Source organism: Streptomyces sp. bgisy100 (assembly GCF_057709105.1).
Genome location: NZ_JBYITE010000034.1, coordinates 1 through 54,649, shown reverse-complemented (window position 1 = coordinate 54,649; position 54,649 = coordinate 1). Strand labels below are relative to the sequence as shown.

The following is a 54,649-nucleotide window of genomic DNA, read 5'->3' as shown; positions in this document are numbered from 1 at the left end:
CTGAGGCTGCCCGGCACCGCGCCGCGGCGCCCGCGCCGGGTCGCCATGCTCAGCGTGCACACCTCGCCGCTGCACCAGCCCGGCACCGGGGACGCCGGCGGCATGAACGTCTACATCGTCGAGCTCGCCCGGCGCCTGGCCGCGATCAACATCGAGGTCGAGATCTTCACCCGGGCCACCACCGGCACGGTCCCGCCCTCGGTCGAGCTGGCCCCCGGGGTGCTCGTCCGGCACGTGGACGCCGGCCCCTACGAGGGCCTGGCCAAGGAGGACCTGCCCGCCCAGCTCTGCGCCTTCACCCACGGCGTGATGCAGGCGTGGGCGGGCCACCGCCCCGGCCACTACGACCTCGTCCACTCCCACTACTGGCTCTCCGGCCACGTCGGCTGGCTCGCCGCCGAGCGCTGGGGCGTCCCGCTGGTGCACGCCATGCACACCATGGCGAAGGTCAAGAACGCCGCGCTCGCAGCGGGCGACACCCCCGAGCCCGCGGCCCGGGTGATCGGCGAGACCCAGATAGTCCGCGCCGCCGACCGGCTGGTGGCGAACACCGCCGAGGAGGCCGGCGAGCTCGTCCGCCACTACGACGCGGCGGCCGGCAAGGTCGCCGTCGTCCACCCCGGGGTGAACCTGGAGCGCTTCCGGCCCGAGCCCGCCGGTGTCACCGAGAGCCGGGCCGCCGCCCGCGCCCGCCTCGGGCTGCCGCAGGACGCGCTGATCCCCCTCTTCGCCGGCCGGATACAACCGCTCAAGGCCCCCGACGTCCTGCTCCGCGCGGTCGCCACCCTGCTGGAGGAGCAGCCGCGGCTGCGGGAACGCCTGGTGGTGCCGATCGTCGGCGGACCGAGCGGCAGTGGCCTCGCCAAGCCCGAGGGGCTGCAGAAGCTGGCGGCCCGGCTGGGCATCTGCGATGTGGTCCGGTTCCGGCCGCCCGTCGGCCAGGAACAGCTCGCGGACTGGTTCCGGGCCGCGTCCGTGCTGGTCATGCCCTCCTACAGCGAGTCCTTCGGCCTGGTCGCCATCGAGGCGCAGGCCTGCGGCACCCCGGTCGTCGCCGCGTCGGTCGGCGGCCTGCCGGTCGCGGTCCGGGACGGGGAGAGCGGCTTCCTCGTCGACGGCCACGACCCCCGCGACTACGCGCGGGCGCTGCGCCGCTTCGGCGACGACCCGTCCCTCGCCGACCGGATGGGCGCCGCCGCGGCCCGGCACGCCCAGGCCTTCGGCTGGGACGCGTCCGCGGCGTCGACCGCAGAGGTGTACACGGCGGCGATGCAGGAACGGCGTCGTCTACGCTCGCTGCATGGCTGACGCTGCTCACGCTGAACTGGACGCCCGGAAGACCGTCGAGCGGACCCTCACCGAGGCCGAACTCGAATGGGAGAACCCGAGCGACGGCACGTACGTCGTGAAGCTGCCGGGCACCCGGAAGCTGTCGACGACCTGCTCCCTGGTGATCGGCCGGCACTCGCTGTCGGTCAACGCCTTCGTCGTCCGGCATCCGGACGAGAACGAGGCCGCCGTGCACCGCTGGCTGCTGGAGCGCAACACCCGCCTCTACGGTGTGAGTTACGCGATCGACCGGCTCGGCGACATCTACCTGGTGGGCAAGCTGCCGCTCTCCTCGGTCACCCCCGACGAACTGGACCGCCTCCTCGGCACGGTGCTGGAGCACGCGGACGGCAGCTTCAACACCCTGCTGGAGATGGGCTTCGCCACGGCGATCCGCAAGGAGTACGCGTGGCGCACGGCCCGCGGGGAGTCGACGCGGAACCTGGAGGCGTTCACCCATCTGACGGGCGAGCGGCGCACGTCGGACTGAGCTACCGCTCCCCGGCCGCCTGCCACTCTCCGGTTGCCTGCCGCTCCCCGGTTGCCTGCCCCTCCGCGACCTTCAGCGGCTCCTCCGCGCCCGCCCGCTCGATCTCCTTCGCCCCGATCTCCTCCGGCTCCCCCTTCTCCTCCGGCTCCCGCTTCTTCTCCGGTTCGAGAAGCGCCGGCTGGTCGTCCGGCAGGCGCCGCATCAGCAGGCCGTAGCCGACGGCGGCCACCGTCCCCACCACCGCGCTCGCGTACCACAGCGTGTCGGGACCGAAGCGGTCGATGACGAAGCCGCTCAGCAGCGGCGCCACCAGCGACGCGACCGCCCACGACAGGACGACCATGCCCTGGTAGCGGCCCCGGCCATGAGTGGGGGAGAGCCGGACGACCAGCCCCATCTGCGTCGGCGCGTTGATGACCTCGCCCAGCGTCCAGACGCAGACGGTCAGCGCGTACACCGTGAGGGAACCCGCGAACGCCGTCAGCCCGAAGCCGAACCCGATGAGCAGGGAGGCGAGGATCAGCTGCCGCGCCGGATCCCGGTGCTCGATGAACCGGGTCACCGGAATCTGCAGGACCACGATCAGCACGCCGTTCACGGCCGCCACCAGGCCGTAGTCGCTGCTGGAGAAGCCCTGCGCGCCCATCGTGACGGGGAGGGCGACGAAGGCCTGCTGGAACACGGTCGCGATCAGGAACGACAGCCCGACGACGCCCATGAACCGGTAGTCGCGCAGCACCGAGCCCAGCCCGACCTCGGCCTCCGCCGCCGTCGAGCCGTCGCCCGCGCCCCGTTCCGGACGGGTCTCCGGGAGCTTCACGAAGACGACGACCGCGCAGACCGCCGTCATCGTCGCCTCGCCCAGGAACAGCAGCAGGTAACTGTGCGCGGCGAGCAGTCCGGCCGCGGAGGACGACACCGCGAACCCGAGGTTGATCGCCCAGTAATTGAGGGAGAAGGCCCTCACCCGGTCCTCGGGGGCGACGATGTCGGCCATCATCGCCTGCGTCGCAGGCCGGGAGGCGTTGCTGGTCACGCCGACGAGACAGGCCACGGCGGCGATGGCGACCGGATGTTCCATGAAGCCGAGCAGGGCCACCGAGCAGGCGGTGCCGATCTGCGAGACCAGCAGGGTGGGCCGTCGGCCCAGCCGGTCGGCGAGCACGCCGCCGACGAGCGAGGAGACCGCGCCACCGAGCCCGTGCAGCGCCGCGACCAGGCCCGCGTACGAAGCCGAATAGCCCCGGTCGACTGTCAGATACATGGCAAGGAAGGTGGCGACAAAGGCGCCCAGCCGGTTGACCAGGGTGGCGGTCCACAGCCACCAGAAGGCCCGGGGCAGACCCGAGACACTCTCCGTCGCGGCTCGCTTCAGACTGGCGACGGACAAGCAGGCCCCCCGGCTCCGTAAGTGGTGAATACCTCGAACGCAGCTTACGAATCATGGGGCGGGAACCGCCACGGATTTTCGGCCCCGCGCGCCGCCGGCCCTGCACTCCGGGGCCCGTCGGCTCCGTCCTCCGGGGCTCGCCGGCTCCGTCCTCCGGGGCCGTCCCGGTCCACCAGTCGGGCAGTCGTACTGCGGCCGAATCCCGTCGATTAGGCTCGGCGCCATGGCCGACGCACCGTACAAGCTGATCCTCCTCCGCCACGGCGAGAGCGAGTGGAACGCGAAGAACCTGTTCACCGGCTGGGTGGACGTGAACCTGACCGAGAAGGGCGAGAAGGAGGCGGTCCGCGGCGGTGAGCTGCTCAAGGACGCCGGCCTGCTCCCCGACATCGTCCACACCTCCCTCCAGAAGCGCGCGATCCGCACCGCGCAGCTCGCCCTGGAGTCGGCCGACCGGCTCTGGATCCCGGTCCACCGCTCCTGGCGCCTGAACGAGCGGCACTACGGCGCGCTGCAGGGCAAGGACAAGGCGCAGACCCTGGCCGAGTTCGGCGAGGAGCAGTTCATGCTCTGGCGCCGCTCCTACGACACCCCGCCGCCCGTGCTGGAGGACGGCACCGAGTGGTCGCAGAGCGACGACCCCCGCTACGCCACGATCCCGCCGGAGCTCCGCCCGCGCACCGAGTGCCTCCAGGACGTCGTCGTCCGCATGCTGCCGTACTGGTACGACGGCATCGTCCCGGACCTCCTCACCGGCCGCACGGTCCTGGTCGCCGCCCACGGCAACAGCCTGCGCGCCCTGGTCAAGCACCTCGACGGCATCTCCGACGAGGACATCTCCGGCCTGAACATCCCCACCGGCATCCCGCTCGCCTACGAGCTGGACGCCGACTTCCGCCCCGTGAAGCCGGGCGGCACGTACCTGGACCCGGACGCGGCGAAGGCCGCGATCGAGGCCGTGAAGAACCAGGGCAAGAAGAAGTAGCCCGCTGGCTCCGAGCCCCCTGCCTGCGGTGTTCCCGCGGGTGGGGGGCTTGTTGCTGTCTTGGGGTCGTGACTGGGCCGTCAGGTGCGCTTGGCCGCCGGGGCGTCGCGGTAGCCGTATCCAACTCTGACCAGACGTCTTCGGTCACCCGCCTGCGGCTGGCGACGGCGGGACTGTGCATCCTGGGCACCATGACGAACCCCGAAGACTCGTACGTGAAGGTGCACTTCCGGCTTGAGATCGAGGACGACTGGCCCCAGCCTCGGTGGAGGGCCCCACCCGGCGCCGATCTCGCCAAGGGGCAACGGCTGCTCAACCACGCCGTGGCCGAGGAGTGGCGGGCCATGGAAGAGGGGGGCATCACCGCACAGTGGTGGGCTGCCTCCGTCGGTTAAGGCCGCTGGGCTGCTGATGAAGACCGTTGCCCCAGGCCGCCACTGCGCAGTGGTTCAGGCCCTCATTGGAGTAGGGGACGCGGGCGTGGCGCTCACTCCTCCGCTGCGTCCTCATTCAGGGAGAGATCGAGCAGCAGGTAGCTGCGGTGCACACGGCCACCCGCTGAGCGCGCGGTCAGCTCGCGGACGTCTGCAACTACCTCGCGTTCCGTGTAGGCAGCGAGCAAACCGGTCACATGGTCCTTTGGTGCGCGCACGATGACCACACCCTCCTCGGCCAGGTCCAGTTCAATGAAACCTCGGAGCGTGCTGCCACCGACCACTGTGCCGACAAGGCGGTTGTCGGTGTCCTCGACCTCCGCTGCTCGTAGTACCTTTCGGCAGCGATCGGCGCTCTCGGCGCTGAGGGACGAAGTGCGGCGGATCGTCGCTTTCGACTCCCACGACAAGGTCACGCCGGTGCCCGTAGAGGCCAGAACGTCCGAGAGTTCAGTCAGATGGGTAATCGCTCGGCGGCCCAAAGGCAGAGCTGCATCCAGGACGGCATCCCCGGCGTCGGCACCGGAGCTTGCGCGATCAGCCACATCAAAAAGTCGGTTGATGGCCCGATCCAGCAGGGCATCAGCGCCGGTGCTCGGCAGATGCTCCGCTTCCTCTTCAGAGACTCCTTCCAGAACCATGCCGTAGGACGATGCGAAGACCACGCCAGAGAAAAGCTTCGTCGCACGTTGCACGTCTTTGGGTACTGGCCCCGCGTCTCGAGTCGGGCGCAACTCGTCGAGCGCATAGGCAACGGACTGCACGGCATTCTGGAAGGCGCGGAGCCAGTCGCCCAGCACCGCGGATTCAACTCGGTGTGTCCGCACGGTGGTGCCGTCCAGCGCGAACCGCAGCACGGGTCGGGCAGGAGTCTCCGATTCGGTCTCAGGTGTCAGGAACCTACCGAGGCGCTTCAGCTGGGCCGATCGCAGTTCGGACATCGTTCTGGGGGCCGGCCTGCCTGCTGACTCATACCTTCGCGCGGCCAGCCACGCACGCAGAGCCTCTTTGTCCGCGACATCAGGCAAGCTGTGAGGAGCGCTCATAGCCATACCTCCAGGTAGCCCCTGCGCTGCCCCTTGACGCGGCAACGCTGCCAGATCTCGTCGTACAGGCCAAGCTCTTGGAAGACTTCGGCATCTCCCGGCGCCATCGCTCCGGTCACCCCCAGGCTATCGAAGTCGGTGGTGGCCGACAGGCTCAGAATGTAGGCATCGATGCGCATGCCGTGCTTTACGCACCAGTCCCGATCGCTGAGGTTGGCGAGGTCAGCGATGTCGTCCTGCTCTGTGACCGAGCCGTGCACTCTGGCATCCACCAGGTATGTGACGTCCACGTCGCTGGGGTCTAACTTGCTGCTGACGAAGCTTCCTGCCAGCCAGATGCGGCTCACGGAACCGAACTTGCATTCCACCAACGCCTTGTGTTGCACCAGCTCCGCCCACAGGCCAGTCCGTGTGCTGGACTCCCGGAAAGCTGCGGCTTGCACCAGTGAACTCTCCAGCTCGTCCCAAGCCATGGGGTAGCGACCGGGCAGCGGACACTGAGTCTCCGGGGCGAACGGCGGTAGCGGGGGCATGGAGCTCCAAGGCAATCGCAGTGGTGTGGATACTCTACGTGACCACCCGTGTGCGGAGGGAGGTGTCCGGGCTTTTGCTTGCCCGCGCCGAGCAGTAGTCAGTTGCCCATGCGCTGTCTGCGATGGCATGTGGTGGCGCTTGCGGGTGGCCCAAGAGGTGGTCCAGCCGCGATGGTTCAGGCGCGACGCACCCCCGACGGGCTCAGCCGGCCCACCGCGTACAACGACCCCCTGGCCGCCGCGACGCCGAGCACGGCGCCGACCGTGTTGAACAGCAGGTCGTCGACGTCCACGGTCCGGCCGGCGGCCATCACGAACTGGATCGTCTCGATCGCGGTGCTCAGCAGCAGGCACAGCGCGACGACCCGGCCCGCCGGCCGGCCCGGTGCGGAGAAGGTCAGCAGCGATGCCAGGGGGACGAACATCGCGGCGTTGGCGATCTGGAGGCGGACGATCATGTCCCGTTCCTCCGCGAAGAGTGCGGCGCCGCCTTCGCCGGTGGGCGTCCAGAGGCCCTCACCGGGCGTCCAGAAGATGTCATGGCCCCCGGTGCCGAGCGGTTGAGTCGGCATGATCGTCGCGGCCAGGACCAGGACGGTCCAGGCCGCGAGCATCGCCTGGACTCCCCGGTCGACTCGCCGGTTCGCCGCGCAGCCGTCCGAGCGGTGGTGCCACCACGCCGCAGTCGCCGACAGCGCCACGACCGCCGCGACGAACAGCGCGACGGTCGCGGGGTTGATGTACAGAACGACTTGCCACATGGAGCTCTCCAGATCGACGCCACCCGCCTGATCCGCCGCGGCCCGAGTGTTCCCTCGGGCCGGGTGGGCCGGATCGACCGGCTGCCCTTCAGGGATCAGTCGGCCCTTCGGGGATCAGGGGCAGCGCCACTTCGTGAAATAGATGTCGCGCTTGTACTCCATCACTCCGCGGACGCACTCGTGCCGGGAGATGTGGTGTCTCTTGCTCAGTTTCGCGTAGCCGTTGCGGGTCTTCTTCGAGCCGAACCACAGCGGGAACGCAATGATGCGGTCGGTCTTCCGTTGCGAACCGAGCTTGACCGTGATCTCACCCCGCGCTCCGCTCCGCCAGTACAAGGTGGAGAAGCGGAAGTTGCCCGAGGTGCCGGTGCGTCCCCTGACACAGAGCTGGCCGTTGCTGAGGTCTCCGCAGCCCGCGGGTGTCGCGCTTGCCGGAGGAGCGGTTGCCAGGGTGGTGCCCAATAAGGCGGCAACCGTCACCGAGATGCCGAGTGAACGCCTGATGTTCATGTTCCCCCTTGGTGAGGCCCGGAACGGGTCACGGCAGAGTGAATGCGCTCGCGCACGACGCGCAGGACGCGCAGGACGCGCACGACGCGCACGACGCGCACGACGCGCACGTCCGCATCATGTCCGGGCTTCCTCCGGGTGCGCTCCGGGTTCTGTCCTGGGTCACCCGGATGCCCGAGCGGTTTCGCGCCGCGAGCGTGGTGCCATGACGTCACCTCACCTGTCCCGCCGGTCCCTCACCGGGATCGCCCTGGCCGGAGCCGCGGCACTGGCGGCCACCGGGACGCTCCCGGCGAGCCGTGCCCACGCGGCCGACTCCGCCGACTCCGCGCTTCCGCCGCTCGACACCAGGGCCCTGCAAGCCGCACTCGACGATCTGGAGCATCCGCCCGCCACCGCCGCCCAGTTGAAGGTCGCCGGCTCTGCGGGCCGCTGGTACGGCACCTCGGGGGTGGCCGACGTCAGGACGGGGCGTCCCGTCCAGGAGGACGACCGTATCCGGATCGGCAGTGTGACGAAGGTGTTCGTCGCCACGGTGGCGCTGCAGCTCGTCGCCGAGCGCCGGCTGGATCTGGCCACGCCCGTGCAGCGCCTGCTGCCCGGTCTGTTGCCGGACCGCTTTGCGCCCATCACCCTGGCGCAGCTGCTCAACCACACCAGCGGGCTGCCGGACCACGTCGGACTCCCCGAACTCGACACGCCCGAGCAGGTGTTCCGGCACCGCTTCGACCACTGGACGCCGGAACGGTTCGTGGAGACGGCCACACGACGGCCGCTGAAGTTCGCGCCCGGCACCTGCCAGGAGTACCGCGGTGTCAACTACGTGCTGGCCGCACTGCTCATCGAGCGGATCACCGGACGTCCGTACGGTGAGGCGGTCACCGCCCGCCTCCTGCGCCCCCTGCGCCTCACCCGGACATCGGTGCCCGGCGACGACCCGCGGATCCATGGCCCGCATGTGCACGGGTATCTGCGGATGACGGACGGACGCCTGCGGGACGTCACCACGTACGACATGTCCGCATCGAGGGGTGAGGGTGACATGATCTCCACCCCGAAGGATCTGGACCGACTGCTGTCCGCTCTCTTCTCCGGGGTTCTGCTCCCGCCGCGGCTGCTCGCGAAGATGTTCACCCTGCCGCCCCCGGAGGTGCGGATGCTGGACGGCACTCCGGCCCGCTACAGCACGGGACTCCAGACGGCCACGGTCAACGGCATCGCGCTCTGGGGGAAGAGCGGTGAGCACTACGGCTACAAGTCGGTACTGCTGTCCACCCGCGATCAGCAGCGCCGCGTAGTGATCTCCGGCAACCCGACGACCCTGGGGGACGGGAACGAGAGCCGGCTGATCGAACGGGTACTCGGCGTGCTGACCCGTCGCTGACCAGCCGCAGGCCAGGCCTGCCGCCCGCGTCCCCGACTGCCCACGCCCCACAGCCCGACACCCCTCTGCCGTATACCGACAGCCCGACACACCTGCCGGATACCGACAGCCCGACACCCACCGGACAACGAACAGACCCGGCCGGGGTCTGCCCGGCCGGGCCCTCTGTGCTCGGTTGGTCCACCGGAGAACGGAGCCGGTCCGGTGGAGTCGCGCTGAAAAGGAGTCGGTGGAACTGCGGGATCGACGGAACTCAGGTCGTACGTGTCAGCCGCAGGACCCGCCGCACTGGCAGGCACCGCCACTCTGACAACCACAGCTGCAGCCGGGGCCGCACCCGCAGGAGCCCAGGACGGGCACCGGTACCTCGACCAGACGTGGTGCCCGGTCGTGCGGCTTCTGTTCGCGGGAGGGAACGGGGCGGATGGATTCGGCCATGGGAACCTCCTCGAAGGCAGTGAGCCTGCCGCACACTCCACACTGCCGTCCGCGGGCGCATCAACGGCGCGCGGAAGCACAGCGGCCCCCACCTGCCCCGCCAGGCACCCTCCCACCAGGCACGACGAGCGGGGCGCCCCCGGTCGGGCCATGGACGTCGGCACGTCGGCACGGTAGAGCCCGGGCGAGGGCCAGCCGCCCTCGCCCGGGCTCTCTCCGGGGCCGTGACCAGCCCCAGGACGAGGACCGAACCCAGCCCCCACGACCGGCTCGGCCCCCGAGTTCAGACGCCGCACTCAGGCCCTCAGCAGACCCCGCAATCAGGCCCCGAGGCCAGGCCTCAAGCCCCCTCCACCGGCGCAACCGGCAGGATCTCGTCCGCGTGCTCGCCGGTCACCAGGTAGACGACCCGCTTGGCCACGGACACCGCGTGGTCGGCGAAGCGCTCGTAGTAGCGGCCGAGCAGCGTCACGTCGACGGCCGTCTCGATGCCGTGCTTCCAGCGGTCGTCCATCAGGTGCTGGAAGAGCGTCCGGTGCAGCAGGTCCATCGCGTCGTCGTCCTGCTCCAGCTGGAGCGCCAGGTCCACGTCCTTGGTGATGATCACCTCGGCGGCCTTGGCCATCAGCCGCTGCGCGAGCTGGCCCATCTCCAGAATCGTGGCGTGCAGGTCGGACGGTACGGCCGAGTCCGGGAAGCGGAGCCGCGCCAGCTTCGCGACGTGCTGGGCGAGGTCGCCGGACCGCTCCAGGTCGGCGCTCATCCGCAGCGAGGTGACGACGATCCGCAGGTCGGTTGCGACCGGCTGCTGGCGCGCCAGCAGGGCGATCGCCCGCGCCTCCAGTTCGCGCTGGAGATCGTCCACCTTCTCGTCCCCGGCGATCACGCTCTCGGCGAGCTTGAGGTCCGCGTCGAGAATCGCCGTGGTGGCGCGGCCGATCGCGGAGCCGACGAGCCGGCCCATCTCGACCAGGCCTTCCCCGATCGAGTCGAGCTCCTCGTGGTATGCGTCCCGCATCGATTTCCTCATCTCATCGAACTGGCTGGTTCTCCCAGCATCCACGCTCCGGGGACAGTGCGTCCCGCATCAGCCGCCGGGATGAACCGGTCCCGACGTCACGGTGAACTCTTGGCAACGTACGCCCCGCCGCCCGGCGGCGGGTGACGACGGCCCGCTGACGCCCGTCCGTCCGGGGTGAACCGGCCGCAACCTGGTGGTGAACTCTCGGCAACGTCTGCCCGGGGGCGCCCTCCGACGGCTGTGGGCGGCTCTGGCCACCCGCTTAATCTGGACTCATGGACGTGAACGCGGCGGTTGCCGCAGCGGCAGCGATCGCCGGGGTCGGAACCGGTGTCGTAGCCATGCTGGCCTTCCGCTGGAGCGAGCGCGAGCAGGCGAAGCCCACGCGCAGCTCGCTGCACACCGATTCCGTGCTGCCCCCCGGTGTCGACACCGTGCTGTCCGTGCTCCGGTCGTCCGCCGTCGTGCTCGACGAGGGCGACAGCGTCGTCAAGGCCAGTTCGGCGGCATATGCCCTGGGCCTGGTCCGCGGCGGCAAGCTGGCCGTCGACCCGATGCTCCAGATGGCCCGGGACACCCGCCGGGACGGCGAGATACGACAGGTGGAGCTGGATCTGCCGCGGCGCGGATCCGGCCGCGGCGAAGGCCTGGCGGTCTCCGCCCGGGTCGCCCCGCTCGGCTCCCGGCTGGTGCTGCTGCTGGTCGAGGACCTCACCGAGGCCCGCCGGATAGAGGCCGTCCGCCGCGACTTCGTGGCCAACGTCAGCCACGAACTCAAGACCCCGGTGGGCGCGCTCTCCCTGCTCTCCGAAGCGGTGATGGACGCCTCGGACGACCCGGAGGCGGTCGACCGGTTCGCCGGCCGGATGCAGGTCGAGGCGACCCGGCTGAACAGCCTCGTGCAGGAGCTCATCGACCTCTCCCGGGTGCAGAACGACGATCCGCTCGAGGACGCCGAGCCGGTGCGGGTGGACGAGCTGGTCGCGGAGGCGATCGACCGCTGCCGCCACCAGGCCGGCACCAAGCAGATCACCATGGCGGCCGGGGGGACGGCGGGCCTCCATGTGTGGGGCAACCGGGGACAGCTCGCCGCGGCCCTCGGCAACCTCGTCGAGAACGCGGTCAACTACAGCCCGGCCCGCACCCGCGTCGGCATAGCCGGGCGCCGGGTCAACGCGCCCGGCGGCTCCCCGGCCGGCGGCTCGGGGGCAATGATCGAGATCGCCGTGACCGACCAGGGCATCGGCATCTCCGACCGCGACAAGGACCGGATCTTCGAACGGTTCTACCGCGTCGACCCGGCGCGCTCGCGCGCCACCGGCGGGACCGGCCTCGGCCTCGCCATCGTCAAGCACGTGGCCGCCTCGCACGGCGGGGAGGTCACGGTGTGGAGCGCTGAGGGACAGGGCTCCACGTTCACCCTGCGGCTTCCGGAGGCAGGCCGCGAAAGGGACCGGGAGCGGACGGACCGCCACGACCGGACCCTGATCGAGCCGGACGACCTCGATGACGAGGACCACCGGCCGTACGAAGCCTTCACCGATGAAACACTTCCCGCCCCGGAGGTCCTTCCGTGACCCGAGTGCTCGTCGTCGAGGACGAGGAATCGTTCAGCGACGCATTGTCGTACATGCTCCGCAAGGAGGGCTTCGAGGTCGCCATTGCGGCAACCGGGCCCGAAGGGCTGGACGAGTTCGAACGCAATGGCGCCGACCTGGTGCTGCTCGACCTGATGCTGCCGGGCCTGCCCGGCACCGAGGTGTGCCGCCAGCTGCGCGGCCGCTCCAACGTCCCGGTGATCATGGTGACCGCCAAGGACAGCGAGATCGACAAGGTCGTCGGGCTCGAAATAGGAGCCGACGACTACGTGACCAAGCCGTTCTCCTCCCGCGAGCTGGTGGCCCGGATCCGGGCCGTGCTGCGCCGCCGCGGCGAGCCGGAGGAGGTCGTCCCGGCGGCCCTGGAGGCCGGCCCGGTACGGATGGACGTCGACCGGCACGTGGTCACCGTCGGCGGCGGCAAGGTGGACCTCCCGCTCAAGGAGTTCGACCTGCTGGAGATGCTGCTGCGGAACGCCGGCCGGGTGCTCACCCGGATGCAGCTGATCGACCGGGTGTGGGGCGCCGACTACGTCGGTGACACCAAGACCCTGGACGTCCATGTGAAGCGGCTGCGCGCCAAGATCGAGCCCGACCCGGGCGCGCCGCGCTATCTGGTCACGGTCCGCGGCCTGGGCTACAAGTTCGAGCCGTAAACCGCCCCGGCGGGGAGTCCCGAACGGAAAAACCCGGCCACGCGTCCCGGCGGGGAATCCCCGAACGGAAAAACCCGGCCACGTGCCCCGGCGGGGAATCCCCGAACGGAAAACCCGGCCACGTGCCCCGGCGGGGAATCCCCGAACGGAAATCCCCGGCCGAGAGCCACGACGAAAGGCCCCGGAGCAGTGCTGCTCCGGGGCCTTCGTGCTGCCTGGGTGCCGCCGCACCGGGCGCGTGCGCACGGACGCGTTGCGCGGCGGGCCGGGCGGCCGGCGCCGGACGGTGTCCGGCGCGCGGCTCAGTGCCCGGCGCCCTCGTGGCCCTCGGCGGACGGGCTCCCGGCGGTGTCGCCGTTGGCCTCGTCGCCGTCCGCGGCCTCCCCGCCGGCGGCCTCCTCGCTGCCCGGGCTGCCGGTCGGCGAACCCGAGGGGGACGCGGTGCCCGAGGGCTTCGCGGAGGACGACGGGGTCGGCACGATGCTCGGCCCGAAGTCCTTGAAGTAGGTCTGGGCGGGCACGACGAACGCCTTCAGCTCGACCTTGCCGGTCCGGCCGAACTCGAACGACACCTGCTGGGCGTTGCCGTCCCGGACGGACTCGCCGCTCCGGGCCATGACGGCGGAGGCGTTGCCCTTGCCGCCGATCATCACCGAACCGCCCGCCGGGATGGTCACCGGGCCGCTGCCCTTGGCGGGCCGCAGCTTCACGGGGGAGGACGAGCCCTCGACGGCGACGGACTCGAGCGTCTCCGTCTTCGTGCCGTTGTTGAAGATCCGGCCCGACACGACGGCCGGACCCTCCGCGCCGTCGGGCTGGGTGATCACATTCACGTTCTGGAGCTGGACGTCACCGACGCTGGTGGCCGCGTTGTCCGGCTTGACCTGGAGCGTCGAGGCAGAGTTCCCGGCGCCGCAGGCGGCGAGCGAGGCGATCGAGAACGCGATGGCGGTCGCGGCGAGGGCGCCGCGTCGAAGGCTGCTGCTCACGGCGGCGGCATCTCCTTGGACGTAAGGGGGTGTCAGCGCGCTTACATTACCGAGCCGTGGTTTCGGCCCCGCACCCGACCCGCCCCCGGGACCCCACGCGCCCTTCGCGTCCCACGCCTCACGTCCGGCTCCCGAGCCCGCCGCGGGCGAGCCGCGCCCAGGTGTCGGGCCCGGTGGACCTGCACGGAGTCCCAGGCGCCGCCGTGCGGCGGCCTGCACGCCGCGACGGCGCCTCCGCCGCGCCCGAGCGCCCATGGGTGACCCCGGGCGCGCTCTGTGGCCTCCCACGCCCCCAGCCGGCGCCCCCAGCCATACGTGCACCACCAGCCACACGTTGCCCGCAGGCCACCCGTGTGCCGTCAGTCACGCGGACGTCCTCAGCCGCCCGGCGGCCGCTCTGTCCGCCCGCTCCGTCAGGCCCGGCTCTACGGGGCCCGCCGCGCCCGGGGGAGGCCACCGCACAGAAGAAGCCGGGGGAAGCCACCCGCACGGAAGAAGCCGGACCGTACGGCCCCCGCAACGCCCCGGCCACAGCGCCGCCACACCGGTCCACCCCGGCTGAGCAGCCACGACGGGAGAGGCCGGACGGCGGCCGCCACGCCGCTCGGGGCGCTGCCCGGGGTCGTCATCCGGCCGTCGGCCACGCCCGGGGGACCGATGACGGGCGAATATCCACCGGGAGTCCGCTCGGCGGATTATCGGCGCCGAATCCGTGAAGGCGAGAAATTGATCAGTGCGCCGAACGGGTCGGAGTGATCAATTCGCGAATCGCGACCGGATCCGCATCCTCTGGCTCCGAACGGAGTAGCGGAAGTCAGCCGCTTGGACTCCGGCAAACCGGGACGTTCGGCCTGTCTTCCGGGGTCGTGGATGCGTGTAACGTACGCGTTTCGCCTCCCCGCCACAGCCGCTCCCACCTGCGAATACCTGGTTCCGGGGACCCCGCGCAGCACGTTCCGGTCGTGATTGTCAAGCCCCGAGATATGCCCTGACCTGCGAAAACGCCATTCAGAACGGGCCGTTCCCGTGTTACTCTGGATAGCCACGGAAGGGGTACCTGTCACATGACGTTCAAGGTTGGCGACACCGTGGTCTATCCCCATCACGGGGCCGCGCTGATCGAGGCCATCGAAACTCGTCAGATCAAAGGCGTGGACAAGACCTACTTGGTGCTGAAGGTTGCCCAGGGTGACCTGACGGTTCGTGTGCCTGCGGACAATGCGGAGTTCGTCGGCGTGCGCGATGTGGTCGGCCAGGACGGGCTGGACCGGGTCTTCGAGGTGCTGCGTGCACCTTATGCCGAAGAGCCGACCAACTGGTCCCGTCGCTACAAGGCAAATCTCGAGAAGCTCGCCTCCGGCGACGTGATCAAGGTTGCGGAGGTCGTGCGCGACCTGTGGCGCCGTGAGCGCGAGCGCGGACTCTCCGCAGGTGAGAAGCGCATGCTCGCCAAGGCGCGGCAGATCCTGGTGAGCGAGCTCGCGCTCGCGGAGAACACCAACGAGGACAAGGCCGAGGCGCTGCTCGACGAGGTTCTCGCGTCCTGACGCGCCGATCGTCCTGACGCGGACCGCGCGCAAGCGCCGGTGCCGGCAGAACAGCCGCGGTGCCCGAGTGACGATTTCGTCGCCGGGCGCTGCGGCATAGGTGCAGGTCGGCGCTGCCTTGTGCGGCACTGTCAGCCGTGCGGCACGGGCGTTGCGGCGCCGACGGCGCACCGCCGAGTCAGGCGCACCCCCGAGCGATCCGCCGGAGTGATTCGGGGAACCGGTCGCCGGATCTCCTTCTGCAGGGACTCTGCTTCTGCAAGCCTCTGCTTCTGCAAGGACTCCGCAGGGACCGGGCGTCCGGATCTTCACGGAACCGGACATCGCGAAACCGGGTCCTTCTGCGTGGCTGCGTCGTTGCGCACGCCCCTGACGTGATGATCCGGTGTGAGCGGGCCCACGGAAACCGGCCCGTTGAAGGATGTGCCGGGCCCGGGCACACGCTCGACCGGTTGTCACGGAAGGGACCGGTCGGGGCATCGCGCCCGGCACGCTGTGGCCATACCCAACTCGGCCGAGGAAACAAACCTGAACGCGCAACCAAACTCCCCCGCTTCGCACCTCCCACGTACCGCCGCCGTCATTCCCGCGGCCGGTCGTGGCGTCCGTCTCGGCCCCGGTGCCCCCAAGGCGCTGCGGGCGCTGGCGGGCACGCCGATGCTGGTGCACGCCGTGCGGGCGATGGCCCGCTCCCGAGCCGTTTCGCTCGTCGTCGTGGTCGCTCCGCCGGAGGGTGCGGCCGAGGTCCGCACCCTCCTCGACGACCACGCTCTGCCGGAGACCACCGACGTGCTGGTCGTGCCCGGCGGGGAGACCCGCCAGGAGTCGGTGGGCCTCGGCCTCGCCGCGCTGCCCGACGACGTCGGCGTGGTCCTGGTGCACGACGCCGCGCGCCCGCTGGTGCCCGTCGACACGGTGGACGCCGTCGCCGCGGCCGTACGGTCCGGCGCTCCCGCGGTCGTCCCGGCGCTGCCGCTCGCGGACACCGTCAAGCAGGTCGAGCCCGCCGCCGCGGGCGAGCCCGAGCCCGTCGTCGGCACGCCCGAGCGTGCCCGGCTGCGCGCCGTGCAGACCCCGCAGGGCTTCGACCGGGCCGTGCTCGTCGAGGCCCACGAGAAGATCCACTGCGAGGGCGACGGGGCCACCGACGACGCCGGGATGGTGGAGCGCCTCGGCGTTCCGGTCGTCGTCGTCCCCGGCCACGAGGAGGCGTTCAAGGTCACCCGGCCGCTGGACCTCGTCCTCGCCGAGGCCGTACTCGCCCGGAGGAGGGCCACCGATGGCTTCACCTGATCCGATGGCCGCACCTGATCCGTCCGGCGCCGCGCCCGTGCTGCCGCTCGTCGGGATCGGCACCGATGTCCACGCCTTCGAGAAGGGCCGTGAGCTGTGGTGCGCGGGCCTGCTCTGGGAGGGCGCCGAGTACGGGCTCGCCGGGCACTCGGACGGCGATGTCGCGGCCCACGCGGCCTGCGACGCGCTGTTCTCCGCCGCCGGAGTCGGCGACCTCGGGGCGCACTTCGGCACCGACCGGCCCGAGTGGTCCGGTGCCTCGGGCGTCACCCTGCTCGCCGAGGCGGCGCGGATCGTGCGGGCCGAGGGCTTCGAGATCGGCAATGTGGCGGTCCAGGTGATCGGCGTCCGCCCGAAGATCGGCAAGCGCCGGGCCGAGGCGCAGCAGGCGCTCTCCGCCGCGGTGGGCGCGCCTGTCTCGGTCTCCGGCACCACCACGGACGGCCTGGGGCTGACCGGCCGCGCCGAGGGGCTCGCCGCGCTGGCCACGGCCGTGGTGTTCCGCCGCCCCTGAGGCGCCGGGACGCCACGTCCCACCGCGCCGGGCCGGGGCCGCGCGACGGCCCCGGCCTCGCCCCGGTCGGCCGTACTCCCCGTTCCGCGGGAGCGGCGTCCGACTGCGCGGCCCTTCATCGCAGCGCCGTCCGACTGCGCGGTCCCCTTCATCGGAGCCCCGTCCGACTGCGTGCCCCGTGCCCCCGGCGTGCCGCCCCGGCCGCGCGCCGCGATTCCCGACGGCTTTCCGCCTGCTCCACACCTGCTCCCCGCCCGCTCTCGGGCTCTGCGCCGAACCGGTGCCCGGCCGCAGGAATATGCCTCCATGCCGGGGAGTTGGGTACGGATCGGGGCACCCCGTTTCATCCGCACACCCGCACCGGAAGGAACCGCCGTGGCAGCCGCACTCTCCGACGACCTCAAGAAGCTCATCGACAGCCCGGTCTTCGCGACCGTCGGCACCGTCCAGCCGGACGGCAGCCCGCAGCTGTCCGTCGTCTGGGTGAAGCGGGACGGCGACGACGTGCTGTTCTCCACCACGGTCGGCCGCCGCAAGGAGAAGAACCTGCGGCGCGACCCCCGGGTCACCGTGCTGGTCAACCCGGCTGACGCGCCGTACACGTACGCCGAGATCCGCGGCACCGCCACCCTCACCACCGAGGGCGGCCGGGAGCTGATCGACGCGCTGTCCATGAAGTACGCCGGCAAGCCCTACGCCGACTTCAACCCCGCGTCGGGGCAGGACGCCGAGCGGGTTGTCGTCCGGATCACCCCGCGCAAGGTCGTCGGCAGCATCTGACGCCCGCGGCTCCCGTCACCTGGAGCTTTCGGTCCGCGGTACGGCGTCCGGCGTACCGCGGCCGTCATGCTTCCGTGCCCTGTGACCCCACGGGTCGCAGGGCACTGCCGTGGGCGCACTACCCTTGTGGGGTGACCATTCGCCTGTACGACACCAGCGCCCGGCAGATCCGCGACTTCACCCCGCTCCGGCCGGGCTGCGTCTCGATCTACCTGTGTGGCGCGACCGTGCAGGCCGCCCCGCACATCGGGCACATCAGGTCGGGCCTCAACTTCGACATCATGCGCCGCTGGTTCGCCCACCGTGGCTACGACGTGACCTTCGTCCGGAACGTCACGGACATCGACGACAAGATCCTGGCCAAGTCCGCGGAGAGCGGCGAGCCGTGGTGGTCGATCGGCTTCCGCAACGAGCGGGCCTTCACCTACGGCTACGACGTGCTCGGCTGCCTCCCGCCGACGTACGAGCCGCGGGCCACCGGCCACATCCCCGAGATGATCGAGATGATGCGCGGCCTCATCGGGCGGGGCCACGCCTACGCCGCCGAGGGCAACGTCTACTTCGACGTGCGGTCCTTCCCGGAGTACCTGCGGCTCTCCAACCAGGAGCTGGAGAACCTCCAGCAGCCGTCGGGCGCCGGTGAGACCGGCAAGCGCGACCCGCGTGACTTCGCCATGTGGAAGGCGGCCAAGCCCGGGGAGCCCAGCTGGGAGACCCCGTGGGGCCGCGGCCGCCCCGGCTGGCACCTGGAGTGCTCGGCCATGGCCCACAAGTACCTGGGCGAGGCCTTCGACATCCACGGCGGCGGGCTGGACCTCGTCTTCCCGCACCACGAGAACGAGATCGCGCAGGCCAAGGCCTTCGGCGACGCGTTCGCCTCGTTCTGGGTGCACAACGCCTGGGTGACGATGAGCGGCGAGAAGATGAGCAAGTCGCTCGGCAACTCGGTGCTCGTCTCGGAGATGGTCAAGCGCTGGCGCCCGATCGTGCTCCGCTACTACCTGGGCACCCCGCACTACCGTTCGATGATCGAGTACAGCGAGGAGGCGCTGCGCGAGGCCGAGTCGGCCTTCGCGCGGATCGAGGGCTTCATCCAGCGGGTCGTCGAGAAGGCGGGCCCCGTGGAGCCCGCGGCCGAGGTGCCGCCGGCCTTCGCCGAGGCGATGGACGACGACCTGGGTGTCCCGCAGGCGCTGGCCGTGGTGCACACCACGGTCCGGCAGGGGAACAGCGCACTCACCGCCGACGACAAGGAAGCCGCCGTCGCCCGCCTGGCGGAGGTCCGTGCGATGCTCGGAGTACTGGGTCTCGACCCGCTCGACGAGCACTGGGCCGGCGCCGACCGCGGCGACGACCTGCACGGCGTCGTGGACTCCCTGGTCCGGCTGGTGCTGGAGCAGCGCCAGGCGGCCCGCGCCCGCAAGGACTACGGCACCGCCGACGCGATCCGTGACCAGCTCCAGCAGACCGGCCTGGTGATCGAGGACACCCCGTCCGGCCCGCGCTGGGAGCTCGGCCCGCGCTGATCGCACAATTGCAGATTTGACCGGCGCTCCGGGGGTCCCGGAGCGCCGGAGTCCATACATACGCAGGTTTGCAGCAACGCAGGATTGCAGCAGCAGTAAGAAATTAGGTGACCCATGGCCGGCAACAGCCAGCGCAGGAACCGCCGCACGTCCAACAAGAAGGGCATGCAGGTCGGCAGTGGCGGTCAGCGGCGCCGTGCCCTGGAGGGCAAGGGCCCGACCCCGCCGGCCTCGGCGCGCAAGGGGCACGCCAAGCAGCGTGCCGCGAACGCCAAGGCCAAGCAGGCGGCTACCCGCCGTCCGGCGCCGCGCCGCGGTGGCCCCAAGGGCACCAGCGAGCTGGTCGTCGGCCGCAACCCGGTGGTCGAGGCGCTGCGCGAGGGCGTCCCGGCGAACACGCTCTACGTCCAGCAGTTCATCGACAACGACGAGCGGGTGCGCGAGGCGCTGCAGCTCGCCGCCGACCGCGGCGGCATCGCGCTGATGGAGGCGCCCAAGCCCGAGCTGGACCGGATGACGAACGGCCTGAACCACCAGGGCCTCGTTCTCCAGGTGCCGCCGTACGACTACGCGCACCCGGAGGACCTGGCCGCGGCCGCGTTCGACGCCGGCGAGGACCCGCTGATCGTCGCTCTGGACGGGGTGACCGACCCGCGGAACCTGGGCGCGGTCGTCCGCTCCGTCTCCGCGTTCGGCGGCCACGGCGTGGTCGTGCCGGAGCGCCGCGCCGCCGGGATGACGGCCGGTGCGTGGAAGACCTCGGCGGGCACCGCGGCCCGCACCCCGGTCGCCCGCGCCACCAACCTGACCCGCGCCCTGGAGAGCTACCAGAAGGCCGGGATGACGGTGGTCGGCCTGGCCGCCGACGGCGAGACGGAGCTGACGGACCTCGAGGCGCTGGACGGCCCCGTGGTGATCGTGGTCGGCAGCGAGGGCAAGGGCCTGTCCCGGCTCGTCGGCGAGACCTGCGACATCCGGGTGCGGATCCCGATGCCGGGCGGCGCGGAGTCGCTGAACGCCGGTGTCGCCGCGGGCGTCGTCCTCTACGAGACGGCTCGTCGCAGGGCGTGAGCCTTTGCCCCCCGGGGGGCGGGGGAGCTTGACGGGCCTCGGACACTTCGAGGCGTCAAGGCAGTGTCCTATGCGCTCGTCACTCGGTTAGATGAGTGTGGACACCAGAACACCCCGCCCTACGGGGGCACGCTCGCGAGGGTTCGACGACGAGCCTGTGCTGAGCACGGTGAAGGTGCCGTGCGACCCGTCCCAGGTCATCGTCAACCACGCGAGCTTCCGCGTGCAGCTCGCCACGCCGGTCAGAGGCCGGGGCACGCCGGGGCACGCCCGGCAGCTCGTCGGCTCCGCCGCACGGTCGGGCGCCGGAGCGCCCGGGGCAGGGAAGCGCCGGACACCCGTCGTGTGGAGCGGTCGCAGCGAACCGGGCGATCGCGCGGCAGGCAATCTCCTCCAGGCCGTACGGGCCTCGGGAACCGGAAACCGGGGCGGCGGCGCCGACATGGGCTCGACCCAGGTGCTGCCCCGCGTCCGGCTCGACGACGCCCCGCCGTCCGTCATCGGCCCGCGGTCCCCCCAGGCCGGCGAGACGGAACTGCTGCGCGGCGTCCGGCCCGCCCGCGGCGCGTACGACGACTACGACGATGGCCCGGACACCGACGAGTTCGCCGCGGTCGACGACGCGGGGCGCGCCGGCCGGCGCCAGGGGACGGACCCGGTCCGGCACGCGTACTACCCGGGCCGCCGGATGAACCTCGGCGTCGTGCTGCTCCCGCTGCGCATCTTCCTCGGCTTCATCCTCATCTCCGCGGGCATGGGGAAGCTCTGCGACCCCGTGTACTTCGACGGCGGCCGGCGCGGCTCGATGGTCACCTGGCTCACGCACCTGCACCCGTGGGGCTTCGCCTCGCCGCTGCGCGACTTCGCCCTGGCGCACCCGGTCGGCTCCGGGCTGAGTGTCGCGTTCCTCCAGGTCGTGGTCGGTGTGCTGACGGTCTTCGGACTGTGGCAGCGGCTGGCCGCCTCGTTCGGCGCGCTGCTGTCGGCCACGCTGCTGATGATGGTCAGCTGGCGCTCGGTGCCGGTCTACGAGGCCCCGGACTTCATCTACCTCGCCGCCTGGAGCCCGCTGATCATCGCGGGGGCGCCGGTGTACTCGATGGACGCCCGGCTGGCGGGCGAGGCCTGGCGGCGGCTCGGCCCGCGGGTCGGCATCTGGGACCTGCGGCGGCGGGTGCTGCGGCGCGGCGCCGTCATGGCGACGGTCGTCGGCGGACTGGCCCTGCTGGTCGGCTCGATGCTCGGCAGCGCCGTGCGGTCCACGGACATGACCACGGTGCCGGGGCCGACGGACGCCCCGCGCAACCACCTCCCCGGCTCGCCGATGCCGAAGGAGCCGGAGTCCGAGCAGGCCTCCCAGGGGCCGACGTCGGCCGGCTCGGGTTCGCCCGAGGCCAGCCGCAGCGCCACCCCGAGCGCCTCCGCGGGGGCGTCCACGGGTCCGGACACGGCACGGGAGACCGCGACGGTCGGGACCGGGCAGCAGCCGGGCCAGTCCCCCTCCGGCCGGGACACCAGCGGTGTGCAGACGCCGCAGCAGCCGGCCGCTCCGGCGGCGCCGCCGAGCCAGACGGCGGGCCCGTCGTCCACGGGCGGCGGTGCCACCCCGGGCGGGGCCACCGGCGGTGGCTCGGGCTCCGGTGGCTCGGGCGGCGACTCGTCCTCCGGCGGCGCGCTCGGAGGCATCCTGGGCTGACCCGGGACCCCGTACGGGCCCGCCTACGCCTCCCCCCGGTCCCGCGGGCCGGAACGCCGCCCCACGACTCACGTCGTGGGGCGGCGTTCTGTGTGGGGGCGGGTGGTCCGGACGGGCGCCGGTGCCGTGGGGAGGCGGGCGTGCCGAGGGCGCGCCGCGGCTGGGGCTCTCCGCATGGTGCCGGGCCGGGGCGGGGCGCGTCCGGCGTGAGCGCGGTGGTGGAGGGCCGTACGGCGGCGCGCGATGGCGGCGCCGTGCGCGGTGGTCCATGGCGGCGTAGCCGTTGTCCGGGGGCGGGCCGCAGGAGGCGTACGCCCGTACTCGGCAGAGGTGGGACGGCCGGGCGAATCAGCGTGTGTGGGAGGCGAGTTCGTCGGCGGCCTCGGAGAGGTCCTTGACCGTGTCGATCGCGCGCCAGTAGGCACCGTGGGGGAGCGGGAAGCCCGCCAGGCGCCGTTCGCGGGCCAGCCGCGGGAAGGTGGTGCGCTCGTGGTCGCCGCGGAGCGGCAGCAGGCCGGTGAACGCGGCGGAGAGCACGTACACCCCCGCGTTGATGTGATACGGCGACAGCGGGGCCTCGATGAAGTCCAGTACGTGGCCGAACTCGTCGGTCTCCACCGCTCCCCAGGGCATCCGCGGCCGGGCCAGCGCCACCGTCGCGTCCGCGCCGCGCTCGTGGTGGAAGGCGGCCATCTCGCGCAGCGAGAAGCGCGTCCAGACGTCCCCGTTGGTGGCGTACCAGGGGCGTTCGGGGTGGGGGAGGGAGGCGGCGGCGTACTTGAGGCCGCCGCCCCGGCCCAGCGGCTCCTTCTCGACCACGGTGGTGACGCGCAGCGGGAGCCGGTCGGCGGCGGACCGCAGCCAGTCCTGGAGGACGGCGGCGAGGTGCCCGCAGGAGACCACGGCGTCGGTGACGCCTTCCTCGGCCAGCCAGGCCAGTTGATGGCCGATGATCGGGGTCCCGGTTCCGGGGATCTCGACCATCGGCTTGGGCCGGTCGTCGGTGTACGGACGAAGCCGTGACCCCTGGCCGCCGGCCAGGATCACGGCTTGTGTGGGATACACGTCGGTGTCCGCGTCGCTGCGCGCAGTCGCGCTCACGTCCTCGCTCACATCCCCAGGGTGGTCACCGGTCATGGGTGCACCCTAGGTGTTGTCCGGACATTCGCGGCATATGGTCAGGGGGCCTCCTGGGAGACGCCGTAGGCGAAGGAGGTGTCGCAGACGGGGCGGGAGAACTCCTGCGCGCGGTGCGCGGCGCCGCCGTACTTGGCCACCGCGGCCCGGCCCAGGGCGCGGGCGATGGAGGCGCAGTGCTTGGCCAGCGAGGGGCGGGCGTTGGTCTCCTCCTGGAGGTGGGTGAGGGCGATGCCCGGGTCCTTCTCCTGGAGTTCCGCGAGGAGCCGGTCGCGGAGCACGTCCTGCGGGGCGCGGGACTTGGCGTGCGTGGAGGCCTTCTCCGCGGACGCCGTGAGCATCCGGGAGTCGGTACCGGTTCCCGACCACGGGACGCTGGTGACCGCGAGCGTCCCGGAGAGCACCAGGACGACGGGGAGGACGAAGGCGAGGGTTCTGCCGATGCGGCGGGCTGCGTGATTCACGCACGCGATCGTAGCGAGGAGTGATGATTCGACGGCATTTAGTCACCCTCTTGAGTGACGAACTGCCGAGCCGGTCCGCTCACCGTGTTGACGCACAGGGTCGAAACGTCGGAAGTGCGGTGATCCCAGGGGTGGTGGGCGCCGGCCGGGCGGATGCCCTGACGCTGCCCACGGCGATGGCGCCGTACACCCGGGGGTGGGTGTACGGCGCCGGGCCGGCCGGTGGTGGCTGCGGGGCGGGGTGGTCCCGTCGTCGGCGCCGGTTGGTGACCGGCGGACGCAACGGCAGGAGCCGATGATCAGCGGCGCGGGCCGGTGTTCGGCGGTGCGGGCCGGCGTTCGGTGGTGCGGGCCGCTGCGCAGCGGTGCGGGTCGGTGCCGGGCCGGTCAGTCGCCGAGGCGCTCGCCCGAGGACGTGGAGAAGACGTGCGTCTCGCCGGGGTGCGGCACGACGTGGACCACGGCGCCCTTCTCCGGCACCTGCCGGCCGCCGACCCGGACGACCAGGTCCTTCCGCTCGCCGCCGACGTCGGCGGTGCCGTAGACGTAGCCGTCGGCGCCGAGCTCCTCGACGACGTTGACGGTGATGGCCAGGCCGACCGGGGCGTCCGCGGCCTCCTTGGAGAGGGCGCGGGCGGTGTCGCCGTTCTGCTCGACCACGTCGAAGTGCTCGGGGCGGACGCCGACGGTGACGGTGCGGTCGCCCTTGTCGGAGGCGGCGGACAGCGCCTCGCGGGAGACAGGGACGACGCTGTTGCCGAACTTCACACCGCCGTCGGTGATCGGCACCTCGACGAGGTTCATGGCGGGGGAGCCGATGAAGCCCGCGACGAAGAGGTTGGCCGGGCGGTCGTACATCCTGCGCGGCGAGTCGATCTGCTGGAGCAGGCCGTCCTTGAGCACCGCGACCCGGTCGCCCATGGTCATGGCCTCGACCTGGTCGTGGGTGACGTAGACGGTGGTGATGCCGAGGCGGCGCTGCAGGCCGGCGATCTGGGTGCGGGTCTGGACGCGGAGCTTGGCGTCCAGGTTGGACAGCGGCTCGTCCATCAGGAACACCTGCGGCTCGCGGACGATCGCGCGGCCCATCGCGACGCGCTGGCGCTGGCCGCCGGAGAGGGCCTTGGGCTTGCGGCCGAGGTACTCGGTGAGGTCCAGGATCCGGGCGGCGTCCTCGACCTTCTGGCGGATCTCGGTCTTGTTGACACCGGCGATCTTGAGGGCGAAGCCCATGTTGTCGGCGACGGTCATGTGCGGGTACAGCGCGTAGTTCTGGAACACCATGGCGATGTCCCGGTCCTTCGGCGGGAGGTGGGTGACATCGCGGTCACCGATGCGGATCGCTCCGTCGTTGACGTCCTCCAGGCCCGCGAGCATCCGGAGGGAGGTGGACTTGCCGCAGCCGGAGGGGCCGACGAGGACGAGGAATTCGCCGTCCTCGATCTGGATGTCGAGCTTGTCGACGGCGGGCTTGTCGGTGCCCGGGTAGATCCGGGTTGCCTGGTCGTACGTGACCGTAGCCATGGTGATACATCCCTTCACCGGCAGGAACGTGCCGGACGATCCGAGTAAAGGAGTAGTCCACTGGTAGTGGGTTGCCAGGACGCTACCCGGCGGGTCGAGGTTTGTCAGTAGTTGGACAGGCCCGGATCGAGTTGCACAGCCCGGGATCGCCTGATGCCGGAAGCTGAGCGCCCTGTGTAGAGTGGAGCCGCCTCCGCGCACGGGCTTCGCTGCGCGGCGCCGACTTAGCTCAGCTGGTAGAGCACCGCTCTTGTAAAGCGAAGGTCGTCGGTTCGAACCCGACAGTCGGCTCAGAGCCCGCACAGGGAAAACGCCCCGAACCATGATCGGTTCGGGGCGTTCGACATCCACGGCTGACATCGACGGGGACGGTCAGCCACGATCAAGGCGGCGTTCCGGCAGCCGGTCCATGGTGCTGACGCTTCTCCCGGCGCAGCGCAGCGCAGCCAGGCAGGTCAACGGGGGCACGGGATGGATCCGTGTGTGGAGTGCGGGCCTTCGAAGGGTGCGGGGCGGATCAGCCACTGGTGTCGGCGTGGACCCATTTGCCGCAGCCGGAGACCTTCCCGGTGCTGGTCTTGTGCCTGCAGGCGCGGAACTGGATGTTCCCGATTTCGGGGAAGTCCCGCACGAAATGCTTGGTGCTGAGCACGCCCCTGTCGTTGACCAGGGTAACGATCTTCTGGTCTTCGAACTGGTACTGGACTGCGGCGGAGTAGCCATCCGCCTGCGAGTCGTGGACCCAGAACTGGTCACCGGAGGACCTGTACTCGACCCACGAGCCCTCGCCGTCCGCCGTCCAGTACGTTTCGGCGGCAGCGAAAGGTGCGTTCAGCGCGCCGAGACCGAGTGCGGCGGCGGTGAGACCGATCAGGGCGGTACCGCGCAGCGCTTTTGACTTCTTCATGTTTCTCCCTGTGCCTGTGCCTGTGCAAGCGACATGTTCACAGCCGGTTGGCCCGAAGTCGTTAGCGCTGCGTGTACGCCCCAGTTGGCGCAGCGTGCACTGCCCGCTCGTGCCGGCGGTTCCCGCCGAAGCGGAACCCCGGCGAAGCCCCGGGCCGATCATGGTCCGGGGCCTTCGGCATCCGTCGCCGGCATCGGTGAGGGCAGTGCGGCGCGGCGATTGGCGTGCCCACGTCGCCGGTCGTCTCCCGGCGCCGGGAACCGGGGCGGGGTGTGGAATGCGATCCCGGGTGTCGGCGTTCTCCAGGGCATGAGCGATTCGTCCGGTGACGTCGGTTCCTTCCCGGCCGAGCGTGAGGCCGTACGTGAGCGGCTGGCGGCCGAGCGCGCCGGAACCAAGGAGCGGATCGCAGCACTGAGCCGGGAGTTCGAGGGGATCGTCGCGGCGAACGCCCTGGTGGCGGTTGACGACGAGCACGATCCCGAGGGGTCGAGCACCGCCTTCGAGCGCGCCCATGTCGCCGCCCTGCTGGCGAAGGCGCACGATCAGCTGGCCGATCTGGACCGGGCGCTGGAGCGCCTGGAGCGCGGTGACTACGGGCGGTGCGAGGGGTGCGGGGAGCCGATCCCGGCCGCACGGCTGGAGGCGCGCCCGTCGGCGAGCACGTGCGTGCGGTGCGCGGAGGCGGGCACGGCGAGCCGCTGAGCGGGGGAGCGGCGTCCGGCTCTCCCAGCCCAGGCTTTCCCCGTCAGTCTCTCCCAGCCCCGGCTCTCCCGTTTCCGTTCCCGCTGCCCCGGCTTCTCCCGTTCCCGTTCCCGCTGATCGGCCTGCCGCGTGGTGCTCAGGGGTGCATCCGGGCGCCCTTGATCACCTTGTCGACCGCGTTGCGGGGCCCGTACACGGCGAGACCCACCAGGTCCAGCCGGTCCCTCGGTACGGCCCGCACCGCGGCCCGGTTGTCCCGGTCGTTGCCGGTGGCGAAGAGGTCGGAGGTGAACACCGCCCGTGGCAGCGAGCGGGACAGGGCGCGGCCGTGTGCGGCGGTCACGGTCTCCTTCGTTCCCTCGAAGACCAGGACGGGCTGGCGGAACATCGGCAGGTAGGCGGTGCCGTCGGCGTCGGCGTACGGCTCGCCGATCACCTCGGGGAGCTCCGAGCCGAGACCGCTGACCAGGAACGCGGTCACGTTCAGCCGCTGCCAGGGCTCCAGGTCCTCGCGCAGCAGGACGGCGATCTTGGTGTCGAAACGTACGGACGTGTTCTCGGTGGTCATGCTCCGAGACTGCCGACCGGCCTGCCGTGCGGTCTTGTACATTCCTTGCATGGTGGGCCGGCAGGAGACTTCCGCGTGGCGTCCGCCGGTCTCGGGTGTCGTGGAGGTCTTCCACGCCCACTTCACCGAGCACGCGTACCCCATGCACCTCCACGACGTGTGGACCCTGCTGATCGTTGACGACGGCGCGGTCCGCTACGACTTGAACCGTCGCGAGTGCGGCACCCCGGACGACACGGTGTCGCTGCTGCCGCCGCAGATTCCGCACAACGGCTCACCCGCCACCCCGCAGGGCTTCCGCAAGAGGGTGCTCTACCTGGACCTGAGCCTGCTGAACGAGAGCTTCATCGGCCCAGCGGCCGAGGGCCCGGACCTGGCCGACCCGCTCCTGCGCCGGCGCGTGGGGCAGTTGCACACGGCCCTCGCGCACCGGGGTGACGAACTGGAGGCGGAGAGCCGTCTCGCCCTGGTCGGCGAACGGCTGCGCGGCCACCTGCGGCCCCGGCTCGTCCGGCGTCCGCCGAAGCCCGGCCGCGGCGTGGCCGAGGATCTGCGGGACCTCCTCGACGAGCGGCTGGTCCAGGGGGCGACCCTGGACGAGGCGGCCGAGCTCCTGCACGCCCATCCGACCCACCTGGTGCGGGCCTTCAGTGCCGCCTTCGGCATCGCCCCGCACCAATATCTGATGGCCCGCCGTGTCGACCGTGCCAGACGCCTGTTGCTCGACGGCCGGCTGCCCGCGGAGGTGGCGACCGAGGTCGGTTTCTACGATCAGTCGCACCTGACCCGGCACTTCAAACGGCTCGTGGGGACCGCGCCCGGCCGCTACACGCGGCGCAGGGGCGGTCCGGAGGGACGGTGACCGTGGAACGGGCCCCGGGCTGAGCACCACGGCGTGCTGCTCAGCCGGCATCCGTGCCCCTGGCCTGCGGGCACCCGGTAGCCATGTTCCCCTGACCCGCGGACACCCGGCACGAGGAGTCCTGCTGCGTGCCTTTCCGGGTGCACCCGGCCCAGGTGGAACCCGATGCCGAGGCGGGACCAGCTGCCCAGGCGGAACCCGACCGGTGTGCGGGGCATGGTCCGTTCATGGCGCCCTTCGGTGAGGTCCGGAGGGTGAGGTCCGGAGGGTGTGGCCAGCACGAAGGGTGTTTCCTCGTGCCCGCACGATGGAGTCGGCGCTGTCGCGTTGGTTGGCTTGCCGCATGGTCAACACGCAGCCCCGCGGGGCGAATCGCAGCAGGTGGGCGCCGGTCGTGTCGGGTCTCGTCGGCGTCTCCGCATGGCGTGGTGCGGGGCGGGGGCTGGTGCTGTTCCCGGCTTCCGTCGGCAGGCTGGTGGCAGGTATTCGGCAGTCCCGGGGGAGTCTGGTGCTCCGGGGCGGGTGCGGTGTCGCGCTGGGGCTGTTCGGCTGGGCCGTGGCGCTACTGGCGGGGCAGGCGACCGCCAACGGACTGCTGTATCCGCTGATCGACGCGCACGACTACGAGCACTCGTGGGGCGGGCCGACTCTCGTGGGGGCGTGGGTCGTTCATGCGCTGGTCGCCGTTCCGGTGGTGCTGGCGGCGCTCGGCGTGCTCCGGGGCGTCTCGGCTGCCGACCGGGCCCTGGAGCCGCCGGCGCCCGGTGGCCGGCGGCCCTGGTGGCCGGTGGCGCTGGCCGGGGTGTTCGCGGTGCTGGGGGTGCTGCTCGTCAACGCGTGGCTGCATCAGCTGTAGGCGGTCGGGGAGGCCGCCCGTCGCAGGTGCCCACCGCGGCACCGCCCTTCCAACGGGGGTAAGGGCGGCGCCGCAGTGGGGGTTCCGTCGTCGGTCAGTCGCTCCGTGGGGTTCTCCGGCGGTCAGGTGTGCTGTGGGGTTCTCCGCCCGATCAGTCGCAGGGCGAGCAGGCCGCCGACCCCGGGGACGGCGGACTGCCACCGGGCGCTCGTGGGGGCCGCGGCCGTCAGCGCGGTGGCCGCGATGACGGCGAGGTAGGCCGTGCCGTGCAGGGGGCCGACGAGTGTCGTGATCGCCGGGATGTGCGCGGTGAAGAGGTTGCCCAGCAGGGCCACGAAGGAGGCGGCCTCGACGGCGGCCGCGAGGCGGAGGGTGCGCACGGCGGTCACGCTCCCGTGGTGGAGCCGGGACGGATGATCATCAGGATGACGACGACCGCCCACAGGAGGTTGAACACGCCGGTGAGCATGGTCAGTCGGGTTGCCACGGGGCGCAGTTCGTCCGGGGGCGTCTTCTGCTCCGATTCCACTTCTGCGTCCCCTTCCCCTTCCCCGTCCGGTGTGCGGGGCGGTGCCAGCAGGCGTCGCTGGCCGGGGAGGATCGCCAGGGCGAGGAGGCCCGCCGCGAGGGTGGTCAGCACGAGTGAGGTGATCAGCCAGGCGTCGGTGAGGACGCCGAGCTGGGCGCCGGTGGCGATCCCGAAGACGGGGACCGCGAGGCCGGCGAGGGCGTAGCCGCGGCAGATCCGGTGCAGCAGGGCGGCGACTCCGGCGGCCCGCCCGTCGGGATCCGCGCCCCCGGCGGCCTGCAGCGCGTAGCGGGGGAAGAGCGAAGCGGCCACGGCGATCGATCCGACCGTCAGTATCGCGGCGAGGACATGTACGGACAGCAGCAGCTTGGTCACTGCGGTGCCTCCCAGTCTTCGGAAGCTCTATATGTTGGCTGCCAATACATACACTACCTACGGCTCTTTTAGGTAGGCTGCCTACTCATGAGGGCAGACGCGGTGCGAGGGCACCTGGACGGACTGTTGCTGGCCGTGCTCGAACCGGGGCCGCTGCACGGATACGCGATCATCGCCGCGGTCCAGCAACGCAGCGGCGGTGCGCTGGAGTTGCGCACGGGGACGATCTATCCGGCCCTGAACCGGCTGGAGCGGCTAGGGCTGCTCAGCAGCAGTTGGCAGTCGTCCGGCGAACGGCGCCGGCGCTGTTACGAGCTGACGGACGCGGGGCGGCGCAGCCTGGCCGGGGAGCGGACGGCGTGGAACGAGTTCACCGCGGCGATCGGCTCGGTCCTGAACCCCGCGGCACCGCCCGCGGAGGCGATGTGACCGCGGCCGGTCGGCCGGCCGACCCCATCGACGACTACGTCGGGACGCTGACGGCCGCCCTGCACGGCCCGGTCCGTGCCAAGGCCCGGATGATCGAGGAGATCCGTGGCGGGCTCGTGGACACCGCCGCGGCCCATCAGGGTGATGAGGTGTCGTACGCGAGTGCAGCGCGGGCAGCGGTGCGGGAGTTCGGGCCTGCCGAGGAGCTGGTACCGAGCTGTCAGCGGGAGCTCACCATCGCTCAGGCGCGGCACACCGCGCGCGTCGTGGCTCTCGCGGCGCCCTTCCTGGGCGCCTGCTGGTACCTGGCCCGGACCGCCGGCCATGCGCAGGCGGCAGGGGAGTGGTCCCGGACGGCGCAGCTGTTGGCCGTCCATCTGGCCGGGGTCGCGACCGTCGCCGCGCTGCTCGCCGCCGTCGCGTTGGCGGCCACCGGCCACCTCGCCCGCCGCCTGCCCACGCCGCAGGGGCTGCCCCGCGCGGTCGCCTGGGCCGGCACGACCACCAGCATCGCCATGGCGGTCGCGACGCTCATGCTGGCCGGCGCCTGTCTCCTGGCCACGGACTGGCCGCTGTTGGCGTTCGCCGGAGTGCTTGCCGCGGTGTCGCACGCCGCGGTGGCGGGGGCTGCCCGGGCCTGCCGGCGGTGCGCGGGGCTGGTTCCGGTGGAGGGCGGTACGTCAACGGGGTGAGGTGGCCGCCGGCACCGGGGTGAGGTGCCCGATCGCTTCGCCGGGAGACGGTCGGTGCCGTGGGGCATCCGGGTGCGTGGGTGTCGGGGCCTCACCGCGCCGGCCGGAGGGGGTGACGGCGAAGCCCCTCGGCCGCCGGGCCCGGCCAGGTCGTGCCGTCCGGCTGTGCCGAGGGGCTGTTGACCGGCTCTCAGCCGGTTTCGGGCGCGCTCAGTGGCGGACGCAGGGCTCGAAGACCCACCCGCGGCGGGTGCTGCTGCCGGGAGCCTTGGTCTCCAGCCACTCATGCGAGGTGACCCCGCATTCGGTCGCCTTGCCGCCGTGGCTCGTGGCCCCGTAGATGCAGATCCTCTTGTCCTTCGCGACGGTGCCCAGCGCCCGGCCGCTCCTGAAGGGCTTGTCGCGGACCTGCAGTGTCGTCATCGGGTAACCGATGTTGCCGCAGTCGGCCTTCGCCTGTGGTTCGGCCGATGCGACGGAGGCCCCCGCCAGCGCGGTGACGGCGATCAGCGTGCCGGTCAGGCCGGCGGTGATGGACTTGCGCATGTGTGTCAACTTCCCTTTCGGAATTGGATGTTGGTCCTTCTGCGAGGAGGTCGCGAACGGACCGGCCGGTTCCACGGTTCCGCAAGGTCGCGGAACGAAGATCGCACCGAGGGACGATTCGTCTCCGCCGATGTGGGGAGCTCCTGGGACCCCGGTCCTCCGCGGGCGGGAGATGGGGAGCGGCCGTCCGGAAGGCCGGAGGCACTGGAACACCGGTCGGCACTCGTCCAGGGCAGGCAGGCGCCCGAGGGCGGGCAGGTCGGGCAGGGCGGGAGCGGAAAGCAGGTCGTGGTGCGCGGTCGGCACTCGTTTGCGGCGGCCGGGGTCTCCCTGGGATCGGCAGTGCAGGTGTGCGGGTCCCGCCGGCCGACACGGCAGTGGGTCCGGCCACGGCGGCACGGCGGTACGACTGCGGAGCGGCAGGAATCGCCCCCGTGCGGCGGACCGCTTAGCGTGGGTGCCAGCGGAATCTGTGTCGCGCAGGTCGCCGGGCTGCCGTTCTCCCTGGTCGGGCCGGGATCTGCGGCGAACCGACGGAAGGTGAGGACGGGCGGCCATGGATGTGACACTGCGGCTCGCGCAGCAGCCGGAGGCCGACGAGTTGCTCGGTCGCAGCCCCCTGGCCGCGCTGGTGGGCATGCTGCTCGACCAGCAGGTGCCGATGGAGTGGGCCTTCTCCGGGCCGTACACGATCGCTCAGCGCATGGGCGGTGACGACCTGGACGCGGAGGCGATCGCGGCGTACGACCCCGAGGCGTTCGCCGCGCTGCTGTCGGAGAAGCCCGCCGTGCACCGTTACCCGGGCTCGATGGCCAAGCGGGTGCAGCAGCTCTGCCAGTACCTGGTCGACCACTACGACGGTGACCCGAGTGCGGTGTGGCGCGGTGTCGGGAGCGGCAAGGAGCTGCTGGGGCGGCTGAACGCGCTGCCCGGCTACGGCAAGCAGAAGTCGCAGATCTTCCTGGCCCTGCTGGGCAAGCAGCTCGGCGTGACGCCCGAGGGCTGGCGGGAGGCGGCGGGCGCGTACGGGGACGTCGGCTCGTACCGTTCGGTGGCCGACATCACCGGTCCCGAGTCGCTGGACAAGGTGCGCGCCTTCAAGCAGGAGGCCAAGCGGGCCGCCAAGGCCGCCAAGACGGCCAAGTCCGCGGGGGCCTGAGGCCGAGCCGGTCGGCGGAGGCGGCGCCCGCACCCGGCCCATCGGCTTGGCACCCCATTGGCTCGGCACCTCACCGGCCCGGGCACCCCACCGGCCCGGCACCCGGGCGACGGTGGCGGAGAGGGCCGGGCCGGCGAGGTGAACGGCCGCCTCAGCAGGCGTAATGCACCTCCAGGCCGGTGCCGTCCGGGGCCACCTCGGGGCGGAGGACCAGGGCGTCGTCGTAGTCGCCGCCGTTCTGGGTGCGGTACGGGATGGGGGGTGTGTCCTCGATGGCCGCCAGCCGCTCCCTGAGCAGGGTCGCGGCCTCGGCGTAGGCCTCCGGGGAGACGCGTTCGGTGCCGTACACCGCGACCGGGGGCAGCGCCGCCATGCCGGTGTACCAGAGCGTGCCGTGCAGCAACGGGAACAGCACCTGGTCCAGTTGGCCGTGGACGCCGCGCGGGCCGAACGGCGCCTCCGGGCTGCCCACGGTGACGACGACCAGGGCGCGCTTCCCCGCGAGCCCGCCCTCCCCGTACCGCAGGTTGCGGCCCGGGCGCCGGGGGTCGGGGACGCCGTAGGCGAAGCCCTTGACGAAGACCCGGTCGAACCAGCCCTTGAGGATGGCCGGCGTGGAGTACCACCAGAGCGGGAATTGCAGGACGACCGTGTCCGCCCAGTCGAGTTTCTCCTGCTCGGCCCGGATGTCGGGGCTGAGGGTGCCGGTGCGGTGGGCCTGCCGGGAGGCCGTGCCGATGATCAGCCGCTCCTCCGGGGCGTGGCGGGGGTAGTCGTCCCGGTCGACGGTCGCCTTCCACCCCATCGCGTAGAGGTCGGACATCCGGCAGGCGTGGCCTGCCTCGGTGAGGGTGCGGACGCCTTCGTCGCGGAGTGAGCCGCTGAGGGACCGCTGTTCCGGGTGGGCGAACACCCACAGGACGTTCACGGGAATCGCTCCTTCCGATTGGTGGCGGTTGCCGGTTGCTGATTGCTGATTGCCGTGTGCCGGTTCGTGCCGGCCGGTTCGTTGTGCGGTGGTTCGTTGCGCCGTGGTGCGTCGGGCGCGCGTCCGAGCCGGGGCCCGGGCGCCGGGGCGACGCCGCGTCGTTCTTCGGCGCCACAGGAACAGCATGTGCGGCGGGTCCGTCCGCAACGAGTGGCCGGATGGCCATGGTGTGAAAGAATCGCGCCATGCGTGGTTCTGTGCACTCCGGCTCCGCGGGTCCGGGACGGCACCGGGTCGTGGTGCTCGTCCGGCACGGTGTGATGCCGATGGAGCTGGGGCTGGTGCACCAGCTGTTCGGTTCGGCGCGGGCGCCGGGCGGGGGAGAGCGGCTGTACGAGGTCGTGACCTGCGCACTCGTCCCGGGGGAGATCAGGACGGACGCCGATTTCCTGGTCCGGGTGGAGCACGGGCCCGAGCTGCTGGACACGGCGGACACGGTGATCGTTCCGGCCTCGCACGAGGAGGACGGGGCCGCGAGCGAGGTCCGGCTGAGCGGTCCGCTGGCGGACGCGGTCTCCCGGATCCGGCCCGGCACCCGGACCGCCTCGATCTGCACCGGAGCCTTCGTGCTGGCCGCGGCCGGACTGCTCGACGGACGCCCGGCGACCACCCACTGGAAGTCCGCCGACCGGTTCCGGGAGCTGTACCCGGCGGTGGAGCTCGACCCGGACGTGCTGTACACCGACGACGGCGAGGTGCTCACCTCCGCCGGCGAGGCCTCGGGCATCGACCTCTGCCTCCATATGATCCGGCGCGATCACGGCGCCGCGGTGGCCAACGAGGTCGCGCGCAGTACGGTCGTCCCGCCGCACCGGGACGGCGGCCAGGCCCAGTTCATCCAGCGGCCGGTGCCCGAGACGCGGCAGTCCTCCACCGGTACGGCACGTGCCTGGGCGCTGCGCCGGCTCGACCGGCCGCTCTCCCTGCGGGAGTTGGCCGAGCAGGAGTCGATGAGCGTCCGGACGTTCAGCCGCCGCTTCCGGGAGGAGGTCGGCATCACCCCGGTGCAGTGGCTGACCCAGCGGCGTCTCGAACGGGCCCGGCAACTGCTGGAGGAGACCGATCTGCCGGTGGACCGGGTCGCGGCGGACGTCGGGTTCGGTACGGGGGCGTCGCTGCGCCAGCACTTCCAGGCCGCGCTGGGGGTGTCGCCGAGCGCCTACCGGAGCACGTTCCGCGGCACGGGGGCGTCGGCGGCCGGCGATCCGCCCCCGCCCGGCCGGGACTCCCCGCCCGGCCGGGAGTCCCCGTCCGGTCGGGAGTCCCCGTCCGGTCGCGGCGCGGGTGCGGGCGTCAGCGCGGACCGGTGAACATCGCGGCCATGGCGGGCAGGGCGCCGGGCGCGACGCGGTAGTACATCCAGGTGCCCCGGCGTTCGGCCGTGAGCAGCCCGGCCTCGCGCAGCTTCTTCAGATGGTGCGAGACGGTCGGCTGCGACACCCCGACGTCCTGGATGTCGCAGACGCAGGCCTCCCCGCCCTCGTGCGAGGCCACGCGGGAGAACAGGCGCAGGCGCACCGGATCCGCGAGCGCCTTGAACATCGCGGCCATGGCCTCCGCGTCCTTCTCGGACAGATCCGGGGAGGTCAGCGGGGGGCAGCAGGGCGCCGGAAGCCCGGTGGCCGTCGCCTCCATCAATTTAGGCATACATCTATATTGACTCCCGTCGAAGGGGGTGCCAAGGGGGTGGGGCAGGCGTTCGGCGTGCGCTGTCGGTGCCGTGGGACACCATGGGGCCGGGAGGTGGTGACGCATGGTGCGGCGCAGGAAACCGGGCGGCGGGGTGCGTCGGCCCGAGGTGCGGCTGCCGCAGCTGCGGCCGTTCACGGGAGACGGCCCGGAGCCGGAGAGGGACTACGACGGGCTGGCGTTCGCGGATCTCGATCTCGGCGGCCGGGACGGGTGCGCGGCGCGGTTCATGGACTGCGGTGTGTACCGCTGCGGGCTGGACGAGGCCCGGCTGTCCGGCGCGCGGTTCGTCGACTGCGTGCTGGACGAGGTGCGGGGCGTCGGGACGGATCTGTCCGGCGCGCTGCTGCGGGATGTGGAGCTCACCGAGGCGCGGCTCGGCGGCACACAGCTGCACGGCGCCGTCCTGGAGCGGGTCCTGATCCGGGGCGGCAAGATCGACTACCTGAACCTGCGGACGGCGTCCCTGAAGGACGTGGTGTTCGAGGGCTGTGTGCTGATCGAGGCCGACTTCGGGAAGGCGCGCCTGGAGCGGGTGGAGTTCCGGGACTGCACGCTGCGGGCGGTCGACTTCCACGGCGCGGAGCTGAGCGAGGTCGATCTGCGTGCGGTGACGGAGCTGGACATCGCGCGTGGGGTGGAGCGGCTGTCGGGCGCCGTGATCAGCCCGGCTCAACTGCTCGATCTGGCACCGGCGTTCGCGGCACAGATCGGCGTACGGGTGGAGAGCCCGGGGGAGTGACGCGGGCTGTCCGGGGCGCGGGGGAGGGCGTCGGCGTCGACGGGATCCGGTGTGGACGGGCGTCGGCGGCGGCGGCCGGGAGCGGCGGGAGCCGCGGTCCGCGGGGGTGGACCGCAGCGCTGGTCCGGTGATGGCGGGCCGTGGCGCAGCCGGTGTCAGACGCGGCGGAAGCGGGCCTGGAGGTCCCAGACGACGGGGTTGTCGCCGAGGCCGTCGTGCATGTCGGTGAGGTCGGCGATCAGGTCGTGCAGGAAGTCGCGGGCCTCGCGGCGCAGTGCGGTGTGGTTGAAGGTCAGCGGGGGTTCGTCGGCGGGCATCCAGTCGGCGGTGACGTCCACCCAGCCGAACCGCCGCTCGAAGCACATCCGGTCGGCGGACTCGGTGAAGTCGAGCTCGGCGTACTGGGCGCGGTGCGAGCGGCTGCCCCGGGGGTCGCGGTCGAGCTGCTCGACGATGTCGCACAGGGCCCAGGCGAAGTCGAGCACCGGCACCCATCCCCAGGCTGTGGACAGCTCCCGGTCGGCCTTGGTGTCGGCGAGGTAGACGTCTCCGCAGAACAGGTCGTGCCGCAGGGTGCGGACGTCCGCCGTGCGGTAGTCCGTCTGCGGCGGGTCCGGGAAGCGGCGGGAGAGCGAATAGCCGAGGTCGATCACCCATCGATGGTGTCACGACCGGCGGCACCGGTCTCCCGCCGCCTCTCCCGGCGACGCCGTGCCCGGTGGCCGGCCGGCGGGGTGGCCCGGCGGGTGCCGGGTGGGCCCGCGCCCGCGCCGGGCCGCGGCCCGGACCTGCGTCGGTGGCCCGGACTGGTATGCCGGACCGCCGTCGGTGAAGCGGCTCAGTGCCCGCGGGGGCTCAGTGCCCGCGGGCGATCCACTCGTCCAGGTGCGGCGCCTCGTCACCGATGGTGGTGGAGTCGCCGTGTCCGGTCCGGACGACCGTCTCCGGCGGCAGCGCCAGCAGCCGCTCCCGGATCGACTCGATGATCGTCGGGAACGACGAGAACGACCGGCCGGTGGCGCCCGGGCCGCCCTGGAAGAGGGTGTCGCCGGAGAAGACGGTGTCCAGCTCCGGGGCGTAGAGGCAGACCGCGCCGGGGCTGTGCCCGGGGGTGTGCAGGACGTGCAGCTCGGCGGTGCCCACGTTCAGCACCTCGCCGTCGGCCAGCGCGGCGTCCGGCCGGAGGTCCGGGTGCCGCATCCGCCACAGCTCGTCGTCGTCCGGGTGCAGCAGGATCGGCGCGCCCGCCCTTTCGGCGACCTCCGGGGCGGCGTCGATGTGGTCGTCGTGGCCGTGCGTGCAGATGATGCCGAGCAGCCGGCGGTCGCCGACGGCGGTGAGGATCGCGTCCGCGTCGTGCGCCGCGTCGATGACGTAGACCTCGCTGTCGTCGCCGACCAGCCAGACGTTGTTGTCGACCTCCCAGGTGCCGCCGTCGAGGGAGAACGTGCCGGAGGTGACGAGCCGGTCGACCCGGACCGAGGAGTGGACCGTCATCAGAAGACCACCACCGAACGCAGCACGTCCCCGCGGTGCATCTTCGCGAACGCCTCCTCGATGCCGTCCAGCCCGATGGTCTCCGAGACGAACGCGTCGAGGTCGAGCCGCCCCTGGAGGTAGAGGTCGATCAGCACGGGGAAGTCGCGGGACGGCAGACAGTCGCCGTACCAGGACGACTTGAGCGCGCCGCCGCGCCCGAAGACGTCGAGCAGCGGCAGCTCCAGCCGCATCTCGGGGGTGGGCACGCCGACGAGGACCACCGTTCCGGCCAGGTCCCGGGCGTAGAAGGCCTGCTGGTACGTCTCCGGGCGGCCGACCGCCTCGATGACGACGTCCGCGCCGAAGCCGCCGGTCAGCTCCTGGACGCCCTTGACCACGTCGGCCGTGCGGGCGTCGACGGTGTGCGTGGCGCCCAGGGAACGGGCCAGCTCCAGCTTCCGCTCGTCCACGTCCACCGCGATGATCTTCGAAGCCCCGGCGAGCCGGGCCCCGGCGACGGCCGCGTTGCCGACGCCGCCGCAGCCGATCACCGCGACCGAGTCGCCGCGCCCCACGTTGCCGGTGTTGATGGCCGCGCCGAGGCCCGCCATCACGCCGCAGCCGAGCAGCCCCGCCGCGGCCGGGCTCGCCGACGGGTCGACCTTGGTGCACTGCCCGGCGGCGACCAGTGTCTTCTCCGCGAAGGCCCCGATGCCGAGGGCCGGGGAGAGCGCCGTGCCGTCCTTCAGCGTCATCGGCTTGCGGGCGTTGTGGGTGTCGAAGCAGTACCAGGGGCGGCCGCGCTTGCATGCCCGGCACTCCCCGCACACCGCACGCCAGTTGAGGATCACGAAGTCGCCGGGGGCCACATCGGTCACGCCGTCACCGACGGACTCCACCACGCCCGCCGCCTCGTGACCGAGCAGGAACGGGAACTCGTCGTTGATGCCGCCCTCCCGGTAGTGCAGGTCGGTGTGGCACACCCCGCAGGCCTGTACCTTCACCACCGCCTCACCCGGGCCGGGGTCCGGGATCACGATCGTCTCGACCCGGACCGGCTCGCCCTTGCCGGGAGCAACCACACCGCGCACGTGTTGTGTCATGCCTGGCAGCGTAATTGCGTTAGCGGCCGGAACAGAACGACCGCACCGGGCGAAGTGATCAGCACCGGGGCGGAGCGACCCAGTACCGGGGGCGGGGCCGCTCCGCGTGAGGGGCTTCGCACGGGCCGAAGCGGACGCGCCCGCCCAACGGGCCGCACCGTGGCGTACGGTGCGGCCCGCGTCCTCCTGCGGTGTCACCCGCCGGCCGGGCGGGCGGCCCTGCGCGGAGGGCTACTTGACGTTGATCGCGGTCCAGGCGGCGGCGACCGCCCTGTACTCGGTGCTCGTCGTCCCGTACAGGTCACCCGCCGCCCGCAGGGTCGCCTTGCGGGCGCCCTTGTAGTTGGTGGTGGACGTCATGTACGTGGTCAGGGCCGTGTACCAGATCTGCTCGGCCTTGGCCCGGCCGATGCCCCGCACCGTGGAGCCGTCGTAGGTCGGGCTGTCGTAGCGCACGCCGCCCACGGTCTTGGCGCCGCTGCCCTCGGACAGCAGGTAGTAGAAGTGGTTGGCGGGGCCGGACGAGTAGTGGACGTCCTCGTCGCCGATGCCCGGGAACCAGTAGTCCTCCGAGGCGCCGTCCTTGCTCGGCTCGTCCTGGTAGCGCAGCGGGGTGCCGTCGCCCCTGATGTCGATCTTCTCGCCGATGAGGTAGTCGCCCGGGTCCGCGGGGTTCTTCGCGTAGAACTCCGTGGAGGTGGCGAAGATGTCGGAGGTCGCCTCGTTGAGGCCGCCCGACTCGCCGCTGTAGTTGAGCCCGGCGGTGTTGGAGGTGACGCCGTGGCTCATCTCGTGCGCGGCGACGTCCAGCGAGGTCAGCGGGTTCGCGTTGTCGTCGCCGTCCCCGTAGGTCATGCAGAAGCAGTCGTCGTCCCAGAAGGCGTTGACGTAGCCGTCGCCGTAGTGGACGCGGGAGTACGAGCCGGCGCCGTCGTCCATGATGCCGTTACGGCCCAGCACGTTCTTGTAGAAGTCCCAGGTGGTGGCGGCGCCGTAGTGGGCGTCGACCGCGGCGCTCTGCCGCCCGCCGCCCCAGACGTCGTCGGCGTCCTTGAACAGGCTGCCGGTCCCGAAGGTGCCCTGCCTCAGGTCGTTGGTGCGGTGCCCGCCGCGGGCGGTGTCCCGGAGCTCGTACGAGCCGCCGCTCCTGCGGGTGCCGAGGGCGACCCGGCCGCTGTAGTCGCCGGTACCGGTTCCGGTCTCGATCCGCTCGTCGGCGAAGAGCCGCTTGCCGGTCGTCGCGTCGGTGATGACGTGCAGCTTGCTCGGGGTGCCGTCGTGCTGCCGGCCGGTGACCACGGTCTCCCAGGCCAGTACGGGCTTGCCGGAGGCCGCCCAGATCACCTTGCGGGGAGCCGTGTCGGCCGCGGTCTTCGTGGTGTCGTCGGCGGCGGCCTTCAGAGCCGCCTTCCTCGCCGCGGAGGCGGGGAGTTCCGCGTCGGTGTCCGCCACGGATATCGCGGCCCGGGCCGCCTTGGTGACGCTCCGGGCGCCGTCCTTCTTCTCGTGGACCACGAGGTCGCCGCCGAGGACCGGCAGCCCGTCGAAGGTGCGCTCGTAGCGGGTGTGGACCGTGCCGTTCGCGTCCTTGATCACATCGCGGACGAGGAGCTTCTCCTTGCCGCCGAGGCCCAGCGCGTCGGCCTGGGCCGAGGCGTCGGCCTGCGCGGCCTTGATCGCGGAAGCGCGCTGCGAACCGGACAGCGCCGGCGCTGTGGCTCCGGACGCGCGGTCGGGCTGGGCGTTCGCCGTGCCCGTCTGGGCGCCGACGGCGACCATGGCGGCCGAGGCCACCAGGGCCGCGGCGCGAAGTGCGTGCTTCCGGGGAGAGTTGGGCGTGCGTCTCACTCGGTCTCCTTGAAGGAGGGCCGCCGGCAATGCGGCCCGTTCGTGGGGGCGGGCCGCCCTGGGTGGGACGGCCCGGCGAAACAGGAGTGCGGGTGCGGTGCTGAGTGATGCCGAAGAACGGCCCTGCCCCCGAAAGACGCGCAGGGGAGGACCGGCCCGTCCGCGGAGGCGAACGAGCCGAGCTGAGCGTGCCATTGGTTGATTCTTTTTGACAGGTAAGCAACACAGATTTGACCTGACGTTCTCCATTTACGTCAGGACATGTTCGTTATACGAGCCGAACTGAGCTGATGCGGGCTGAAATCCGGGCATTTGTCCGGGCGGGGGAGGCTGGCGCGAGGGGGAGGGTGCGCGACGGCTTCGGAATACGAAGTTCCGTGCGGGCTACGGGAGTTGGGGGTATGGCGGTGCACCGGTGCACCGGTGCATCGGTGCACCGGTGCGTCGGTGTCGGCGCGCCAGTGCAGTGGGCGCGGGCGTCGGTGCCCGGAACACGCGGGCCCTGGTCCCCGAGGCGCGGGCGCCCCCGAAAGGAGTCGGCTCAGGAACGTCGGGGCGCGCCCCGCGGCATGGACTCGCACCTCACCGGTGGAGAGGAATCGCGGTAGGGGCCGGCGGCCCGTCGGCGTCCTGGAGCAGCCGGTGTCGTGGAGCCGACGGTGCTCGGCTCTCCGTTCTCAGCTCTCCCCGCCCGGTTCCCCGCTCAGCGCCCGGCGCTGTGTGCTCAGCGCCGCCTGCCCGGCGCTGTGTGCGCCGCGCTGTGTGCTCAGCGCTCCGTGAGCCGCTTCCGCAGAACCAGGCACGGGCGGTGCAGCCGCCGGTCCTCGCGGTGGTCGATGATCTCGTAGCCCAGCGCGGTCCAGAAGGCCAGCGCCCTGGGGTTGCTCTCCAGTACGGCCAGCCGTACGCCGTCCGCGCCGCCGGCCCGGAGCCGTTCCTCCACCAGTCCGGCCAGCTCCCGTCCGTACCCGGTGCGCTGCTCCTGGCCGTGCACCATCAGCAGGCCGATCCACGGGTCGGGGTCGTCGGGGTCCGGGTGCTCGGCCAGGGTGATCGCCACGCCGAGCAGCCGGTGGCCCTCGCGGGCGAGCAGCACCTCGGAGGAGGGGTGCGCCAGTTCCTCGGCGAGGCTCGCGGCCACCTGCTCGGGCCGGATGTCCTCCGGGTCGGGGAAGTCGCCGCTGATCCGCTGGAAGACGGGGTCGGAGCGGTAGAGCGTGGTCAGCTCGTCGAGCAGCGGCGCGGGCAGCCCGTGGGGCCCGAGCGGCCCGTGGCCCCCGTCGTCGGTGACCGTGAGCGGTTCGAGGATCATGCGCGGCACGCTAACGCGACGGCCCCCGGTCGGCGAGGATCCGGGGGCCGACGGCAGGTCAGCGGTGAAGCGTGCGTCAGACGTTGACGCCGAAGTCCTGGGCGATGCCCGCCAGGCCGGAGGCGTAGCCCTGGCCCACCGCGCGGAACTTCCAGTCCGCGCCGCTCCGGTAGAGCTCGCCGAAGACCATGGCCGTCTCGGTGGCCGCGTCCTCGCTCAGGTCGTAGCGGGCGACCTCGGCGCCGCCGGCCTGGTTGACGATGCGGATGTAGGCGTTGCGCACCTGGCCGAAGTTCTGGCTGCGGCTCTCGGCGTCGTAGATCGACACCGGGAAGACGATCTTGTCGACGTCGGCGGGGAGGCCCGCCAGGTTGACGTTGATCGCCTCGTCGTCGCCCGCGCCCTCGCCGGTGCGGTTGTCACCGGTGTGCACGATGGTCTGGTCCGGGGTGGACTTGTTGTTGAAGAAGACGAAGTGGCCGTCGGAGACGACCTTCCCGCCGGGGTTGACCGCGATCGCGCTCGCGTCGAGGTCGAAGTCCGTGCCGGTGGTGGTGCGGACGTCCCAACCGAGGCCGACCGTGACGGCGGTGAGGCCGGGCGCCTCCTTGGTGAGCGAGACGTTGCCGCCCTTGGACAGGCTTACAGCCATGGGGATGTCCCTTTCCTCGTCAGTGTGTCGGGCTTCGTGCCGGTGACGAAGCTACCGTCACCCTTCATAACGCGGCGAGGTCGGCACAGGGTTCCGGATCGCTTTACTTTCTTTACCCGGAATCCGCACCGGGGGTCCCTGCGGGGTCCCGCCGCCGGGCGCCGGGGGCGGGAAGGGCCGGGCGGCACCGGGAAAGGAGGTGACGCGGCGGCCCCGAGCCTGGATCATGGGACACATGTCCGGGCCCTACGTCATCCGTGGCTCGGTCTCCCTGCCGGAGGCCGAGCTCATGTGGCGTTTCTCCCGTTCGTCCGGCCCCGGCGGCCAGCACGTCAACACCAGCGACAGCCGGGTCGAGCTCCGCTTCGACCTGGCGCGGACCGACGCGCTGCCCCAGGTCTGGAAGGACCGGGCGCTGGAGCGGCTCGCGGGGCGGCTGACGGACGGCGTCGTGTCCGTACGGGCCGCCGAGCACCGCTCCCAGTGGCGCAACCGGGAGACCGCGGCCGTCCGGCTGGCGGCGCTGCTCGCCGAGGCGACCGCGCCCCCGCCGCGCCCCCGGCGCAAGACGCGGGTGCCGCGCGGCATCAACGAGCGCCGACTGCGGGAGAAGAAGCAGCGCGGCGACACGAAGCGGGGCCGTTCCGGCCGGGACTGGTGACCGGAGCGCCCGCACGCGGCCGGTCCCGGTGAGCCCATGGGCCGGAGGGCCGGGTTGCTTCCCGGGGGTCCGGCCCCCCGCAGGCCCGGCAGAATCCGGACGAACCGGCGGAATCCGGACGACCGGTGGGAGTCGGCGGTCCAGCGGACAGGCGGCCTCCGGATCCGGACGACCCGGCCGGATGGGCACCAGCCGCCGGGCTCGCGAGGTCCGAACCAGCGCCCCTACCCCAGATGCCGGTACCGCCCCCGGAAGTAGAGCAGCGGCCCGCCCTCCGTGCTCGGCGTGCGGGCGGTCAGCACCCGGCCGATCACCAGCGTGTGGTCGCCCGCCGGCACGCGCTGCTCCGTCCGGCACTCCAGGACGGCCAGCGCCCCGTCGACGAGCGGCGCGCCGGCGACCTCGCCGCGCTCGTGCGGGAGGTCGCCGAAGAGCAGCCGGTCGCTGATCCGGCCCTTCATCGCGAACCGTCCGGCGATCTGACGCTGGCTCTCGGACAGTACGGAGACCGCCCACAGCGGCTGCCGCTCCAGCAGGTCGTCCATGCGTGAATCGTTGCGAACGCTCACCATCACGAGCGGCGGATCGAGGGACACCGACAGGAACGAGGTTGCCGTCATGCCGACGTCCTCGCCGCTCGGTCCGTCCTCCGGATCGAACGCGGTCACCAGCACCACGCCCGCGCCCAGCCGGGACATGGCGGCACGGAATACGTCGTCACTCACCCCATCAGCATGGGGGATGGTCTCGGCACGAGGGGAAGGGGTCTGCTGCAACACGCCAGGAACGCTATCCGGCGCCGGATCCGGTCCACATCGGCCCCGGGGCCCAGGCGGGACCTAGGTCCGATGGCCGAGGCCGCCCGGAAGGGCCTCATCCGTTTTCGAATTTGCGTTCAATAAGTGTCAGAAGCGCTCCCGACCCACTACCTCAACCGTTCATCATGTGCTGTGACTTGAGTCACAGATGGCAGGAATTGTTGACCCTGCGTACCGGGTGAACAGCTCGCTGTGATTCAGTGACCGTGGTAATCGGACGACTAGGACTCTGGAGTTGTGTCAGGTCTCGGGGGGTGCGAGCGATGGAAACCGAGTCGGAGCCTTACGTCCGGCTTGCGACGCTGCGCCAGCTCCACCATGTCGTCGCGGACCTCAACACCGCCCGCAGCCTGGCGGACACCCTGCAGACCGTCGCCAACGGCATCATCAACGGCCTGGGGTACGGACTTTCGGCCGTGAACCTGGTCCGCCCCGACGGTGACCTCGTCGTCGCCGCCGTCGCGGGCGACTCCGGCGCCGAGGCGCTGATGGCCGGCCGGGTCGGCGCCCGGAACGCCTGGGAGCGCTGGCTCACCATGGGCGAGCAGTGGGGCGAACTCCGCTTCATCCCGCACACCGAGGGCTGGGTGCTGGACGACGACGACATACCGCAGTGGCACAGCGACGGCCCCCAGCCCCGGTTCGTCGACGAGTGGCACCCCATGGACCGGCTGCTCGCGCCCATGTACTCCTCCGGCGAGGAGCTGCTCGGGGTCATATCCGTCGACCAGCCGCGCAACGGCCGCAGGCCCGGCCCCTGGGGCCGCGAAGCCCTCCAGATGTACTCCTTCCAGGCCGCCATCGCCATCAGCAACGCCCGGCTGCGCGCCAACATGCAGCGCGCCCTCGTCCGGCTCGAACGCGAGCAGCAGGCCCTCCGCGCCAGCGAGGAGAGCTTCCGCCAGGCCTTCGAGTACGCCCCCAGCGGCATGGCCATCGCCGAGATGGGCGGCGACCAGCACGGCCGGCTGCTCCGCACCAACGACGCCCTCTGCCGCCTCCTCGGCCGCCCGGCCTCCGCGATGCGCCGCTACTCCTTCTCCGACCTGGTGCACCCCGAGGACATCGGGACGCTGCTGCGCACGTCCGCCGAGGGCGGCCGTGCCGAGCTCCGGCTGGCGCGGCGCGACGGCACGTACGTCTGGGTCTCGCTGCGGAACTCCGTGGTCGCCGACGCCGCCGACGGGCCGCGCTTCCTGCTCACCCACGTCGAGGACATCGAGGAGCGCAAGCGCCACGAGCTCCAGCTCGCGCACCGCGCCAGCCACGACTCGCTCACCGGGCTGCCCAACAGCGCCGAGCTGCGCGCCCGGCTCGGCGCCCGGCTGTGCACCCGGCCGCCGTCCCCGCACGGGGCCGGCGGTGCGACGCTCGACGCGGCCGGCGGGGTGTACGGCGGCGCGGCCTACGGCGGCGATCAGGACGGGGTGGAGACCGACGAGCACGGCTTCCGGGCGGACGCCTTCGACGCCCCGTTCGGCGGCCCGCCGCCCGCCTCGTACGACCACCATGTGCACACCGTCGCCCCGGACCCGGACACCGACGACGGCTCCAAGGGGCTCGCGGTCCTCTTCTGCGACCTCGACGGGTTCAAGTCGATCAACGACCGCTTCGGGCACCACACCGGTGACGCGGTGCTGATCGAGGTCGCCCGCCGGCTCACCAACGGTGTCCGGGACGGCGACACGGTGGCCCGGCTCGGCGGTGACGAGTTCGTCGTCCTGGCCGACGGCCTCGGCCGCGCGGACGCCCAGGACCTGGCGGTCCGGCTGCGCAACGCGATCATCCCGCCGATCCGGGTCGACGGCCGGGCGGTCCGGGTCGGCGCCAGCATCGGGATCTCCTGGGCGGGCTGCGGCATGTCCGCGGAAGAGGTCCTGGCCTCGGCGGACCAGCGGATGTACGTGGAGAAGCGGTCCCGGGCCAAGCAGCACCGACGGGCGGGCTGAGACACGGGCTCCTGGACAGGACCCAGGGGCTTCGGCGCCGGGGTGCCACTGGACCGGGACGGGGGCGGAGGGAAATCTTCCGCCCGGCCTCCGGGCCCCGCCGGGCCCTCGCCCCGAGCCGGGTCCGCCGCGGGGTGAGACGCGTCTCACCGGGGCGTCCGCGGAGCATGGCGGATCCGGCACCGGGCAGGCGTAGCCGTGCCGAGCGCTGCCCGCACCCCTTGCCGCAGGAGTGAACGCCCGAGCGGGTGAGCGGGTAGGCTCGGGCGTCGGCGGTGCCGCCGCTGGAACGCCGGCAGTGAATCCATCGTGAACATTGGCCATCCGGACAGCACAGACTCTGTCGGGGCCGCCCCGGCCTTGATAGGAGCTGTCAGGGCGCTTCTGATCAAGAGCGCCGATGGTCCGAGAACCAGTTGGGGAGTGACAGGGGATGACGGCCGGCAACAACGGCGCGAGCACGCCTGAGAACGACGATCCGTTCGGCTATCTGTACCGCTCGGAGGGCGGCGACGGGGCGACGGACGACGCGGGCGCGGCTCCCCGGACCGGCGGCTACGGCTACCCCGGCCCGACCGGTCAGCCCGGTGTCCCCCGCACCTCGTACAACCAGGTCTCCCGCGTCGGCGAGCGCCAGTACGGCCAGCGGCAGGCACCCCCGCAGGCGCCCGGCCAGCCGTACGGCCAGCAGCAGCCGAACGCGCACTACGCGGCCCCCGAGACCCTCTCCGGCGGCGCGCCGCGCCGGTCCGGACCGCAGGGCCAGGGCGGCGGCCGCGGCCCCAACAGCAAGGGCCTGCTCGTCGGTGCGATCGCGGTCGTCGCCGTGGTGATCGTGGGTATCGGTGTCGCGATGCTCACCAACTCCGGCAAGGACGACGAGAAGAAGAACGAGGCCGGGGACTCCGCGCCCGGCGATGGCGTTAAGCCTGACGAGCCCAGTGGCAAGCCTACGAAGCAGCCGCAGGCAAAGCTGCCGAAGTCGGACGCGCTGAGTTTGCGTGTTGAGAGCCCGGCCGCTGTAGGCAAGAGCCTCGAAGGCGCCAATAGCAGAACAGGTTCATACGTCACCATGAATGCCCAGGGTGCCGCTGCGATCTGGTCCGTGGACGTGAAAAAGGCAGGGTCATACCGCCTCTATGTCGGCTACGGTGTGCCCGGCAAGGATGGCAACCTCAGTCTGACTGTTAATGACAAGCTCGACCCCCGCCCTGTGCGGATGAAGAATTTCACGCACGCGGCGAAGGGCGACTGGGCAAAAAGCTGGACGTACAGCTACTCCGTCGTCAACCTCAACAAGGGCACGAATACGGTCAAGCTGTCGTGTGAGGCAGGCAACGAGTGCGACGTCGCTCTCGATCGAGTGTGGCTCAAGAACGATTCGTGACGCGCGGGCACCGTAGCCTGCGGGCCGCGACCAGAGAATGTGATGCACTCAATGAGCTTTTGACAGCAAGGGCTTGTTGCTGCGCGTGACGGTTTCAGAAGCCATGGCCCTCCTCGTGGGAAACAGGCCGGAGGGCCATGGCGACGATGTCGCCGACGACGTGCGAGTCTTCACCTGAGCAGGGTAGAGGGCCTTTGGTGCGGCACCTCGACCTTCTCGCCTGGGTACCGCGCCAAGCTGATCGCTTGGTTGAGCTGCGTTTGGTCGGAGGCAAGGTCACCACCCTTCGGCTGCTTGGCCTCAGCGGGGCTAGGGCTTGTCCGGGCGATCATGTTCGGAGCCAGATGGTGAGAGCTGCTGCTGTCGCGGTGCCGAGGAAGACGTAGCCGCGCTTGTCGTACCGGGTGGCCACCGTTCTGGACTGCTTGAGCCTGTTGATCGCCCGTTCGACGGTGTTGCGCTTCTTGTAGCGCTCGTGTCGAAGCCGGGTAGCCGTCCGCCGCGTGAGCCTTTGCGCAGGCGGGCGGCCTGGCTGTCGGTCTTCTCCGGGATCGTGTGCCGGATGGCCCTTCGCCGCAGGTACTGGCGGCACGGGCCGTTGCTGCATGCCTTGTCGGCCGCGACGCTGTCAGGCTTCTTGCGTGGCCTGCCCGGCCCGGGCAGAGGGACACGGATCTTCTCCGCAACGGGCTTGAACTGCGTGCAGTCCGCCCACTGTCCGGGTGTGAGGACCAGGGGCAGCGGACGGCAGCGGCCGTCCGCGCTCAGGTGGAGCTTGGTGGTGAACCGGCCACGTGAGCGGCCCGGGCTCTCACCTGCCTCACCACCTCCACCAGCCGGCCGTGGAGGCTCTGCCGCGGCCTCTCCTCCTGGTGTTCTGCCGCCTCTGCCCCCTTTGAAGCAGGGACCGGCGGCGGGCCTGTGCGGGCACCGGCCGCATGCTTGTGCGCGCGCCTGATCGTGGAGTCGACCGAGATGTCCCAGTCGATCTCACCCGCGGCATGAGCCTTGGCCTGGACCTGCTGCAGCAGTCGTTCCCAGGTGCCATCGGCCGACCACAGCCGGTGCCGTTCATAGACGGTCTTCCATGGACCGAACCGTTCGGGCAGGTCACGCCACTGCACACCGGTCCGCACCCGATGCAGAATCCCGTCGATGACCTGCCGGTGATCCCGCCACCGGCCACAACGCCTGTTACTCACCGGCAGGAACGGCCGCAGCCGTTCCCACTCCGCATCGCTCAGATCGCCCCGCCCCATGCCCACAACAACGACCCGGACACAGCACAGTCACATGATCGGCCGGACAAGCCCTAGCCCAGGACCCCTGTGGTGGTCGGTTTCGATCAGGGCCCCATTCGGCATCACACATGTGCAACCTGGCCTGCTTCGTGCCTGAAGGGTCTGAACGACGCCGGCCTGGATGGTGAGGAGGGTGTCGACGGCGAGCTGGCGTGCGGGTATCTAGGGCCAGTGGATTATCGGCATCCCTGCGAAGCAGCCCAGGGATGAGTTCCGACAGTCAGGGGCGCCCTTCAGGTGCGCATAGGTGCAGGCCTACCGGGTCAGCCGAGCAGTCAAGCCTGGCGGGACTTGGTTTGGCGGGCTTTGCACAGGGGCTTCAGCCATTTTCGGCTCCGCACTCGAGAGCGCTACCTCCCCCGGTTCCCGGTCACCTCATCCCGTGTGAACAGCGATTGCTGCCAACGGCTCAATGAGACCTGGTCATGTACAGACCTCTTGCCTGGGCTCGCGATGCTTGTTGAGCGGCCAGAAGTGCGCTGAACTCGTGTCAGTGGACAGAAAAATCCACCCACGCCCTTCGTCGGTCAGGTATGATCAACCATCAGTCGTGATTGATTGAAGGGTGAAATTAGTTGAAGTTAAATCTCGCAACGACCGGTACTGTTCTGGCGGCTCTGGTCATCGCGTCCGCCGTGTCGAGTCCGGCTCACGCGGCGAGCCACCCCATTTTCGCTCAATGTTCTACCACTGGTGCGGCCGGGAGCGTGAAGGTTCATCACTTCACCGGTTCCACGGACAAAGTCAAGCTCACTCTGGTCTTGAGAGACACTAAAGCGGACCGCAGGGACGTAAAGATCCGGTTCCTCAGCGAGGACGTCAATGACAGGGTGACGTACTGGTCGTGGCGCAAGAATGCTGCTGGTCCTGGTCACAGCAAGAGTTGGACGACGACGGCTCGCAATGACCGAGGGATCTTCAATATTGGCGTGCAGGTTGGACGGTTTAAGGGTAACCGTATGCTGAACAAGTGCACTGACTGGAGTCTCTGACTGGATGGGCTGAGGAGTTCGCCAGAGAGGCTTGGGGGATTTCACTGAAGGCGAGTTTCTTCCTTGTGTCGGCTCCGAGGCCGTGGCCTCGCGAGAATTGAATTTGACGTGGGGCCGTCACGTAGATGTGGCGGCCCTGGCGTTTTTCTCTGAGTTGATTTCCGGCCCGTCACCGGAATCAACGAAGTGTTGTAACTCGTAGGAATTCCGCAACGACTTTCGCCATCGCATCCCGCGCCGGCCACAGATACCTGCGTGGGTCGATCACGGCTGGCTCCGCCCCTAGGGAGACCTGGACCGTTCCCGTGAACGCGGTGTTGAGCGCCGTCCCGACGTTGATCTTGACCATGCCGGCGGCGACGGCACGGCGGAGCTCCTCGTCCGGGACGCCCGAGGAGCCGTGCAGCACCAGCGGGACCGGGACGGTGTCCCGGAGGCGGGCGATCAGCGCGTGGTCCAGGACGGCGGTCCGCTCCGTCATCGCGTGCGTGCTGCCGACCGCCACGGCCAGGGCGTCCACGCCCGTCTCCGCGACGTACGCCGCCGCCTCGGCCGGATCGGTCCGGACGCCGGGTGTGTGGGCGTCCAGCGGCGGCTCACCGGCCTTGCCGCCCACTCTGCCGAGCTCGGCCTCCACCCAGATGCCCCGCTCATGGCCCCAACGCACCGCCTCCGCCGTGGTCTTGACGTTGTCCGCGTAGCTCAGCTTCGAGGCGTCGACCATCACCGAGCCGAATCCCGCGGAGTGCGCCGCGTGCAGCAGTTCCGGGGAGACCACATGGTCGAGATGGAGGGCGAGTTCGGCGGTGGAGGCCCGGGCGACCGCCGCCGCGGCGGCCGCGATCGGGGCCGGCCGGCCGCCGTGGAAGCGCACGGCGTTCTCCGAGACCTGGAGCACCGCGGGGACGCCGGCCGCCTCCGCGCCCTCCGCGATCGCCTCCGCGTGCTCCAGGGTGATCACGTTGAACGCGCCAAGGGCGTGGCCCGCGGCCCGCGCCCGCATGACGAGTCCGCCCGTACCGACGAGTGGCATTGCGTCCCCAATCCCGGGCCGGTCCGGCCCGATGTACCGGGCCGGATCAGCCCGGTCGCCGAATACCGCACCTCCGGTCACCGCACTTTCGGGCACGGGACGTCCGGTCACCGCACTTTCGGACACGGGACGTCCGGTCACCGCACCCCCGGACACCGGACGTCCAGTCACCGCGCCTCTGGGCACCGGACGTCCAGTCACCGCGCCTCTGGGCACCGGGGTTCTGGACGCCGCGCTTCTGGGCACCGGGGTTCTGGACGCCGGGTTTCCGGGTGTGGCACTCCGCGGCCCCGGGCTTCCGGATGCCGCGCCCCGGGCCGGGCCGGGGGAGGCCACCCCCGCGTCGGCCCGTCACGCTGCCGCCGCCCCGTCGGATACCTCGACCCGCGGCAGCAGATCCTCGTACGCGGCGCGGTCGAACTCGCCCGCGACCGGGGACAGGACGGTCGCCGCCGACAGCGCCACCGCCCGAGCCACCCGCTCCGGCCACGGCTCTCCGGCCACCAGGCCGGAGAGCAGGCCCGCGACGGCCGAGTCGCCGGCGCCCGTCGGATTGCCGCGGACCGGGCGCGGTGGCGCCGCCTGCCAGCTGCCGTCCGCCGTCACCAGGAGCATGCCCGCCGGGCCCAGGGACGCCGCGACCGCGCGGGCGCCCCGGCGGCGGGCGTCGTGCGCCGCGCGCAGCGGCTCGGTGGAGCCGGTCAGGCCGGTCAGTTCGTCCATGTTCGGCTTGACCAGGTCCGGCCGGGCGGCGATGCCCCGGCGCAGCGGCTCGCCGCTGGTGTCCAGCAGCACGGGGACCCCGGCCGCCTGGGCCTCCCGGACGAGCTGCGCGTAGGCGCCGACCGGCAGTCCCGGCGGCAGGCTGCCGCAGAGCGCGACGGCCTCGGCGTCACCGAGGAGCCGGGCGTAGGTGGCGCGGAAGGCGTCCCACTCGGACCGGTCGATCGTCGGCCCGGCCTCGTTGAGCTGCGTGGTCTCCCCGGACGAGGCGTCCACCACGCCGACGGTCCGGCGGCTCGCCCCGGCGGTCGGGGTCAGCGCGTCGACGACCGTCCCCGGTCCGTGGTCCTCCGCCAGCAGCTGCCGCAGTACCGCGCCCGTGGGCCCGCCGGCGAAGCCCGCGACGACCGACCGGTGCCCGAGCGCCGCGAGCACCCGGGCGACGTTCAGCCCCTTGCCGCCCGCCCGCTCCGACACCTCCGCCACCCGGTGCGTGGCCGAGGCCCGCAGCCGCGGCACGCGGTAGGTGATGTCGAGGGCGGCGTTCAGCGTGACCGTGAGGATCAACGGTCCCCTCCCGTAGTGCGCGCGGCTGCCGGTGACCGACGCAGGCGGACAAGTGCGCGAGCGATCATGCCAAAACAGCGACGGTTGGCCCAGACCTCCCGCGGACCTCCACAGGCCAACCACGGGAAGCCTCAGCCCAGTTCGGGTGAAACCACCCAATCTCCCTTGCGCATCACTCCGACCAGCGCGAACTCCCCGTCCAGGACCACCAGATCGGCATCCTTGCCCGGCTCCAGGGAGCCCACCCGGCCGTCCAGCCCGAGCAGCCGCGCGGGGGTCGCCGAGACCGCCGCCACGGCCTGCTCGACCGGCAGCCCGTCGACCGTCACCGCCCGCCGGAACGCGGTGTCCAGGGTGAGCGTGGAGCCCGCGATCGAACCGCCCTGCACCAGCCGGGCGACCCCGTCCCTGACCTGCACCTCCATCGGGCCGAGCGGATACCGGCCGTCGCCCATCCCGGCGGCGCCCATGGCGTCCGTGATGAAGGCGACCCGGCCCGCGGCCCCGCGGAGGGCGAGCCCCAGCACGGACGGGTGCAGGTGCACCCCGTCGTTGATCAGCTCGATGGTGACCCGCTCGTCCTCCAGCAGCGCGGCGACCGGGCCGGGCGCGCGGTGGCCGAGGCCCGGCATCGCGTTGAACAGGTGCGTCGCCACGCTCGCGCCGGCCTCCACGGCCCGGCGCGTGGCCTCGTACGACCCGTCGGTGTGGCCGACGGCCGCGATGACGCCCTGGTCGGCGAGGAGCCGCACGGACTCCAGCCCGCCGGGGAGCTCCGGCGCCAGGGTCATCATGCGGGCCGTGCCCCGCGCGGCGTCGACGAGCTTGCGGACGTCCGCCGGGTCCGGGTCGCGCAGCAGCGACGGCTCGTGGGCGCCGCAGCGGTTCCGGGCGATGAACGGCCCCTCGAAGTGCAGCCCGGCGAGGTCGCCCTGCTCCACGAGTTCGGAGAGGGCGGACGCCTGATGGGCCAGGTCGTCGAGATCGCCGGTGACCGTCGAGGCGAGCATCGTCGTGGTGCCGTGGCGGCGGTGGGTGCCGGCGACGGTGAGGGCTTCCTCGGCCGTCCCGGCGGAGAAGGAGGCGCCACCGCCGCCGTGCACGTGGATGTCGACGAAGCCGGGGACGATCCAGTGGTCGGGGGGGAGGGGGTACGCGTCGTACGCGGTGCGCTCGGGGTGTTCGGTGTACGTGGTGTGGTCGGCCGCGGGTCTCCTGTGGCGGGGGGTGGAAGGGGGTTCGCCTCGGGCCCGGTCCTGGTGGTCCGGGTGGGGGCGGGCGTCGGGGTGGGCAGGGGTGCCGGGCCGGGCGTCGGGGCGGGCCGGGGCTTCGGTGCCGGTGATGGTGCGGCCGTCGACCGCGACCCGACCGCCCTCGACGACACCGGTCGGCAGCACCACACGGGCGCCGGTGAGAACCTTGCGAGCCACCATCAGGCGGTTACCTCCGCGGTGAGAAGGTCCCAGGCGAGCAGACCTGCGCCCAGGCATCCGGCGGTGTCCCCGAGGGCCGCCGGAACGATGTGGGGGACGTGCTGGAAGGTGAGCCGGGCCTCGACCGCCGCGCGCAGCGGTGCGAACAGCGTCCGCCCGGCCCGCGCCAGGCCGCCGCCGATGATCAGTGTGCGGGGGTCCAGCAGGCTGACGGCGGTGACGAGGCCGTCGGCGAGGGCGTCGACCGCCGTGTTCCACACGTCTGCGGCACGGGGGTCACCCGATTCGACGGCCTTGACGCAGTCCGCAGCGTCCGCCGACGGGTCGTCACTGGCCTCGGCCCAGGCGCGGGACACCGCGGTCGCGGAGGCGAGGGTCTCCAGGCAGCCCCGTTGGCCGCAGCCGCAGCGCAGGCCGCCGGGGCGGACGACGACATGGCCGAGCTCACCCGCCCGGCCGTGCGTGCCGCGCTCGATCCGGCCGTCGATGCCGATGGCGGCGGCGATGCCGGTGCCGAGCGGTACGAAGAGGAACCGGTCGGCGTCCCGGCCGGCGCCGAGCCGGCCCTCGGCGAGGCCGCCGGTCCGGACGTCGTGGGCGAGGGCTACGGGGGTGGGGTCTTCGTGGGGGTTGGAGCTCGGGCCGGGGCGGGGGCCGGGGCTGAGGCTCGGGCCGGTGGTGTGGGGGCGGGGCGCGGTGGTGGAGCGGGGTTTCGGGGCCGACAGCCGTTCGGTGAGGAGGGCGCGCAGCGGGACGTCGCGCCAGCCGAGGTTGGCGGAGTAGCGCGCGATGCCGCCGGGCTCGTCGACCAGGCCGGGGACGGCGATCCCGGCGGCGGAGGCGGGCTCCCCGTACCGGTCGAGGCCGACGTCCCGCAGGTGCGCCGCGAGATCGAGGATCGACGCGACGACGGAGTCGGGGCCGCGGTCGCGGCCGGTGGGCCGACGGTCCTCGTGCAGGGGGGTGCCGTCCGCGGCCACGAGGGCGGCCTTGATGGCGGTGCCTCCCACATCGAGGGCGATGACGTGTTTCACGGGGCCTAGTGTCCCGCGGGACGGGGGGAGAGGTCTAGTCCACTGTGGGGTTGTCGTGGGGGGCGTTGTCGCCTTGCGGCGCGCGCTCGGGGGTCTTGCGGTTCGATTCGGCGGGGGCCGGTTTGTCGGGTGCGGTGGGTTCGGGGGTGGGGGGGGGGGGGGGGGGGGGGGGGGGGGGGGGGGGGGGGGGGGGG

54 protein-coding genes, 1 tRNA gene and 1 pseudogene (1 of these 56 cut by a window edge) are annotated in these 54,649 nt (G+C 71.7%); 27 read left to right on the top strand and 29 right to left on the bottom strand.

From position 1 onward, the window contains the following. Both mshA and AC3EQ1_RS21790 read left to right on the top strand, forming a co-directional pair. Positions 1-1,308 carry the 3' portion of a D-inositol-3-phosphate glycosyltransferase gene (gene mshA / locus AC3EQ1_RS21795; protein WP_432096022.1) on the top strand. The gene continues 72 nt to the left of window position 1, outside the view, so only the last 1,308 of its 1,380 coding nucleotides appear in the window; its start codon lies off the left edge, out of view; it ends in the stop codon at positions 1,306-1,308. After that, positions 1,301-1,819 (top strand): type III secretion system chaperone family protein, encoded by a 519-nt coding sequence (locus AC3EQ1_RS21790; protein ID WP_432096021.1) that lies wholly within the window; start codon positions 1,301-1,303, stop codon positions 1,817-1,819. Before mshA ends, AC3EQ1_RS21790 begins: the two co-directional genes overlap by 8 nt. 1 nt (position 1,820) lies before the next feature. On the opposite strand, the gene AC3EQ1_RS21785 is transcribed toward AC3EQ1_RS21790, so the two are convergent. Continuing rightward, the gene (locus tag AC3EQ1_RS21785) at positions 1,821-3,209 is read right to left on the bottom strand and encodes an MDR family MFS transporter (RefSeq protein WP_432096020.1); all 1,389 of its coding nucleotides are present in this window, start codon (positions 3,207-3,209) and stop codon (positions 1,821-1,823) included. 223 nt (positions 3,210-3,432) lie between these two features. On the opposite strand from AC3EQ1_RS21785, the gene AC3EQ1_RS21780 reads away from it, so the two are divergent. Both AC3EQ1_RS21780 and AC3EQ1_RS21775 read left to right on the top strand, forming a co-directional pair. Beyond that, positions 3,433-4,194 (top strand): phosphoglyceromutase, encoded by a 762-nt coding sequence (locus AC3EQ1_RS21780; RefSeq protein ID WP_388852768.1) that lies wholly within the window; start codon positions 3,433-3,435, stop codon positions 4,192-4,194. Between the two features lie 191 nt (positions 4,195-4,385). Continuing rightward, positions 4,386-4,589, top strand: a complete 204-nt coding sequence (locus tag AC3EQ1_RS21775; protein WP_432096019.1) for a hypothetical protein — start codon at positions 4,386-4,388, stop codon at positions 4,587-4,589. Positions 4,590-4,681: 92 nt separating this feature from the next. Here the strand turns inward: AC3EQ1_RS21775 and AC3EQ1_RS21770 are convergent, their stop codons facing one another. From AC3EQ1_RS21770 to AC3EQ1_RS21755, 4 genes are all read right to left on the bottom strand, one after another. Then, entirely contained in the window at positions 4,682-5,485 is an 804-nt protein-coding gene (locus tag AC3EQ1_RS21770) for a hypothetical protein (protein ID WP_432096018.1), read from the bottom strand. 185 nt (positions 5,486-5,670) lie between these two features. After that, entirely contained in the window at positions 5,671-6,207 is a 537-nt protein-coding gene (locus AC3EQ1_RS21765; protein ID WP_432096017.1) for a DUF6932 family protein, read from the bottom strand. A 176-nt stretch (positions 6,208-6,383) separates the two neighbouring features. Continuing rightward, on the bottom strand, positions 6,384-6,968 hold the full coding sequence (locus AC3EQ1_RS21760) for a VanZ family protein (protein WP_432096016.1): 585 nt from the start codon (positions 6,966-6,968) through the stop codon (positions 6,384-6,386). 114 nt (positions 6,969-7,082) lie between these two features. Beyond that, the gene (locus AC3EQ1_RS21755; RefSeq protein WP_432096015.1) at positions 7,083-7,478 is read right to left on the bottom strand and encodes a hypothetical protein; all 396 of its coding nucleotides are present in this window, start codon (positions 7,476-7,478) and stop codon (positions 7,083-7,085) included. A gap of 38 nt (positions 7,479-7,516) precedes the next feature. Between AC3EQ1_RS21755 and AC3EQ1_RS21750 the strand changes: the two genes are divergently transcribed. Continuing rightward, the gene (locus tag AC3EQ1_RS21750; RefSeq protein ID WP_432096014.1) at positions 7,517-7,687 is read left to right on the top strand and encodes a hypothetical protein; all 171 of its coding nucleotides are present in this window, start codon (positions 7,517-7,519) and stop codon (positions 7,685-7,687) included. Next, a complete protein-coding gene (locus AC3EQ1_RS21745) occupies positions 7,684-8,862 on the top strand; it encodes a serine hydrolase domain-containing protein (RefSeq protein WP_432096013.1) in 1,179 nt (392 codons plus the stop codon). The genes AC3EQ1_RS21750 and AC3EQ1_RS21745 overlap by 4 nt, the downstream gene beginning before the upstream one ends. Before the next feature lie 778 nt (positions 8,863-9,640). On the opposite strand, the gene phoU is transcribed toward AC3EQ1_RS21745, so the two are convergent. Further along, positions 9,641-10,318: a phosphate signaling complex protein PhoU gene (gene phoU, locus AC3EQ1_RS21740; protein ID WP_432096012.1), complete on the bottom strand. Its 678-nt coding sequence runs from the start codon at positions 10,316-10,318 to the stop codon at positions 9,641-9,643. A 278-nt stretch (positions 10,319-10,596) separates the two neighbouring features. On the opposite strand from phoU, the gene phoR reads away from it, so the two are divergent. Then, positions 10,597-11,898 carry a two-component system sensor histidine kinase PhoR gene (phoR, locus tag AC3EQ1_RS21735; protein WP_432096011.1) on the top strand — a complete coding sequence of 434 codons (1,302 nt, stop codon included), beginning with the start codon at positions 10,597-10,599 and terminating at the stop codon, positions 11,896-11,898. Then, on the top strand, positions 11,895-12,575 hold the full coding sequence (gene phoP, locus AC3EQ1_RS21730) for a two-component system response regulator PhoP (protein WP_351512291.1): 681 nt from the start codon (positions 11,895-11,897) through the stop codon (positions 12,573-12,575). Before phoR ends, phoP begins: the two co-directional genes overlap by 4 nt. 302 nt (positions 12,576-12,877) lie before the next feature. Here phoP and AC3EQ1_RS21725 read toward each other — a convergent pair whose 3' ends face one another. Next, a complete protein-coding gene (locus AC3EQ1_RS21725) occupies positions 12,878-13,564 on the bottom strand; it encodes a DUF461 domain-containing protein (RefSeq protein ID WP_432096010.1) in 687 nt (228 codons plus the stop codon). Positions 13,565-14,628: 1,064 nt separating this feature from the next. Between AC3EQ1_RS21725 and AC3EQ1_RS21720 the strand changes: the two genes are divergently transcribed. The 7 genes from AC3EQ1_RS21720 (at position 14,629) to AC3EQ1_RS21690 (ending at position 21,991) form a co-directional block, all read left to right on the top strand. Then, positions 14,629-15,111 carry a CarD family transcriptional regulator gene (locus AC3EQ1_RS21720; protein ID WP_003953493.1) on the top strand — a complete coding sequence of 161 codons (483 nt, stop codon included), beginning with the start codon at positions 14,629-14,631 and terminating at the stop codon, positions 15,109-15,111. A gap of 528 nt (positions 15,112-15,639) precedes the next feature. Beyond that, positions 15,640-16,404, top strand: coding sequence for a 2-C-methyl-D-erythritol 4-phosphate cytidylyltransferase (gene ispD, locus AC3EQ1_RS21715; RefSeq protein WP_432096035.1), 765 nt, complete (start codon positions 15,640-15,642; stop codon positions 16,402-16,404). Beyond that, positions 16,391-16,918 carry a 2-C-methyl-D-erythritol 2,4-cyclodiphosphate synthase gene (ispF, locus tag AC3EQ1_RS21710; RefSeq protein ID WP_388852802.1) on the top strand — a complete coding sequence of 176 codons (528 nt, stop codon included), beginning with the start codon at positions 16,391-16,393 and terminating at the stop codon, positions 16,916-16,918. The genes ispD and ispF overlap by 14 nt, the downstream gene beginning before the upstream one ends. Before the next feature lie 375 nt (positions 16,919-17,293). Then, positions 17,294-17,698, top strand: a complete 405-nt coding sequence (locus AC3EQ1_RS21705; protein WP_432096009.1) for a PPOX class F420-dependent oxidoreductase — start codon at positions 17,294-17,296, stop codon at positions 17,696-17,698. A 131-nt stretch (positions 17,699-17,829) separates the two neighbouring features. Continuing rightward, on the top strand, positions 17,830-19,224 hold the full coding sequence (gene cysS, locus AC3EQ1_RS21700) for a cysteine--tRNA ligase (RefSeq protein ID WP_432096008.1): 1,395 nt from the start codon (positions 17,830-17,832) through the stop codon (positions 19,222-19,224). A gap of 114 nt (positions 19,225-19,338) precedes the next feature. Next, positions 19,339-20,295 (top strand): 23S rRNA (guanosine(2251)-2'-O)-methyltransferase RlmB, encoded by a 957-nt coding sequence (gene rlmB / locus AC3EQ1_RS21695; RefSeq protein WP_432096007.1) that lies wholly within the window; start codon positions 19,339-19,341, stop codon positions 20,293-20,295. Between the two features lie 91 nt (positions 20,296-20,386). Continuing rightward, complete coding sequence (locus tag AC3EQ1_RS21690; RefSeq protein WP_432096006.1) at positions 20,387-21,991, top strand: DoxX family protein; 1,605 nt, start codon at positions 20,387-20,389, stop codon at positions 21,989-21,991. A 348-nt stretch (positions 21,992-22,339) separates the two neighbouring features. On the opposite strand, the gene AC3EQ1_RS21685 is transcribed toward AC3EQ1_RS21690, so the two are convergent. The 3 genes from AC3EQ1_RS21685 to AC3EQ1_RS21675 form a co-directional block, all read right to left on the bottom strand. After that, positions 22,340-23,104: a nucleotidyltransferase family protein gene (locus AC3EQ1_RS21685; RefSeq protein ID WP_432096005.1), complete on the bottom strand. Its 765-nt coding sequence runs from the start codon at positions 23,102-23,104 to the stop codon at positions 22,340-22,342. Between the two features lie 65 nt (positions 23,105-23,169). Beyond that, positions 23,170-23,592: a hypothetical protein gene (locus tag AC3EQ1_RS21680; protein WP_351512306.1), complete on the bottom strand. Its 423-nt coding sequence runs from the start codon at positions 23,590-23,592 to the stop codon at positions 23,170-23,172. Positions 23,593-23,979: 387 nt separating this feature from the next. After that, entirely contained in the window at positions 23,980-25,116 is a 1,137-nt protein-coding gene (locus AC3EQ1_RS21675) for an ABC transporter ATP-binding protein (protein WP_432096004.1), read from the bottom strand. 218 nt (positions 25,117-25,334) lie between these two features. Here AC3EQ1_RS21675 and AC3EQ1_RS21670 point away from each other — a divergent pair. Then, positions 25,335-25,407 (top strand) — tRNA-Thr (locus AC3EQ1_RS21670). A 226-nt stretch (positions 25,408-25,633) separates the two neighbouring features. On the opposite strand, the gene AC3EQ1_RS21665 is transcribed toward AC3EQ1_RS21670, so the two are convergent. Further along, a complete protein-coding gene (locus AC3EQ1_RS21665; protein WP_432096003.1) occupies positions 25,634-26,023 on the bottom strand; it encodes a hypothetical protein in 390 nt (129 codons plus the stop codon). Between the two features lie 309 nt (positions 26,024-26,332). Between AC3EQ1_RS21665 and AC3EQ1_RS21660 the strand changes: the two genes are divergently transcribed. After that, positions 26,333-26,728 (top strand): TraR/DksA family transcriptional regulator, encoded by a 396-nt coding sequence (locus AC3EQ1_RS21660; protein WP_432096002.1) that lies wholly within the window; start codon positions 26,333-26,335, stop codon positions 26,726-26,728. Positions 26,729-26,864: 136 nt separating this feature from the next. On the opposite strand, the gene AC3EQ1_RS21655 is transcribed toward AC3EQ1_RS21660, so the two are convergent. Then, positions 26,865-27,296 carry a DUF2000 family protein gene (locus AC3EQ1_RS21655; RefSeq protein WP_432096001.1) on the bottom strand — a complete coding sequence of 144 codons (432 nt, stop codon included), beginning with the start codon at positions 27,294-27,296 and terminating at the stop codon, positions 26,865-26,867. A 49-nt stretch (positions 27,297-27,345) separates the two neighbouring features. On the opposite strand from AC3EQ1_RS21655, the gene AC3EQ1_RS21650 reads away from it, so the two are divergent. Together AC3EQ1_RS21650 and AC3EQ1_RS21645 are read left to right on the top strand one after the other, a co-directional pair. After that, positions 27,346-28,158, top strand: coding sequence for an AraC family transcriptional regulator (locus AC3EQ1_RS21650; RefSeq protein WP_432096000.1), 813 nt, complete (start codon positions 27,346-27,348; stop codon positions 28,156-28,158). Positions 28,159-28,552: 394 nt separating this feature from the next. Further along, a complete protein-coding gene (locus AC3EQ1_RS21645; protein ID WP_432095999.1) occupies positions 28,553-29,014 on the top strand; it encodes a hypothetical protein in 462 nt (153 codons plus the stop codon). A gap of 122 nt (positions 29,015-29,136) precedes the next feature. On the opposite strand, the gene AC3EQ1_RS21640 is transcribed toward AC3EQ1_RS21645, so the two are convergent. Together AC3EQ1_RS21640 and AC3EQ1_RS21635 are read right to left on the bottom strand one after the other, a co-directional pair. After that, a complete protein-coding gene (locus AC3EQ1_RS21640; RefSeq protein WP_432095998.1) occupies positions 29,137-29,394 on the bottom strand; it encodes a DUF3817 domain-containing protein in 258 nt (85 codons plus the stop codon). A 5-nt stretch (positions 29,395-29,399) separates the two neighbouring features. After that, positions 29,400-29,918 (bottom strand): hypothetical protein, encoded by a 519-nt coding sequence (locus tag AC3EQ1_RS21635; RefSeq protein ID WP_432095997.1) that lies wholly within the window; start codon positions 29,916-29,918, stop codon positions 29,400-29,402. Positions 29,919-30,005: 87 nt separating this feature from the next. On the opposite strand from AC3EQ1_RS21635, the gene AC3EQ1_RS21630 reads away from it, so the two are divergent. Further along, positions 30,006-30,347: a PadR family transcriptional regulator gene (locus AC3EQ1_RS21630; RefSeq protein WP_432095996.1), complete on the top strand. Its 342-nt coding sequence runs from the start codon at positions 30,006-30,008 to the stop codon at positions 30,345-30,347. Further along, a complete protein-coding gene (locus AC3EQ1_RS21625) occupies positions 30,344-31,039 on the top strand; it encodes a permease prefix domain 1-containing protein (RefSeq protein WP_432095995.1) in 696 nt (231 codons plus the stop codon). The genes AC3EQ1_RS21630 and AC3EQ1_RS21625 overlap by 4 nt, the downstream gene beginning before the upstream one ends. Positions 31,040-31,249: 210 nt before the next feature. Here the strand turns inward: AC3EQ1_RS21625 and AC3EQ1_RS21620 are convergent, their stop codons facing one another. Then, on the bottom strand, positions 31,250-31,585 hold the full coding sequence (locus tag AC3EQ1_RS21620; RefSeq protein ID WP_432095994.1) for a hypothetical protein: 336 nt from the start codon (positions 31,583-31,585) through the stop codon (positions 31,250-31,252). 556 nt (positions 31,586-32,141) lie between these two features. On the opposite strand from AC3EQ1_RS21620, the gene AC3EQ1_RS21615 reads away from it, so the two are divergent. Next, the gene (locus tag AC3EQ1_RS21615; protein WP_432095993.1) at positions 32,142-32,744 is read left to right on the top strand and encodes an HhH-GPD-type base excision DNA repair protein; all 603 of its coding nucleotides are present in this window, start codon (positions 32,142-32,144) and stop codon (positions 32,742-32,744) included. Positions 32,745-32,895: 151 nt separating this feature from the next. On the opposite strand, the gene AC3EQ1_RS21610 is transcribed toward AC3EQ1_RS21615, so the two are convergent. Beyond that, a complete protein-coding gene (locus AC3EQ1_RS21610; RefSeq protein WP_432095992.1) occupies positions 32,896-33,672 on the bottom strand; it encodes an NAD(P)H-dependent oxidoreductase in 777 nt (258 codons plus the stop codon). Between the two features lie 245 nt (positions 33,673-33,917). Between AC3EQ1_RS21610 and AC3EQ1_RS21605 the strand changes: the two genes are divergently transcribed. Next, the gene (locus AC3EQ1_RS21605; protein ID WP_432095991.1) at positions 33,918-35,042 is read left to right on the top strand and encodes a GlxA family transcriptional regulator; all 1,125 of its coding nucleotides are present in this window, start codon (positions 33,918-33,920) and stop codon (positions 35,040-35,042) included. Here AC3EQ1_RS21605 and AC3EQ1_RS21600 read toward each other — a convergent pair. Next, entirely contained in the window at positions 35,026-35,379 is a 354-nt protein-coding gene (locus tag AC3EQ1_RS21600; RefSeq protein WP_432095990.1) for an ArsR/SmtB family transcription factor, read from the bottom strand. The genes AC3EQ1_RS21605 and AC3EQ1_RS21600 overlap by 17 nt on opposite strands. A 106-nt stretch (positions 35,380-35,485) precedes the next feature. Between AC3EQ1_RS21600 and AC3EQ1_RS21595 the strand changes: the two genes are divergently transcribed. After that, positions 35,486-36,163, top strand: a complete 678-nt coding sequence (locus tag AC3EQ1_RS21595; protein ID WP_432095989.1) for a pentapeptide repeat-containing protein — start codon at positions 35,486-35,488, stop codon at positions 36,161-36,163. Between the two features lie 155 nt (positions 36,164-36,318). Here the strand turns inward: AC3EQ1_RS21595 and AC3EQ1_RS21590 are convergent, their stop codons facing one another. The 6 genes from AC3EQ1_RS21590 to AC3EQ1_RS21565 all read right to left on the bottom strand — a co-directional run bounded on the left by AC3EQ1_RS21590 (position 36,319) and on the right by AC3EQ1_RS21565 (position 42,557). Then, positions 36,319-36,816: a hypothetical protein gene (locus tag AC3EQ1_RS21590; protein ID WP_432095988.1), complete on the bottom strand. Its 498-nt coding sequence runs from the start codon at positions 36,814-36,816 to the stop codon at positions 36,319-36,321. A gap of 202 nt (positions 36,817-37,018) precedes the next feature. Continuing rightward, a complete protein-coding gene (locus AC3EQ1_RS21585; RefSeq protein WP_432095987.1) occupies positions 37,019-37,660 on the bottom strand; it encodes an MBL fold metallo-hydrolase in 642 nt (213 codons plus the stop codon). Next, the gene (locus AC3EQ1_RS21580; protein ID WP_432095986.1) at positions 37,660-38,745 is read right to left on the bottom strand and encodes an S-(hydroxymethyl)mycothiol dehydrogenase; all 1,086 of its coding nucleotides are present in this window, start codon (positions 38,743-38,745) and stop codon (positions 37,660-37,662) included. Before AC3EQ1_RS21580 ends, AC3EQ1_RS21585 begins: the two co-directional genes overlap by 1 nt. 231 nt (positions 38,746-38,976) lie before the next feature. After that, positions 38,977-40,524 (bottom strand): M4 family metallopeptidase, encoded by a 1,548-nt coding sequence (locus AC3EQ1_RS21575; protein ID WP_432096034.1) that lies wholly within the window; start codon positions 40,522-40,524, stop codon positions 38,977-38,979. 835 nt (positions 40,525-41,359) lie between these two features. After that, positions 41,360-41,905 carry a GNAT family N-acetyltransferase gene (locus tag AC3EQ1_RS21570; RefSeq protein ID WP_432095985.1) on the bottom strand — a complete coding sequence of 182 codons (546 nt, stop codon included), beginning with the start codon at positions 41,903-41,905 and terminating at the stop codon, positions 41,360-41,362. Positions 41,906-41,981: 76 nt separating this feature from the next. Further along, positions 41,982-42,557 carry a TerD family protein gene (locus tag AC3EQ1_RS21565; RefSeq protein ID WP_432095984.1) on the bottom strand — a complete coding sequence of 192 codons (576 nt, stop codon included), beginning with the start codon at positions 42,555-42,557 and terminating at the stop codon, positions 41,982-41,984. A 235-nt stretch (positions 42,558-42,792) separates the two neighbouring features. Here AC3EQ1_RS21565 and arfB point away from each other — a divergent pair, with 235 nt between their 5' ends. Next, positions 42,793-43,218 (top strand): alternative ribosome rescue aminoacyl-tRNA hydrolase ArfB, encoded by a 426-nt coding sequence (gene arfB, locus AC3EQ1_RS21560; RefSeq protein ID WP_388852879.1) that lies wholly within the window; start codon positions 42,793-42,795, stop codon positions 43,216-43,218. 224 nt (positions 43,219-43,442) lie between these two features. On the opposite strand, the gene AC3EQ1_RS21555 is transcribed toward arfB, so the two are convergent. Next, positions 43,443-43,997 (bottom strand): flavin reductase family protein, encoded by a 555-nt coding sequence (locus AC3EQ1_RS21555; RefSeq protein WP_432095983.1) that lies wholly within the window; start codon positions 43,995-43,997, stop codon positions 43,443-43,445. A 302-nt stretch (positions 43,998-44,299) separates the two neighbouring features. Between AC3EQ1_RS21555 and cdgB the strand changes: the two genes are divergently transcribed. Both cdgB and AC3EQ1_RS21545 read left to right on the top strand, forming a co-directional pair. After that, positions 44,300-45,985, top strand: coding sequence for a diguanylate cyclase CdgB (cdgB, locus tag AC3EQ1_RS21550; protein WP_432095982.1), 1,686 nt, complete (start codon positions 44,300-44,302; stop codon positions 45,983-45,985). A gap of 433 nt (positions 45,986-46,418) precedes the next feature. After that, a complete protein-coding gene (locus AC3EQ1_RS21545) occupies positions 46,419-47,372 on the top strand; it encodes a carbohydrate-binding protein (protein ID WP_432095981.1) in 954 nt (317 codons plus the stop codon). Between the two features lie 328 nt (positions 47,373-47,700). On the opposite strand, the pseudogene AC3EQ1_RS21540 reads toward AC3EQ1_RS21545, so the two are convergent. The 5 genes and pseudogenes from AC3EQ1_RS21540 to AC3EQ1_RS21520 form a co-directional block, all read right to left on the bottom strand. Then, positions 47,701-48,631: pseudogene (locus AC3EQ1_RS21540) on the bottom strand (IS5 family transposase). 1,212 nt (positions 48,632-49,843) lie between these two features. Continuing rightward, positions 49,844-50,698 carry a class II fructose-bisphosphate aldolase gene (locus AC3EQ1_RS21535; protein ID WP_432095980.1) on the bottom strand — a complete coding sequence of 285 codons (855 nt, stop codon included), beginning with the start codon at positions 50,696-50,698 and terminating at the stop codon, positions 49,844-49,846. Between the two features lie 351 nt (positions 50,699-51,049). Next, on the bottom strand, positions 51,050-51,988 hold the full coding sequence (locus AC3EQ1_RS21530; protein ID WP_432095979.1) for a 1-phosphofructokinase family hexose kinase: 939 nt from the start codon (positions 51,986-51,988) through the stop codon (positions 51,050-51,052). A gap of 131 nt (positions 51,989-52,119) precedes the next feature. After that, on the bottom strand, positions 52,120-53,421 hold the full coding sequence (gene nagA / locus AC3EQ1_RS21525; RefSeq protein WP_432095978.1) for an N-acetylglucosamine-6-phosphate deacetylase: 1,302 nt from the start codon (positions 53,419-53,421) through the stop codon (positions 52,120-52,122). Then, positions 53,421-54,455, bottom strand: coding sequence for an ROK family protein (locus AC3EQ1_RS21520; protein WP_432095977.1), 1,035 nt, complete (start codon positions 54,453-54,455; stop codon positions 53,421-53,423). Before AC3EQ1_RS21520 ends, nagA begins: the two co-directional genes overlap by 1 nt. Positions 54,456-54,649 lie beyond the last annotated feature (194 nt).

What these genes read in the sequence shown, in the direction of transcription:
- AC3EQ1_RS21790 (WP_432096021.1), top strand. Translation starts at nt 1,301, where the DNA reads ATGGCTGACGCTGCTCACGCTGAACTGGACGCCCGGAAGACCGTCGAG.
- AC3EQ1_RS21780 (WP_388852768.1), top strand. Translation starts at nt 3,433, where the DNA reads ATGGCCGACGCACCGTACAAGCTGATCCTCCTCCGCCACGGCGAGAGC.
- AC3EQ1_RS21775 (WP_432096019.1), top strand. Translation starts at nt 4,386, where the DNA reads ATGACGAACCCCGAAGACTCGTACGTGAAGGTGCACTTCCGGCTTGAG.
- AC3EQ1_RS21765 (WP_432096017.1), bottom strand. Translation starts at nt 6,207, where the DNA reads ATGCCCCCGCTACCGCCGTTCGCCCCGGAGACTCAGTGTCCGCTGCCC.
- AC3EQ1_RS21760 (WP_432096016.1), bottom strand. Translation starts at nt 6,968, where the DNA reads ATGTGGCAAGTCGTTCTGTACATCAACCCCGCGACCGTCGCGCTGTTC.
- AC3EQ1_RS21755 (WP_432096015.1), bottom strand. Translation starts at nt 7,478, where the DNA reads ATGAACATCAGGCGTTCACTCGGCATCTCGGTGACGGTTGCCGCCTTA.
- AC3EQ1_RS21745 (WP_432096013.1), top strand. Translation starts at nt 7,684, where the DNA reads ATGACGTCACCTCACCTGTCCCGCCGGTCCCTCACCGGGATCGCCCTG.
- phoU (WP_432096012.1), bottom strand. Translation starts at nt 10,318, where the DNA reads ATGCGGGACGCATACCACGAGGAGCTCGACTCGATCGGGGAAGGCCTG.
- phoR (WP_432096011.1), top strand. Translation starts at nt 10,597, where the DNA reads ATGGACGTGAACGCGGCGGTTGCCGCAGCGGCAGCGATCGCCGGGGTC.
- AC3EQ1_RS21720 (WP_003953493.1), top strand. Translation starts at nt 14,629, where the DNA reads ATGACGTTCAAGGTTGGCGACACCGTGGTCTATCCCCATCACGGGGCC.
- ispF (WP_388852802.1), top strand. Translation starts at nt 16,391, where the DNA reads ATGGCTTCACCTGATCCGATGGCCGCACCTGATCCGTCCGGCGCCGCG.
- rlmB (WP_432096007.1), top strand. Translation starts at nt 19,339, where the DNA reads ATGGCCGGCAACAGCCAGCGCAGGAACCGCCGCACGTCCAACAAGAAG.
- AC3EQ1_RS21690 (WP_432096006.1), top strand. Translation starts at nt 20,387, where the DNA reads ATGAGTGTGGACACCAGAACACCCCGCCCTACGGGGGCACGCTCGCGA.
- AC3EQ1_RS21675 (WP_432096004.1), bottom strand. Translation starts at nt 25,116, where the DNA reads ATGGCTACGGTCACGTACGACCAGGCAACCCGGATCTACCCGGGCACC.
- AC3EQ1_RS21665 (WP_432096003.1), bottom strand. Translation starts at nt 26,023, where the DNA reads ATGAAGAAGTCAAAAGCGCTGCGCGGTACCGCCCTGATCGGTCTCACC.
- AC3EQ1_RS21660 (WP_432096002.1), top strand. Translation starts at nt 26,333, where the DNA reads ATGAGCGATTCGTCCGGTGACGTCGGTTCCTTCCCGGCCGAGCGTGAG.
- AC3EQ1_RS21655 (WP_432096001.1), bottom strand. Translation starts at nt 27,296, where the DNA reads ATGACCACCGAGAACACGTCCGTACGTTTCGACACCAAGATCGCCGTC.
- AC3EQ1_RS21650 (WP_432096000.1), top strand. Translation starts at nt 27,346, where the DNA reads ATGGTGGGCCGGCAGGAGACTTCCGCGTGGCGTCCGCCGGTCTCGGGT.
- AC3EQ1_RS21630 (WP_432095996.1), top strand. Translation starts at nt 30,006, where the DNA reads ATGAGGGCAGACGCGGTGCGAGGGCACCTGGACGGACTGTTGCTGGCC.
- AC3EQ1_RS21620 (WP_432095994.1), bottom strand. Translation starts at nt 31,585, where the DNA reads ATGCGCAAGTCCATCACCGCCGGCCTGACCGGCACGCTGATCGCCGTC.
- AC3EQ1_RS21615 (WP_432095993.1), top strand. Translation starts at nt 32,142, where the DNA reads ATGGATGTGACACTGCGGCTCGCGCAGCAGCCGGAGGCCGACGAGTTG.
- AC3EQ1_RS21605 (WP_432095991.1), top strand. Translation starts at nt 33,918, where the DNA reads ATGCGTGGTTCTGTGCACTCCGGCTCCGCGGGTCCGGGACGGCACCGG.
- AC3EQ1_RS21600 (WP_432095990.1), bottom strand. Translation starts at nt 35,379, where the DNA reads ATGCCTAAATTGATGGAGGCGACGGCCACCGGGCTTCCGGCGCCCTGC.
- AC3EQ1_RS21595 (WP_432095989.1), top strand. Translation starts at nt 35,486, where the DNA reads ATGGTGCGGCGCAGGAAACCGGGCGGCGGGGTGCGTCGGCCCGAGGTG.
- AC3EQ1_RS21585 (WP_432095987.1), bottom strand. Translation starts at nt 37,660, where the DNA reads ATGACGGTCCACTCCTCGGTCCGGGTCGACCGGCTCGTCACCTCCGGC.
- AC3EQ1_RS21580 (WP_432095986.1), bottom strand. Translation starts at nt 38,745, where the DNA reads ATGACACAACACGTGCGCGGTGTGGTTGCTCCCGGCAAGGGCGAGCCG.
- AC3EQ1_RS21575 (WP_432096034.1), bottom strand. Translation starts at nt 40,524, where the DNA reads ATGGTCGCCGTCGGCGCCCAGACGGGCACGGCGAACGCCCAGCCCGAC.
- AC3EQ1_RS21570 (WP_432095985.1), bottom strand. Translation starts at nt 41,905, where the DNA reads ATGATCCTCGAACCGCTCACGGTCACCGACGACGGGGGCCACGGGCCG.
- AC3EQ1_RS21565 (WP_432095984.1), bottom strand. Translation starts at nt 42,557, where the DNA reads ATGGCTGTAAGCCTGTCCAAGGGCGGCAACGTCTCGCTCACCAAGGAG.
- arfB (WP_388852879.1), top strand. Translation starts at nt 42,793, where the DNA reads ATGTCCGGGCCCTACGTCATCCGTGGCTCGGTCTCCCTGCCGGAGGCC.
- cdgB (WP_432095982.1), top strand. Translation starts at nt 44,300, where the DNA reads ATGGAAACCGAGTCGGAGCCTTACGTCCGGCTTGCGACGCTGCGCCAG.
- AC3EQ1_RS21545 (WP_432095981.1), top strand. Translation starts at nt 46,419, where the DNA reads ATGACGGCCGGCAACAACGGCGCGAGCACGCCTGAGAACGACGATCCG.
- AC3EQ1_RS21535 (WP_432095980.1), bottom strand. Translation starts at nt 50,698, where the DNA reads ATGCCACTCGTCGGTACGGGCGGACTCGTCATGCGGGCGCGGGCCGCG.
- nagA (WP_432095978.1), bottom strand. Translation starts at nt 53,421, where the DNA reads ATGGTGGCTCGCAAGGTTCTCACCGGCGCCCGTGTGGTGCTGCCGACC.